The sequence below is a fragment of the Streptomyces tardus genome (assembly GCF_018101125.2).
In the GTDB taxonomy this organism is placed as follows: Bacteria; Actinomycetota; Actinomycetes; order Streptomycetales; family Streptomycetaceae; genus Streptomyces; species Streptomyces tardus.
The window spans coordinates 4818935-4868365 of sequence record NZ_JAELVF020000001.1 but is presented as its reverse complement, the minus strand read 5'-3'; the positions used below and the strand labels follow the sequence as shown (position 1 = coordinate 4868365).

Here is a 49431-nt window from a genome sequence, read left to right as displayed (position 1 = left end):
CGCCGGCACGGTCCGGGCCGGCTGCCGGAACCGTCAGGGCTGCTGCTTCGGTTCCCCGCCCGTGCCGCTGCCGTGCTCCTCGGCGAGCGCGCGCAGCGCCCTGGCGTCGTTGATCGCCTGCTCGCGGTCGATGCCCGGCTGGATGCCCATCGCGGCCAGGCTGGTGCCGTCGGCCAGGTCGAGGAAGACCCACGGGTCCCCGTAACGCAGGTTCACCCGCAGAATCTCCGCCCACGCCAGACGCCTGGTGCGGGTGAGGTTGACGACCGTCACACCGTCGTTGTCGGCGGTGAGGTGCGGCCTGGCGAGCAGGGCGAGCACGCCGAGGAAGAGCAACCCGGTCAGGATGAACGTGGCCCGCTCTCCCGGATGCAGTCGCTCCAGCACCAGCCCGACCACGGCGAGCACGGCGAACATCGCCAAGCCGACGGAGAGCAGCACCACCCTGGTACGGGTGGGCCGGAAGGTCGCCGGGAGCGCGGGCAGCGGTGCGGATGCGGCGGGCACGTTCGTACTCCCGGGACAGGTGCGGAGCTGGGCTTGGTGCGTGGGAGCCGCGCGGGGCGGGCGGCTCCGACGGGCGACGGGCGCTGCCTCAGATGCGGCAGGCGTGGATGTTGGTCGTGAGGATGGCACGCGCGCCGAGGTCGTAGAGGTCGTCCATGATCCGCTGCGCCTCCGAGGAGGGGACCATCGAACGGACGGCCACCCAGCCCTTGTCGTGCAGCGGGGAGACCGTCGGCGACTCCAGACCCGGGGTGAGCCGGACCGCCTGCTCGACGTGCTCGGCGCGGATGTCGTAGTCCATCATCACGTACCGGCGGGCGACCAGGACGCCGTGCATCCGGCGCAGGAACTGCTTGACCTTGGGCGCCTCGACGTCCGTGCCGCGGCCCCTGATCACCACGGCCTCGGAGAGGAGGATCGGGTCGCTGATGATCTCCAGGCCGGCGTTGCGCAGGGTGGTCCCGGTCTCCACCACATCGGCGATGATCTCGGCCACACCGAGCTGGATCGCGGTTTCCACCGCACCGTCCAGCCGTACGACCGAGGCGTCGACCGCGTGTTCGACCAGGTGAGCGCGCACCAGGCCGGGGAAGGAGGTGGCCACCGTCATGCCGCCGAAGTCGGTGACGTGCTGCGCGGTGCCCGGGCGGGTGGCGTAGCGGAACGTCGAGCCGGCGAAGCCCAGTTGGAGAATCTCGTCCGCCTCGGCGCCGGAGTCCAGCAGCAGGTCGCGGCCGGTGATGCCGATGTCGAGCTTGCCCGAACCGACGTAGACGGCGATGTCGCGCGGGCGCAGGAAGAAGAACTCGACCTCGTTCGCGGCGTCGACGAGCACCAGCTCCCGGCGGTCCTTGCGCTGTTGGTATCCGGCCTCATGCAGCATCGCCGACGCAGGCTCGGACAGTGAACCCTTGTTCGGGACGGCGATGCGCAGCATGGGTGTCTTCCTTCGTGCCTTGTGCGGATGGTGGTGCTGATCGGGCGCCGGGCCGGTACGGGCGCTCGGCCCGTGCGGTCACCCGGCGTACGAGGGCGGTGCGGGACGGCGGGTACGGCGGCGGCGCCGCTCGCGGCGCCGCCGGGACACCGCTCAGAGGTGGGCGTAGACGTCGTCCAGCGAGATGCCCCGGGCGACCATCATGACCTGGAGGTGGTAGAGGAGCTGCGAGATCTCCTCGGCGGTGCGGTCCGCGCCCTCGTACTCGGCGGCCATCCACACCTCCGCGGCTTCCTCGACGACCTTCTTGCCGATGGTGTGCACACCGGAGGAGACGAGCTCGGCGGTGCGGGAGGTGATCGGGTCGCCGGTGGCGGCCTTTACCCGGAGCTCCTCGAAGAGCTCCTCGAATGTCTTGTTCGCCATGGTGACCCAAGCCTACGCGCTCGCCCCGCGCAGCTCAGCGCCAGGGCTCGGCGACCGTGCGCAGGGTCACGGCGGTCGCGACGGCCGCGGTGACCGCCTCGCAGCCCTTGTCCTCGCGCGAGCCCTCCAGCCCCGCGCGGTCCAGTGCCTGCTCCTCGGTGTCGCAGGTCAGCACGCCGAAGCCGACCGGCACGCCGGTGTCGACGCTGACCCGTACCAGCCCGTCGGTGACGCCCTGGCACACGTAGTCGAAGTGCGGTGTGCCACCGCGGACGACCACGCCGAGCGCGACCACCGCGTCGTAACCGCGGCCGGCCAACGCACTGGCGACGACGGGGAGTTCGAAGCTGCCGGGGACGCGCAGAACGGTGGACTCGTCGATGCCCAACTCGCTCAGCGCCCGCAGCGCGCCGCCAAGCAGACCGTCCATGATCTGCTCGTGCCACTGCGCGGCGACGACGGCGACCCGCAGGTCCTGGCAGTTCTTGACGGTCAGCTCCGGTGCGCCGTTGCCGCTCACGTGTGTGCTCCTCGGTTGTGATGGTGCGGTGGGACAGGTGGTGCGTGGTGCAGGTGGTGCGGTGGGGCGGGCCGTGGGGACGCGCCGGGTCGTGGGGTGGGCCGGTGGCCTACCGGCTGCCCGCGGCGGGCAGGATGAACGCGGTGCTGTCCGGGCGCTCCTCCCCCGCCGGGCCGGCGGGCGGCTGCTCGGCCTGCTCGACTGCGTACTCGGCCGGGTACTGGTCCGGGCGCGGTTGCCGGTGGTCCTCCAGCCAGGGCAGGTCGTGGCCCATCCGGTCCCGCTTGGTGCGCAGATAGCGGATGTTGTGCTCGCCGACCTGTACGGGCACGGCTTCGCGGCCGGTCACGCGCAGGCCGTTGCGGCTGAGGGAGTCGGCCTTCTCCGGGTTGTTGGTCAGCAGCCGCACGGAGCGGACGCCGAGGTCGTGGAGGATCGAGGCCGCGGCGACGTAGTCGCGGCCGTCGGCGGGCAGTCCCAGCTCGGTGTTGGCGTCCAGGGTGTCGCGCCCGCGCTCCTGGAGCTCGTACGCACGCAGCTTCGGCAGCAGCCCGATGCCGCGGCCCTCGTGCCCCCGCAGGTAGATCACCACGCCCCGGCCGGCCGCCTGCACCCGACGCAGGGACTCCTGGAGCTGTGGGCCGCAGTCGCACCGCTGCGAGGCGAGGATGTCGCCGGTCAGGCACTCGGAGTGCACCCGGACCAGGACGTCCTCGCCGTCGCCGGGATCGCCCGCGACCAGCGCGACGTGCTCCACACCGTCGACCGCGGAGCGGTAGCCGAACGCCCTGAAGTCGCCGTACAGCGTGGGGAGTCGGGTCTCCGCCTCGCGCCGCACCGCAGGCGGGCCGGGGGGCGCCGTCGGGGCGGCTTCGGCGGGGTTGCGCCCGGCCGGTTCGTGCGCGGCCCCGCGGTCCGATCCCGGAACAGCCTCGCGCTCCGTTCCGGGCGCGGCCTCGCGCTCCGCGTCGTCGGCCCGGGGCTGCTCGACGGCGCGGCGGTGGGCCACCAGGTCCGCGATGGAGACGATCGACAGTCCGTGCTCGCGGGCGAACGGCACCAGCTGCGGCAGCCGCATCATCACGCCCTCCTCGTCCGCGATCTCCACGATCGCGGCGGCCGGGCGCAGACCGGCGAGCCGGGCGAGGTCGACCCCGGCCTCGGTGTGGCCGCGCCGGGTGAGCACCCCGCCCGGCTTGGCGCGCAACGGGAAGATGTGGCCGGGACGCACGAAGTCGGACGCGCCGAAGGCGGGGTCGGCGAGCATGGCGATGGTGGCTGCCCTGTCGGCCGCCGAGATGCCGGTGGTCACTCCGTGCGCGGGAGCGGCGTCCACCGAGACGGTGAAGCCGGTGCCCATCGACTCGGTGTTCCGCTCGACCATCTGCGGCAGCTCCAGCCGGTCCAGCTCCTCGCCCTCCATCGGGACGCAGATCAGGCCGCGGCACTGGGACATCATGAAGGCGACCAGCCGCGGAGTGACCTTCTCGGCCGCGACGACCAGATCGCCCTCGTTCTCCCGGTCCTCGTCGTCGACCACCACGACCGGGCGGCCGGCGGCGATGTCCTCCAGCGCCTGCTCGATCGGGTCCAGACGCAGCGAGGGCGCGCCGCGCTGCGGCAACTGCCCGCCGGGGGCCGGGTCCTGGGAGGTGCTGAGCGCGGTCATGCCACCGCTCCTTCCGATGCTCGGACCCGTTGGGCCGAGGCGGCTTCGGTCGTGCGGGTGCGCAACCACCAGTCGCGCAGGCCCCACAGGACCAGGACGAGATAGACGAGATAGACCAGGCCGGAGAAGGCCAGCCCGCTGCTGAAGGCGAGCGGCACCCCCACCAGGTCGACGAGCAGCCAGGCGAACCAGAACTCGACCAGCCCGCGCGCCTGGGCGTACATCGCGGCCAGCGTGCCGACGAAGATGTACGCGTCCGCCCAGGGGCTCCAGGACAGCTGCGGGAAGAGCGTGAAGAGCCCGCCGACCGCGGCGGTGCCCAGCGCCGTACCGGCCACCAGCAGCAGCCGTTCCCGACCGGTGCCGAACCGCACCCGTACGGCGCCGTCGTCGCCCTTGGCCTCCCGGGCCCGCCACTGGCGCCAGCCCCAGACGGCAACCGCGATCACCAGCAGCTGCTTGCCCACGCCTCCGCTGAGCTGCGCCGAGTGGTACGCGAGGACGAGCACGACACCGGCGGCGAGCTGCACCGGCCAGGTGAGTATCGACCGGCGCCAGCCGAGCGCGAGCGCTGCCAGACCCAGCAGGTTGCCGATCATGTCGGACCAGATGACCTGCTGGCCGAGGAGCTGGAACGCCTCCTGCTGCAGCCCGTCCAGCGCGCTCATCGCCGCTCCTCCGCCGTGCGCGCACCGGCGCCCGGGGCCGTGTTCGGAACGACTCCGGCGGCCAGCAGCCGCTCCACGTGCTTGGCGAGCACGTCGACCTCCAGGTTGACGGGGTCGCCGGCCTTCTTGCTGCCCAGGGTGGTGAGTTCGAGCGTGGTGGGGATGAGGCTGACGGTGAAGTCGTCCCGACCGACGGCGGCGACGGTCAGGCTGACGCCGTCGACGGTGATGGAGCCCTTCTCCACGACATAGCGCGCCAGTTCGGGCGGCAGGCCGATGCGCACCAGTTCCCAGTGCTCGGCCGGGGTGCGCTCCAGCACGGCGCCGGTGCCGTCGACGTGGCCCTGGACGATGTGGCCGCCCAGCCGACCGCCCGCGGGCACCGCGCGCTCCAGGTTGACCGGCGAGCCGACGCGGAGCGCGCCCAGGCTGGTGCGGCGCAGGCTCTCGGCCATCACATCCGCGGTGAACCCGCCCTGTCCGAAGGTCACCACGGTCAGGCAGACGCCGTTGACGGCGATCGAGTCGCCGTGCTTCACGTCCGCGGTGACCAGGGGCCCGCGCAACCGCAGCCTGCTGGAGTCGCCGAGCTCCGTCACCTCGGTGACCTCGCCCAGCTCCTCGACGATTCCGGTGAACACTTCAGGACTCCTCGGTGGTCCGGGGCACGGCGGTGATCCGCAGATCCGGCCCGATCAACTCGGTGCCGGTCAGGGTGAACCGCTGTGCCTGGGTGATGGTGGTGATGCCGGCGTCGGCGAGCACGGCGGGGCCCGCGCCGAGCAGAGCGGGAGCGAGGTAGCCGGTGATCCGGTCCACCAGGCCCTCGGCCAGGAAGGCGGCGGCCAGTGTCGGGCCGCCCTCCAGCAGTACCGAGCGCACGTCGCGGCGGTGCAGCTCCGCGAGCAGCGCCCGAAGGTCCAGGCCGACGCCGTCGCGTGCCGCGGGCAGCCGGAGGATGTCGGCGCCAGCCGCCTCCAGAACACTGGTGTCGGCGGTCGTGGAGGTAACGACGAGCGTGGGTGCCCGGTCGTCCAGCACTCGGGCGCCGGGCGCCACCGCGGCGGCGCTGCTGTCCAGTACGACGCGCAGCGGCTGCTCGGCGCCGGGCACGTCCCGGACGGCCAGGTGCGGGTCGTCGGTGCGCGCGGTGCCGGAGCCGACGAGCACGGCGTCGGATTCGGCGCGCAGCCGGTGGACGTCGGCGCGGGCCGGCCCGGAGGTGATCCAGCGGCTGGTGCCGTCGGCCGCCGCGGTCCTGCCGTCCAGGGTGGCGGCGTACTTCCAGTGCACATGGGGGCGTTGACGGCGTACCGCGGTCAGCCAGGCGGTGTTGACCTCCTCCGCCTGTGCCGCGAGTACGCCCGCCTCGACGTCGATCCCCGCCTCGGCCAGGGCGTCGGCGCCGCCGTGCGCGGTGGGGTTGGGGTCGGCGACGGCGTACACGACGCGTACGACTCCGGCCGCCACCAGCGCCCGGGAGCAGGGCCCGGTGCGACCGGTGTGGTTGCAGGGTTCCAGGGTGACGACGGCGGTGCCGCCGCGGGCGTCGTCGCCGGCCTCGGCCAGCGCGTGGATCTCCGCGTGCGGACCGCCGGCCCGCTTGTGCCAGCCCTCGCCGACGGTGCGTCCGGCCGGATCCAGGATGACGCAGCCGACGACCGGGTTGGGGCTGGTGCGGCCGAGCCCGCGGGCGGCGAGGTCGACGGCACGGCGCATGGCTTCGCGCTCGTGGTGCGGTGCTGCGGTGGCCACCGGGTCCTCCTGCCAAAGGGCACGGACTCCGGGGTACAAGAAGGACAACAGCGGGCGCGAACGCCGTACGGAGGCCGCCGGGAGCCCTGCTGCCCGGCCGTCACGACCGGACGCGAGGCACGCCGCGGACCGAACGCCGCAACTGCCCGCCGCGCACTGCCTCCCATCCGGACTTTCACCGTCGGTCCAGGAATCTCACCTGGTCAACCGGCCGCTGGCTGCGGCCGGGTCGCGGACTTTAACCGCCGGTTCGGACTTTCACCGACCCCGGAGTGCGCTGACGTCACTGATACGGGCCAGTGTGCCACGGAGTGCGCGTCCGGGTGCGGGGTGATCATGTGCGGTCTCTCACAGGCCGGGGCGGAAGAAAACCGGACCCGCCGGATCGCGGGCACGGCCCGCGGCTCCGCGGGCGTCGCGTGGGCGCTCCGGCGCGTCATTGGGCGGGGCAGCGGCCGTGCCGGCTCCGAGCGAGGCGGCCGGGCACCTGCGGGGCCCCGCAGGTGCGGCACGGGGCGGCCGGAAACCCGGCTGCACGCGTGGGCGCGAGCGGGCAGGCCGGGGCGCAGCCCGTGGCCCGCCGCCCGTGTGCCCCGCCTCCCGTGTGGGTACGGGGTGAGCGGCGTAGCGCTCACCCACCCCCACCGCCCGAGGAGTTCGCCATGCCCCAGCCGGAGATTCCCGGGGCGCGGCCACCCCGGGCGCGTACGGCTGTCGGGGCGGTCTTCGCCGCGCACGGCGTGGCCAGCGGCACCTTCGCCACTCGCATTCCCTGGATCCACGACCGGTTGGACGTCGGCACCGGGCTGCTCGGTCTGGCGCTCGCCTGCGCCACCGTCGGGGCGGCGCTGGCGATGCCGCTGGCGCCCCGGCTGGCGCTCAGGTACGGGCCGCGGGCCGGGATGCGCCTTCCGATCGTGTGGTGCTTCGGGACTCTGCTGCTGCCCGTGCTGGCTCCCGGGCTGCTCTGGCTCTGCCTGGCACTGCTGGTGCTCGGCGCGGGCCTGGGACTGCTCGATGTGGCGATGAACGCCCAAGGGGTCGAGGTGGAGCGGGAGTTGGGCCGCTCGGTGATGTCGGGGTTGCACGGGATGTGGAGCGTCGGCACGCTGCTCGGCGGTGCCGTCGGCGCCCTCACCACGCATCTGGAGCTGGACGGCAGGCTGCACACCGCGCTGGTCGTGCCCGTGCTGCTGGCCGTGCTGCTGGTGGTGAACCGCACCCCCGACCACCGGATCGCCGAACCGGTGGAGCCGCAGCCGCACTTCGTACGGCCGCCCCGGGCGGTGCTCGCGATCGGCCTGGTCGGGCTGTGCGCGGTCTTCGCCGAAGGGGCGTCGATGGACTGGTCCGGCGTCTATCTGCGCGATGTCACCGGCTCCTCTCCCACGCTCGCGGCGGGTGCCTACACCGCCTTCGCCACCACGATGGCCGTGGCGCGGCTGTCGGGGGACGCGGTGGTGCGCCGCTTCGGCGCGGTGACGACGGTACGCGCCGGGGGCGTCCTCGCGGTGGTGGGGGCCGCGGTGGTGACCGCGGCCCGGACGCCCTCACCGGCTGTGGCCGGATTCGCGCTGGTGGGCGTCGGAATCGCGGTGGTGGTGCCGCTGTGCTTCGCCGCCGCGGGCCGGGTCGGGGACGTACCGGGCCGATCGATCGCCGGGGTGGCGACGCTGGCCTACGCCTCCGGCCTCGCCGCGCCCGCGCTGGTCGGCTGGATCGCCGAAGTCAGCAGCCTCTCCTTCTCCTTCGGCCTGGTGGCAGTCCTCGCCTGCGGTCTGGTGCTCGGCGCCGGCCTGCTGCGCACCGCACCGCACACCACAGCCGCCTCTCCCGCCGCCTCCCCGCCCGCCGACAGGCCGCGGCCAAAGGCGGGCCACGGATCGGAAGGCGACGGGCGGACCGTGGCGCACGAGGGGAACGCGAGCGACTGACGGCGTCACCCGCGCAGTCGTCCCGCACGCGCCCCGCGGATGCTTCAACGCACCGCTGTGCGCTCCCGTTTGGCCGAGCGTGCGCGGCGACGATCTCGCGTGCGCTCCCTCGAACGGGGCGTATCACAGCCGGCAGGCCACACGGGGACGGCCGCCCTGCCAGCCTTTCGGCTCATGAAGGCAGCTCCCTGGGCACCTCCCCCACACCAGGTACCTCCGCAGTCGAACTGCCCCGCGGACGGGCCCGGTTCGCCTCCAGCGGCGGGCTCACCCGTGCCCGTCTCCCCCGTGGTGGCGTCCGTGCACGATCCGCTCGCCCGGCTGCGCACCCGCACCGCCGCGCTCGCGCCCGACGACGGGGTCGCCGTGTGCGCGGGCGTACTGCTCGCCGCGGTGGACGATCCCGAGGGAGCCGCGGACGACCCCCCTGCACGCGCCCTCGCGCGGGAGTTGGCGGACCGTCTGCTGGCCGCGTGGGACGCGGAGGCGCGCGGCGGACCGCTCGCGGCGTGCTGGCGGCCGGTCTTCCGCCTCCGCCGCCATCCGCGGCTGACGCCGCTGCAGTTCGCGCTGGCAGGGCTCAACGCGCAGTTCGGGTACGACGTGCCGCTGGCCCTGATCGGCAGTACTGCGCGCCTGTCGGGCGGTGAACCGGGCACGGTGGAGCGGGAGTTCCACCGTGCCGCACAGCCGTTGCTGCTGGCTCTGGACGAGGCCGCGCACGACTGGCTGGCGCCGTACTGGTCCGCGCTCCGGGTGGCCGATCCGCTGACCCACCTGGTCGGCGTCTGGAACGCCGACCGGGCCCGCCAGCAGGCGCTGACCAGCTGTCGCATCTACGCACAGCTGGCCGAACGGCCCACCGGCGCTGCCGAGTTCACCGAGCAGCTGGCCGCGCGGGCAGGCACCACCGCGGCCCTGCTGCTGACCCCGCTGACGCCTCCGTAGCAGTCACGACGGCACCGGTGGCGGCAGCCGTCGGCCCCGCGGCGCCGCCTGTCGGCACAGCACCTCGTCGCGGGCCGCTGCCGCGGCACCTCACCGCGCGGGACGCACCGTGAGCCCTCACCCCACGACGCCGCACGACGGCGCACGCCGCCACGGGCTGTTGCCTCGAGGTGGCAGTTCGGGGAGCACGGCCGGACCCTGACGCCTGCCCGCCGCTCAGTCCTCCGGCAGTTCGACGGGCGCGATGCTCTCGTACACGTCGCCCGGTCCCGGGTTGGTGGCGTCCGTGCCGCCGCCGAACTGGTCCATCACGCCCCAGACCGCGTTCAGCGCGGTCTGCACCGCACCCTCGGCCCAGCCGGCCGTCCAGGACACGTCGTCGCCGGCGAGGTAGAGCCCGCGCTTGTCCGACGGCAGCCGGTCCTGCATGAAGTGGGTGAACAGCCGACGCTGGTAACGGTAGTGGCCGGGCAGGTTCGCCTTGAAGGCGCCCATGAAGTACGGCTCGTTCTCCCAGGAGACGGTGGCCGGGTTGCCGATGATGTGGCTGCGGATGTCGACGTCCGGGTAGATCTCGCCGAGCGACTTGAGCATGACCTCCATCCGCTCGTTGGCGTCCAGCGGCAGCCACTTCAGACTGTCGTCGCACCAGGTGTAGGAGAGGCAGATGACGGCCGGCTGGTCGGGCCCGTTGTCCAGCAGGTAGGTGCCGCGGGTCATCCGGTCGGTGAGAGTCATGCTCATCGTGTCCCGACCGGTCTTCCTGCCGTCCCGGTCGACCGCGGCGTCCAGCCAGAACGGCCGGTCCACCGGCACGAACAGCTTGGAGGACTCCATGTAGTGGGTGCGCTCGACGGCCGTCCAGTGGTCGATGGGCAGCAGTGACTCGTCGCAGTCGATCTTGGAGAGCAGCATCCAGGACTGGGCGGTGAACACCGCGGCGCGGAAGGTGCGGATGTCCCCGTCGGCGTCGGTGACGGTGATCCGGTTGCCGGCCGTGCGCGCGAGCCGGGTGACGGCGGGCCGGTGGCCGCGCTCGTGCAGCGAGTCGAGCGAAGTCCCGTACGGCCAGTGCACGATCTTGGCGGGTTCGCGCTCCCAGAGCATCCGCGGCAGCTGCTGGCTGCCGCCGACGATGCCTCGGTGGTCGTCGTCGGCGCCGGTGTAGACCACGCGCAGGATCTCCAGGATGGAGTTGGGGAAGTCGGTGTCCCAGCCGCCCGTCCCGAAGCCGACCTGGCCGAAGATCTCCCGGTGGCGGAAGGAGCGGAAGGCCGCCGAGTCGCAGAGGAATCCGTAGAAGGTCTGGTTGTCGAGCTTCTCGACCAGCTGCGACCAGATCTCGCGAATGCGCGGCACGTCCCGTTCGCGGATGGCGCTCTGCATGGCGGTGAAGTCGGCGCCCTCCTCCAGAGTGGAGTTCCAGGCCCGCATGACCTCGTGGTAGACCTCCGGCAGGTCCTCCACCGTGCGCGCGTAGTGGCTCTCGCCCTTGAGGTCGACCACGGTCGAGGGGGTGTCGGCCGCCAGCGGGTTCGGGAAGGGCTTGGTCTCCAGCCCGACCAGGTCCAGATAGTGCTGGAAGGCGGTCGAGGACGGCGGGAAGCGCATCGCGCCCATCTCGGCGGTGAGTTCGCCCTCGCACCCCTCGAAGGTCGCGGTGCGCAGTCGGCCGCCGATCTCGTCCGCCTCGTAGACGACCGGGCGCAGGCCCATCTTCATGAGCTCGTAGGCGGTGATGATGCCGGACAGGCCGCCGCCGACGACCGCGACCTCGGTGCCGTGCACGGTGGCCGGCAGCGATCCGATACCGGCCGGGTGAGCGAGGAAGTCGTCGTAGGCGAACGGGAAGTCCGGTCCGAACATGGTGATCGGCGCCTGCGGCTCGGTGGCGTCGGCGTGCTCGTCATGGACGGCGGCGGGCACGTTGGCACTCATCGGGGCGTCTCCTTGCGGGTGGTGCGTGGACGGGGCTGCGGTGGGTGCGCTCACAGGTGTGCTGCTGTGCGCACGGGACGGCGCCGGCGCAGGGCCGGCCGGTGTTCGGTTCGGCGTGTACGGGCGCGGGGCCGTGGAGGTGTGTGGCTCGCCGGGTGCGACCTGCCGTGCTGGGGCTCGTGGGGATCGGGTCAGCGGTACAACTCGGGCCTGCGATCGGTGAGATGGGTGTTCTCCGCCCGCGCGGCGGCAAGCAGCGCCAGGTCGATGTCGGCCACTACCAGGTCCTCGCCGGCGCCCGCCCTGGCGCGCACGGTGCCGTCGGGCGCGGCGAGCGCGCTGAGCCCGGCGAAGGTGAGGTCTCCCTCCGTGCCGTACCTGTTGGCATAGGCGACGTAGAGCTGGTTCTCCCAGGCACGGGCGGGGATGAGGGTCTGCGGCACGAACTCGTAGGGACGCATCAACGCGGTGGGAACCAGCAGCAGTTCGGTGCCGGCCAGGGCGTGGGCGCGCACCGCTTCGGGGAACTCCACGTCGTAGCAGATCAACAGGCCCACCCGGACGCCGGCCAGCTCCGTCTGGACGACCGGTTCCGAGCCGGGCACGAAGGCCGACTTCTCGAAGTCGCCGAAGAGGTGAGTCTTGCGGTAGTTCGCCAGCGGGGTGCCGTCGCCGCCGATGAGCTGGGCGCTGTTGTAGACGCTGTCGCCGTCGAGTTCCGGATACCCGTGGACCAGTGCGATGCGGTGGCGGGCGGCGACAGCCGACAGCGCCCGTGCGGCCGGCCCGTCGGCGGGCTCGGCGAGGGCTCGCACCCTCTCCCCCAGCGCGTAACCGGTCAGCGACAGCTCCGGGGTCACCAGCAGTGCGGCGCCCGCGGCGGCGGCCGACTCCGCCGCGCGCTCCAGCGCCTCCAGCGCCTCGCTCCTGCTCTCGGGTACGCCGCCCGGGCCTTGGTACAGGGCGATGCGCAGCGCTGTCATGGAACCTCGTGACCTGGGAACTCTCGGCCGGCGGGCGTTTCCCGGGCGCCTTCGACGGTACGGCCGCCGCACCCGTCGGAACAAGACGCCTTCCTTGCGCATCCGTACCGCCTTCGTTGCGTCGAACCGCCGTTGGGCGGCGATTCGTTGCGCAGGCCTGCGCATACCCGGCAGGGCGGCAATTCGTTGCGTGTGGCGCGTGCCGGTCGGGGCGGCAGTTCGCCCCGTACGACTGCGCGCGGACGGCAGGGCGATTCACGGAACTTCGCACTCGTCGGGCGGCGGCGCCACACCGGCGGGTGCGGCGGGCGCTACTCCGGGGTGCCCGCGCCGAAGCGGCGCAGCAGCGGGGAGAGCACCAGCACGGATTTGGTGCGCTCCACGAACGGCTCGCCGGCGATACGTTCCAGCACCCGCTCGAAGTGGCGCATGTCGGCGGCGTAGATCTGCACCACGGCGTCCGCCTCGCCGGTCACGGTGGAGGCCGACACCACCTCGGGGTAGCGCGAGAGCGCCTGCCGGATGTCGGCGGGCGAGGTGTTGTGGCGGCAGTACATCTCCACATGCCCCTCGGTCTCCCAGCCGAGCGCCGCCGGGTCCACCCGCACGGTGAAGCCGGTGATGGCGCCCTCGGCACGCAACCGGTCCACCCGCCGCTTCACGGCCGGGGCGGAGAGGCCGACGAGGCCTCCGATGTCGGCGTAGCTGCGGCGGGCGTCCTCCGCGAGGGCGTGGACGATGCGTTCGTCGAGTTCGTTCAGTCGCACTGCGGGTCGTTCACTTCTCTGCGTTCGGCGAGGTGGCGGCGGTGTCGCCGCCCGCGCGGGAAGCCGGTGCCGCCCGCCCCGGGAAGTAGAACACGGGGCGGGCGGCGGCACGGCGTCCGAACCCTCGCCTCCCGGCCCGCCGGCACGAGGATCCGCGCCGGCGGACGGCGGGATCAGGTCCAACTGGCGTGCAGCGGCTTGCCCTCTGCGTAGCCGGCCGCGCTCTGCACCCCGACCACGGCGCGCTCGGCGAACTCGGCGAGCGAGCCGGCGCCGGCGTAGGTGCAGGAGGAGCGGACCCCGGCGATGATCGAGTCGATCAGGTCCTCGACGCCCGGCCTGGCCTGGTCCAGGAACATGCGCGAAGTGGAGATGCCCTCCTCGAAGAGCGACTTGCGTGCACGGGCGTACGCCGACTCCTCGGCGGTGCGGTGCCGCACCGCCCGCGCGGACGCCATACCGAAGGACTCCTTGTAGAGCCGTCCGTCGGCGGACTGCTGGAGGTCGCCCGGCGACTCGTAGGTGCCGGCGAACCAGGAGCCGATCATCACGTTCGAGGCGCCCGCCGCCAGTGCCATGGCCACATCGCGGGGGTGGCGCACTCCGCCGTCGGCCCAGACGTGCTTGCCGTGCCTGCGAGCCTCGGCGGCGCACTCCAGCACGGCGGAGAACTGCGGGCGGCCCACACCGGTCATCATCCGCGTGGTGCACATCGCTCCCGGGCCGACACCCACCTTGACGATGTCGGCACCCGCCTCGATGAGGTCGCGCACACCCTCGGCGGCGACGACGTTGCCGGCGACGATCGGAACCTGCGGGTCGAGAGCGCGCACGGCCTTCAGCGCCTCGATCATGCCTTCCTGGTGGCCGTGCGCGGTGTCCACGACGAGGGTGTCCACGCCCGCGTCCAGCAGGGCCCGGGCGTGCGCGGCGACCTCGCCGTTGATGCCGACCGCCGCGGCGATCCGCAGCCGGCCCCGGTCGTCGGTGGCCGGCGAGTAGAGCGTGGCGCGCAGGGCGCCCCTGCGGGTGAGGATGCCGACGAGCCGGCCCTCGGCGTCGACCGCGGGTGCCAGCCTGCGGTGCGCGGCGTCCAGCCGGTTGAACGCCTCGACGGGCTCGATGTCGGCGTCCACCAGCAGGAGTTCGCCCGACATGACCTCGCTGAGCTGGGTGAACCGGTCCACGCCCACCAGGTCGCTCTCGGTCACCACACCGACCGGACGCCCGTCCTCGACCACCACCGCGGCCCGGTGGGCCCGCTTGGGCAGCAGGGACAGCGCGTCGGCCACGGTCGCCCGCGGCGCGAGGGTGATCGGGGTGTCCAGCACGAGGTGGCGCCGCTTGACCCACTCGACCACGTCGGCGACGACCGGGATCGGGATGTCCTGGGGAATCACCGTGAGCCCACCGCGCCTGGCAACGGTCTCGGCCATCCGGCGACCGGCCACGGCAGTCATGTTCGCGACGACGAGCGGGATGGTGGTGCCGGTCCCGTCCGGTGCGGACAGGTCGACCGCCTGCCGGGAACCGACCGCCGAACGGCTCGGCACCATGAACACGTCGTCGTACGTCAGGTCGTACGGGGGCCGCTGGTCATTGAGGAATCGCACGTGCAGAACATCCCAGTCGATCGGAGGGCCTCCGGCCTGCCGCCGGAGGAAGACGCACGTACTTCATTCTCCCACGGCCGCCCTCGCGAACACCCAGGGACGATCCACCAGAGGGCCTCCGGGCGCCCTGGTAGGAACCCACGAGCCGCAGCGCACACCGCCCGGGCGGGACGGCCCGTCCGGACGGCCCGGAGCCCGGGGCCGGAGCCCCGGGGCCGGACTCGGGGCGCTGCACCGAGTCCGGCCGCGCCCCGCCGGGAGTTCGACGGGCCCTAGTCGACGGGCCCGGGCCGACGGGCCCTAGTCGACGGCGAGTTCGCCCATCCTGCTCCAGCCGTCGACGCCCTCGATGGTGGTGCTGACGATGTCGGGTGTCCGGCTGACGAGCGGGCGCAGCTCGGTCATCGCGGTGCGGAAGTGCTCGGAGTTGACGTGCGCCTCCGCCGCGTCGTCCTCGAACGCCTCGACCAGCACGAAGGTGTTCGAGTCGTCCACGCTGCGGGACCACTCGAACCACTTGTTGCCCGGTTCCGCCCTGGTCGCCCGGGTGAACGCGTCCACCCTCTCCAGCCACTGCTCGGCGTACTCCGGCTTCACCGGGAACTTGACCGTGATGAAGATCATGCGCTGCTGCCTCCTGGCCGTCTGGGTTTTCGGGGTCCGGGCGCCGGAGCCCGGGGCGCCGGCGGTCCTGCCGAGCCGAGCTTTTCCCGAACGACCGGCCGTCCGCAAACCGCGCGGTTGCCGACCGGACGGCGCCCGGGACGGCAGGTCCGGGCGAGGGGCCTGGCGAGCCCACTGAGCAAGCGCTTAGCATGAGCGCCGCCAGTACCGCAGACCGGTGCGCGTCCGTCCGTGCGCCGCCACCGCCCAGCCCGTGGAGAGTGCGCATGTCCCTGCTCCTGTCCCGCCGCGACCTCGACTTCCTGCTCCACGACTGGCTCCGGGTGACCGAGCTGACCTCTCGCACCCGGTACGCCGAGCACTCGCGCGAGACCTTCGACGCCGTGCTCGACCTGAGCGCCCGGCTGGCGGAGGAACGTTTCGCGCCGCACAACCGGAAGGCGGACGACCAGGAACCGACGTTCGACGGCGAGCGCGTGCACACCGTGCCCGAAGTCGCCGACGCACTGCGGGCGTTCGGCCGCTCGGGACTGACCGGCGCCACCATGGACGCCTCGGTCGGCGGCGGGCAGCTGCCGAACGTCGTGGCCAACGCCTGCTTCGCCTGGTTCCAGGCCGCGAACGTGGGCACCAGCGCGTACCCCTTCCTGACCATGGGCAACGCCAACCTGCTGCTCGCGCACGGGAGTCCGGAGCAGATCGGGACCTACGTCCGGCCGATGGTCGAGGGGCGTTTCTTCGGCACGATGTGCCTGTCCGAGCCGCACGCCGGCTCCTCGCTCGCCGACGTCACCACCCGGGCGGAGCCCCTGCCCGACGGCGGCTACCGACTGTTCGGCAACAAGATGTGGATCTCCGGAGGCGACCACGAGCTCTCGGAGAACATCGTCCACCTGGTTCTCGCCCGCATCCCCGGCGGCCCGCCCGGCGTGAAGGGGCTGTCGCTGTTCATCGTGCCCAAGCACCTGGTGCGCGCGGACGGTTCGCTCGGCGAGCGCAACGACGTGGTGCTCGCCGGACTCAACCACAAGATGGGCTACCGGGGCACCACCAACACCCTGCTCAACTTCGGCGAGGGCGCCCACACGCCCCAGGGCGCGCCCGGCGCCCTCGGGGAGCTGGTCGGGGAGCCGCACCGCGGGCTGTCGTACATGTTCCACATGATGAACGAGGCCCGCATCGGTGTCGGTCTCGGCGCCGCCGCTCTCGGGTACACCGGCTATCTGCACGCGCTGGACTACGCCCGCAACCGGCCGCAGGGCCGTCGGCTCGGCGTCAGGGACCCCCGGTCCCCGCAGACGCCGATCATCGACCACGCCGACGTACGGCGGATGCTGCTCGCCCAGAAGTCCTACGTCGAGGGCGCGTTGGCGCTCACGCTCTACTGCGGGCGTCTGGTCGATGAGCAGCGGACGGCCGAGGACGCCGAGGACCGGGACAGTGCGAAGACCCTGCTGGACGTGCTGACCCCGATCGCCAAGAGCTGGCCGAGCCAGTACGGGCTGGAGGCCAACAGCCTCGCCATCCAGGTGCACGGCGGGTACGGCTACACCCGCGAATACCCGGTCGAGCAGTTCTACCGCGACAACCGGCTCAACCCGATCCACGAGGGCACCCACGGCATCCACGGCCTGGACCTGCTGGGCCGCAAGGCGATCATGGACGGCGGCGCCGGACTGCGGCTGCTGGCCGAGCGGATCACCGCGACGACAGCCCGCGCGCACCACGCAGGCGGCGCGGCGGCCGGGTACGCCCGGGAGCTGGACGGATGCGTCGCACGCACCCTCGGGGTGACAGCACGGCTGTGGGCCGACGGCGATCCGGCGACCGCACTGGCCAACGCCACGGTCTATCTCGAGGCCGTGGGGCATGTGGTGGTGGCCTGGATGTGGCTGGAGCAGCTGCTGGCCGCCGAGGGGCACGGCAGCGCCTTCCACGACGGCAAGCGGGGCGCCTGCCGGTTCTTCTTCCGGCACGAACTGCCCCGCGCACGAGCCCAGTTCGACCTGCTGGAGAGCCTGGACCGGACGGCCGTCGACCTCCCCGACGACTGCTTCTGACGCCCGCCGCCCCGACCGGCCCGGGCGGCCCCCGGGCATCTGCTGGGAGCGGTCCGTCTCGCGGCACTCGCGGGGCAGCCGGGGCAGGACGGCGCGCGACAGGACGCGGGGCCGGGGCGGCTACGCGGCGTCGGGGTCGGTGCGCTCGCGCGCCGGGTGCGGGCCGGGCCTGAGCTCCTTGAGCAGCCGGTCGGCCGCCGCGGTGTCGGTGACCAGGCTGGTCACCAGGCCCGAGCGCAGCACGGCGTTGATCGCCTCGGCCTTCCGCCCGCCGCCGGCGATCGCCACCACCTCCGGCACCCGGCGCAGCCGGTCGGCCTCCACGGTGATGCAGCGCTCTCCCAGGTCCCGCCCGATCCGGCGCCCCTCGGCGTCGAAGAGGTGCGCGGACATCTCCGCGGCGACACCGAGCGAGGCGTAGTGCGCCCGCTCCTGCTCCGAGAGCATGTCGTGCACGGTGGAGACGCCCGGCTCCCAGGAGCCGATGGAGACCGCCGCCACCGTCACCTTGTCGAAGTACTCGAAGGCGGCGGCGATACCGGTCTGGTGACGCAGCGCCTCGGCCGTCGCCGGGTCCGGCAGCAGCATCGGCGCGTAGATCGGGTGTGCCTCTCCCCCGGCGACCTCGGCCGCACGGCGGACCGCCTCGACCGAACCGCGGTCGGCGGTGCCCGCGTCGTACACGCCCGTGAGCTGGACAACGGTGCAGGGCGGCAGCCGGCGCAGCGCGGTGGCCATGTGGATCGTCGAACGCCCCCAGGCCAGCCCCAGCACATCGCCCTCGGTGACCAGCTCGCCGAGCAGGTCGGCGGCGACCTCCCCGAGGTTCTCCGGGTCGGCCGCGTCCTCGGCGGCCTCGGCGGGCGCCTCGACGACGACCGCGTGCCGCAGCCCGTAGCGGGCGCGCAGCGCGTCCGAGCGGTCGGCGTCCAGCTCGGCCGGCACTCGGATCTCGATACGGATCAGATCGCGTTCGAGTGCCGTCTCCAGCACGCGGGCGACCTTGAAACGGCTCACCCCGAACTCGTCCGCGATCTGGATCTTGGACTTGCCCTCCAGATAGAAGCGCCGCGCCATCGCCGCCGCCTGCATCAGTTCCGCGGGCCCCATCCTCGTCGCCGCCCGACCCGTCGACACCTGCAACTCACCTCGCTGTTAGCCGCCCTCGCGCGTCAACGCACGGACGTATCCTCGCAGATTCGCCGGGACCATGATCAGTACCGGCCGGGTGCCCCGCCGGTGGGCGACGGTGGCGCGTATCGGCTTCCGCAACTGCGCGGCTCGCGCGGGTGCGAGGTGCCCGCGGGCGCGGGCCCCGGCCCTCGGCCCGGACCTGCGGCGCCGACACCGGTTCCCGCGCGCACGGCCTGCGCGAAGGGTCGGTGCGGGGGCGGTTCAGTGCCGGCAGGCACGCACCCCGGCCTCCTCGGCCTGCTGCCGCAGCATGCGCACCGCGGCGGCCGGGTCGTCGGTGCCGTACACCGCGTTACCGGCCACGAAGACGTCCGCGCCGGCCTCCGCGCAGCGCTCGATCGTCTCGGCGGAGACCCCTCCGTCGACCTGGAGCCACATCTCCAGACCGTGCTTCTCGATCAGCTGACGGGTGCGGCGGATCTTGGGCAGCATGATGTCCAGGAACGCCTGACCGCCGAAGCCCGGCTCCACCGTCATCACCAGCAGCATGTCCAGCTCGGGCAGCAGGTCCTCGTACGGCTCGATCGGCGTCGCCGGCTTCAGCGCCATCGCCGCGCGGGCGCCCTTGGCCTTGATCTCGCGGGCCAGGCGCACCGGAGCAGCGGCAGCCTCCGCGTGGAAGGTGACCGACCCGGCTCCCGCCTCGACGTACTGCGGCGCCCAGCGGTCCGGCTCCTCGATCATCAGATGACAGTCCAGCGGGGTGGCCGTCGCCCTGCTCAACGACTCGACCACCGGCAGACCGATGGTGAGGTTGGGTACGAAGTGGTTGTCCATCACATCGACGTGGAGCCAGTCGGCGCCGTCCTGGCCTGCGACCCGCTCCGCGTCCTGTGCGAGCCGGGCGAAGTCGGCCGAGAGAATGCTGGGATTGATCTGAACCATGGCTCCAGTATGTCCCTTGACGGGCGCTGCCCCTCAACCGGTGCGACGCAGCAGGGCCAGATACATCGCGTCGGTGCCGTGCCGATGCGGCCATAGTTGGACATCCGGCCCCTCGCCCAACTCCGGTACGCCCGGCAGCAGGGGGCGGGCGTCGATCCACTGCGCGGACTCGCTCTTCAGCACGTCGTCGACGACCGCACGGGTCTCGGCCAGATGCGGTGAGCAGGTCGCGTAGCCGACCACGCCGCCGGGCCTGGTCGACCGCAACGCCTCGGTGAGCAGGCCGCGTTGGAGCGGCGCGAAGCCGTCCAGATCCTCCGGGCGGCGGCGCCAGCGCGCCTCGGGCCGCCGGCGCAGCGCGCCAAGTCCCGTACAGGGCACGTCGACCAGCACCCGGTCGAAGGTCCCGGGCCGCCATGCAGGCCGGGTGCCGTCGACCGTCACAACGCCGTACTCGCCCGGGCTGCCGGCCAGCGACCGGGCCACCAGGCCGGCACGGTGCGGCTGCTTCTCGGCGGCCAGCAGCGCCGCACCGCGCTCCGCGGCGAGCGCCGCCAGCAGCGCCGCCTTCCCGCCCGGTCCTGCGCAGCCGTCCAGCCAACGGCGGTCGGGACCTTCCAGCGGGGCCGCCGCGAGCGCCAGCGCCACGAGCTGACTGCCCTCGTCCTGGACTCCGGCGCGTCCCTCGGCCACCGCGGGGATCGCTCCCGGTTCCCCGCCCTCGGAAAGGCGCACCGCGTACGGCGACCAGAGTCCGGGCTCGGCGTCCGGCTGCTCCAGCAGCTCCGCGGCGGTGGAGCGCCCGGGACGGGCGACCAGGGTGACTGCGGGGCGGGTGTTGTCCGCCTCCAGCAGCTCCTCGACTCCGGAGCGACCGCCACCGAGTGCGTCCCAGAGGGCGGAGACGATCCAGCGCGGATGGGCGTGGACGAGGCCGAGGTGGTCCTCGGGGTCCTCGTCGTAGGGCGGGGCGACACGCTCCAGCCAGCCGTCCAGATCGTGCGCGGTGACCCGGCGCAGCACGGCGTTGACGAACTTCGCCCGCCCGTCGCCCAGCACGCAGCGCGCCAGCTCCACGGTCGAACTCACCGCGGCGTGCGGCGGAATCCGAGTGCCCAGCACCTGGTGCACGCCCAGGGACAGCACATCGAGCACCGGCGGGTCCACCTCGCGCAGCGGGCGGTCCACGCACTGGCCGATGATCGCGTCGTAGGTGCCCTGCCTGCGCAGGGTGCCGTAGACCAGCTCGGTGGCGAGCGCCGCGTCCCTGCTGTCGAAGGCCGAACCGTCCGGGCCCGGCGGCGCCTGGCGCGCCTTCCGCAGCAGCGGCGGCAGCACGAGGTTGGCGTACGCGTCCCGCTCGTCCACCGCCCTCAGCGCCTCGAAGGCGAGGATGCGCACGGGGTCCCGCTGCGGACGGCGGTAGGGCTTGCGGTGGCGGCGGGATGACTGGTCGGTCAAGGGAAAGGTGCTCCGGAGCGTGGGTCGGTGCGAACGCGTTCAGCGTACGCCGCGCCGCCGGGCGGGTACCCCGCGGTCGCCGGCCGGGAAGCGGGGCACGCGCCCACCCGCACCGCGGCGGCGGAGCGCGGCCGGGGTGCGGCGGCCCAGCAGGCGGGTTGCGGCGGTGCAGGAACGCGCGGTCGGTCGGGGCGGAGGCGGGCGGTGCGCGGTCGGTCGGGGCGGTGCGGGCGGTCAGTCGCCCAGGGTGCTGCCGGAGGCCAACCGCGCGCCGCGCGCCCAGTCGGCGGCCTTCATCGGCCGCTTGCCCTGGGGCTGGACCCACAGCAGCTCCACCGCGTGCGATCCGGTACCCACGTGCACCGTGTGTTTGCCGACCGCCAGCTCGCCCGGCGCCAGCCCGGTCACGGCCGGGTCGGGGGTGGCCTGGATCAGCTTGAGCCGATCGCCGCCGAACCGCGTCCAGGCGCCGGGAGCGGGCGAGCAGCCGCGCACGACGCGGTCCACTCTCAGCGCCGGAGCCTTCCAGTCGACCCGGGCGTTCTCGACGCTGATCTTCGGCGCGTGGGTCACCCCGCCCTCGTCCTGCGGCACGGGGTGCAGCGTGCCGTCCTCGATGCCGTCCATGGTGGCCGCGAGCAACCCGCTTCCGGCGAAGGCGAGTCGGGTGAGCAGGTCACCGCTGGTGTCGGTGCGCCGCACCTCCTCGGTGACGACTCCGTAGACGGGGCCGGAGTCCAGCGACTCCTCGATGCGGAAGGTGGCCGCACCGGTCATCTCGTCGCCGGCGAGCACCGCGTGCTGCACCGGTGCGGCGCCGCGCCAGGCGGGCAGCAGGGAGAAGTGCAGGTTGACCCAGCCGTGTGCGGGAATGTCCAGCACCGGGCGCGGCAGCAGCGCTCCGTAGGCGACAACGGGGCAGCAGTCCGGGGAGAGTTCGCGCAGTCGCTGCTGGAACTCCTCCTCGCGGGGGTGGCGGGGCTTGAGCACCTCGATACCGGCTTCCTCCGCCCGCTCGCCGATCGGGCTCGCCACCAGCCGACGGCCCCGGCCCGCCGGTGCGTCCGGCCTGGTCACCACCGCGACCACCTCGTGGCGTTCCGAGGCGATCAGTGCGTCCAGTGCGGGTACGGCGACCTCGGGGGTGCCGGCGAAGACAAGCCTCATCGGTGCGGTTTTACCTCTCCAACTGCGCGGGCGGGCGCATCAGTCTACGGTCCCCGCCCACCGGCGCCCGGGGGGCGTGCAGGGGTGCGGACGTGGTGCGCGGCAGGCCGTGCACCACCTGAGCGTGACCGTGTGCCGAGTGAGGCGTTTGTCAGGACGTTCTCCCGGTCAAGTCCCCTTGACCGTCGGCATCCCCGGCTCGACCACCGGGCCGACTCGCAGCACCGCACACCGCTGGCACCCGCACACCGACCGTCGCACCGATCCGTCGGAGCACATGTACGGGGCAGTCATCACGCAGCACCGGGACGCCGACAGCGCCCCGCATCCGACGCAGGTCCGAGAGGCTAGTCCATGTCCGACCACGCCACGTTCGACGCCCAGGCACGCGCAAGTCTGCACCTGTTGGTACGGGACATCGAGCGGGTCCGCCGGCAGGTGGAGGCGATGCGCACCCTCACCTCCCAGCTCGGCACCGTCTACCGGCCGCGCCGCACCAGCCCGTCGACCGGCTTCGTCGTGTACGGCCGCGCCCCGGCACCCACCGTCGCCCTCGCACAGGAGCTGCGCGAGCACGTCGAGACCCTGGTGACGGCGGCGGTCGACTTCGACCGTTCGCTCGGCTTCTCGTGGGACTCGGTGGGCTCGGCCCTCGGCGTCACCAAGCAGGCGGTGCACCGGCGTTACGGTGCCCGGCGCTCCGAGCGGGCCACCTACCCACCGCCCGGGCCGCCCGGCAGGCCGGTGGCCCCCGCCGAATCGACGGAGGCCGCGGGACCGGTGGCCGCCGCGCCGCAGACCGGCCAGTCGACTCCGGGCGAGGGACGCTCCCAGGTGGTACCGAGGCCGCGCAACGGCTGACCCGCGCTGCGCCTCCTTCCCTTCCACCCCCGCCGTACGCGCGCTCGGGCCCCGACCGGGCGACACGGCCGGACGACACCCACCCGCCGCACGTCAACCCGACGCCGCGGCGGGCCCGTTCACCCGATGTCGGCCCGTTCACCCGACGTCGGGCGCTTCACCCGACGTCGGGCGCTTCACCCGATGTCGGGCGGGTCGACCCGGATACGCACCGGCGGCCCCTCCCGCTTGGCCAGCCGCGCCGCCTGGGCGGTGCGCAGCGCCAGAGCCAGCGCGGCCCCCCTGCCCGGCGGCACCCGGACGAGCGCGCGCTCCCACTTCTCACCGACCGGCGGGTCCCCGACCCGGCGCGGACGCCCCGGCTCGATCACAGGCAGCTCCACCGGGCCCAGCACTTCCGCCTCCTCGGGCAGCTCCGTGCGCGCCAGCAACTCCCGTACGGCTGCGGGCGGTCCGCTCAGCGCGGCCATTCGGGAGACCGGCGGATAGCCGAGCTCCGCCCGGTCCGAGAGCTCCGCTGCGGCCAGCCACTCCGGCGCCCACCGCAGCAGGGCCTGCACCGGACGCAGCGACGGCTCCGCGAGCGCGACCACGGTGCCACCCTCCCCGCCGGGCCGCACCAGCGCCGCCGCCGTCAACCAGCGGCGCAACGCCTCCTCGGCCGCCCGCAGGTCGGGCCTGGAGAGCAGCGCCCAGCCGTCCAGCAGCAGCGCCGCCGCATACCCGGGGCCCTCGGCCACCGGCTCCGCACCGGGCGTGCTCACCACCAGCGCCGGCCGGTCCGGCACGGTGTCGAGCACATGGTCGCGCCCCGAAGTGCGCACCTGCACACTCGGGAACGCCCGGCCGAGCTCCTCCGCCGTGCGCCGCGCACCGACCACGCTGGCCCGCAGCCGGACGCCGCCGCACACCGGGCACTGCCGGCCCGCGGCGTCCAGACCGCACCAGGAGCAGCTCGGCGCGCCGTCCGCCTCGCCCGCCATCAGCGGGCCCCGGCAGTGCACGCAGCGTGCCGGCTCCCGGCACCGCGCGCAGGCCAGCCGGGGCACGTACCCGCGGCGCGGCACCTGGACCAGCACCGGGCCGAGCGCGAGCGCCTCCCGGGCCACCTCCCAGGCGAGCGAGGGCAGTCGGGCGGTGCGCGCGGCGACGTCCCTGGCCTCCTCCCGGTCCCCGACCGTACGCATCCGGGGCGCCTGCGCCCGCACCGTCTCGCGGGGCGCGGCGAGCTCCGCCGCCCAGCCGGTCTCGACCAACTGCGCGCCCTCCACGGAACGTTGGTGGCCGCCGAGGAGCAGCCCCGCGTTCTCGTGGGCGGCGCGCAGCAGCAGTACGTCCCTGGCGTGCGGTTGGGGGGCGTGGTCGTCGCTGTGCGCGGCGTCGGCGTCGTCCCAGATCGCGGCGAGGCCGAGGTCGGCGACCGGGGCGAACATCGCCGCCCGGGTGCCGACCACCGCGCGCACGGCGCCGCGTTTGACCGCCAGCCAGCGACGGTAGCGGCTCTCACTGCCGGCGTCGGCGGTGAGCAGCACATGGTGGCCGGGACCGACCAGCTCCGTCAGCGCGCGGTCCACCCGCGCGGCCGTCCGCCCGTCCGGCAGCACCGCCAGGGCGCCGCGCCCGGACGCCAGCGCTGCCGCGATCGCCCGGGCCAGCTCCTGCGGCCACTGGGGGCCGGGCAGCGCGCTCCACACCGCTCTCGGGGCGCCCCCCGCGGCGAGCGCCGCGAGGAATTCCGCGCCCTGGCCGTAGCGCTGCCAGCCGCCCGGCTCCGGCGGGGCGGGCGGCTCCGGCGACTGCCCGCCGCCGCCCTTCTCCGCCCGCGCCACCCTCGGCGGCACCGCCAGCTGTACGACGTCGGCGAGGGCGCCGGCGTACCGGTCGGCCACGGCACGGCACAGCTCCAGCAGCTCGGGCGTCAACACCGGCTCGGCGGAGAGGACTTGGGCGATCGGCGCCAGCACGCCGGGGAACTCGCTGTGCTCCACCCGCTCGACGACGAATCCGTTGATCAGCCGCCCGCCCTCGCGCCGGCCGTCCCGCTCCCCCGCACCGAACCGCACCCGTACGCGCACGCCCGGCTGTGCCTCGGCGTCCAGCGCCGCCGGCACCGCGTAGTCGAAGTAGCGGTCCAGATGCACCAGACCCTTGTCGACCAGCACCCGCGCGACAGGCAGAGACTCCGCCGTCGCCGCGCCGCGCCAGGTGCGGGGCTTGGCCTTCGGCAGCTTCTTGCGCTCGCGCACCGTCTCCCGGATCAGCGCAAGCTGCTCCGGGGGGCCGCTCTCGGCCGCCGCCCCCTCGCGATCCCCGTCTCCGCTGCTCACGGGCCCAAGTCTGACAGAGGCCACCGACAGCCGACGGCGCACGGACCGGCGCCCACCGGCTTGTTCGGGCCGGCGCGGTCGTCCGCACGCCGAGGCCGGCACCGCGGTGTCGGCGGCGGCCCGGGAGGTGTCCGGCGGCTCCCGTCCGCACGCACGTCACCCGCCGGGCGGCAGCCGCGGCGGGTGACGGTGGAACAGGTGTGGGACTACAGGCCGGCGGCGACGCGCAGCGCGTCCGCGCGGTCGGTCCGCTCCCAGGTGAACTCGGGCAGCTCGCGCCCGAAGTGGCCGTAGGCGGCGGTCAGCGCGTAAATCGGACGCAGCAGGTCCAGGTCGCGGATGATCGCGGCCGGCCGCAGGTCGAAGGTGTCGGCGATGGCCTGCTCGATCCTCGCCACATCGGTCTTGGCGGTGCCGAAGGTCTCGACGAAGAGACCGACCGGCTCCGCCTTGCCGATGGCGTACGCGACCTGGACCTCGCAGCGCGAGGCGAGGCCGGCGGCCACGACGTTCTTGGCGACCCAGCGCATCGCGTACGCGGCCGAACGGTCCACCTTGGACGGGTCCTTGCCGGAGAAGGCGCCGCCGCCGTGGCGGGCCATGCCGCCGTAGGTGTCGATGATGATCTTGCGTCCGGTGAGGCCGGCGTCGCCCATCGGGCCGCCGATCTCGAAGCGTCCGGTCGGATTGACCAGCAGGCGGTAGCCGTCGGTGTCGAGCTTGATGCCCTCGTCGACGAGCTGGCCGAGGACGTGCTCGACGACGTACTCGCGGATGTCGGGAGCGAGCAGCGAGTCGAGGTCGATGTCCGAGGCGTGCTGCGAGGAGACCACCACGGTGTCCAGACGGACGGCCTTGTCACCGTCGTACTCGATGGTGACCTGGGTCTTCCCGTCGGGCCGCAGGTAGGGGATGGTGCCGTTCTTGCGGACCTCGCTCAGTCGGTTCGACAGCCGGTGCGCGATGGTGATCGGCAGCGGCATGAACTCGGGGGTCTCGTCGCAGGCGTACCCGAACATCAGGCCCTGGTCGCCCGCGCCCTGCTTGTCGAGGTCGTCACCCTCGGCCTCGCCGCCGACGCGCTTCTCGTACGCGGTGTCCACGCCCCGGGCGATGTCGGGAGACTGCGCGCCGATCGAGACCGACACTCCGCAGGAGGCTCCGTCGAAGCCCTTCTTGGAGGAGTCGTAGCCGATCTCCAGGATCTTCTCGCGGACGAGCGAGGGGATCGGCGCGTACGCCTTGGTCGTCACCTCTCCGGCGACGTGGACGAGGCCCGTGGTGATGAGCGTCTCCACGGCGACGCGCGACGACGGGTCCTGGGTCAGGAGAGCGTCGAGAATGGTGTCGCTGATCTGGTCAGCGATCTTGTCTGGGTGACCCTCGGTGACAGATTCCGAGGTGAACAGGCGGCGGGACACATCGCTCCCTGAGGTTGCAGCGGCTGCTGGCTGAATCATTAACGGACCGCCGGGGGCTGCGCCCCTTCGGTGGCGGTCCTGGCGACAGCTTATCGGTAGTACTGCCGTACGGACCGGGTGTCTCACGAACCGACACCGAACCGTCCCACGCACTGACAGGGTGTGGGACGACTCATCATGCCCTGACCGGCGCACCTGTCAAGACGCTCCCGCCCCGTGGACACCACCCGCACCACCGCCCGTGCGCCCCGCCCCGCCAGGGGCTCAGCCGGGGGTCCCGCCCGTGAGGCGGTCGACCACCAGGTCCCAGACAGTGTCGGCGAGCGCCTCCTTGGGGCCGTGCGGCACCGGGACCTCGGTGCCGTCCGCCGCCAGGACGATCGCCTCGTTGTCGGTCGAACCGAACGTCTTCTCCGCCCCGACCTCGTTCACCACGAGCAGATCGCAGCCCTTGCGGGCGAGCTTGGCGCGGCCGTTGGCGAGCACCTGATCCGTCTCGGCGGCGAAACCGACCACCACCTGCCCCTCCCGGCCTCGCTCGGCGGAGAGTTCGGCCAGGATGTCGGGGTTGCGCACCAGCTCGATCGGCGCGGGGCCGCTTCCCTCGCGCTTCTTGATCTTCCCCTCGGCGTACACGGCCGGCCGGAAGTCGGCCACCGCGGCGGCCATCACCACGGCGTCGGCGTCGGCCGCGGCCATCAGCACCGCCTCACGCAGCTCCAGGGCCGTACCGGCGCGGACCACGGTGACGCCCTCGGGGTCGGCCAGCGCGGAGTTGGCCGCGACCAGGGTGACCCGGGCGCCGCGCGCCGCCGCGGTGGTGGCCAGTGCGTACCCCTGCCGGCCCGAGGAGCGGTTGCCGAGGAAACGCACCGGGTCGAGCGGTTCACGGGTGCCGCCGGCGCTGATCACCACATGCCGGCCGGCCAGGTCCGTCGCACGGTTTCCGCGCGCCAGCACCCGCCGGCAGACGTCGAAGAGGCGGGCCGGGTCGGGCAGTCGGCCCCGTCCGGTGTCCACCCCGGTCAGCCGGCCGACCGCGGGCTCGACCACGGTCGCGCCGCGGCGCCGCAGCGTGGCGACGTTCTCCCGGGTGGCGGGGTGCTCCCACATCTCGGTGTGCATGGCCGGCGCGAAGACGACCGGACAGCGGGCGGTGAGCAGGGTGTTGGTCAGCAGGTCGTCCGCGAGTCCGTGCGCGGCCCGGGCGAGCAGGTCCGCGGTGGCCGGGGCGACGACCACCAGATCGGCCTGCTGGCCGATCCGCACATGCGGTACGTCCTGGACCGACTTCCACACCCCGGTCGCGACCGGCTTGCCGGACAGCGCGGCCCAGGTCGCCTCGCCGACGAAGTGCAGCGCGGACTCGGTGGGGACGACCTGCACGTCGTGTCCGCTCTCGGTCAGCCTGCGCAGCAGCTCGCACGCCTTGTACGCGGCGATCCCGCCGCTCACACCCAGAACGACCTTGGGCTTGTCCATCGTCCGTCTCCCCGGAGCAGTTTGCGCGATCGAGCGATCGCTCGGCAGGTGGGTGCTCGTCCGCGCGGCAGCGGCCCGGCCGGACCCCGCGCCGGGACACACCTCAGGCCCGGCAGCGACGCTACCGGGCCCGAGGCGGTCAGGCATGGGCGCCTGCCGCGGCGCTGTGCGCCTACTGCGGCGGGGCGTCGATCTTCTCGGAAGTCAGCAGGCCGGCGTTGATCTCGCGGAGCGCGATCGACAGCGGCTTCTCGTGGACGTGGGTGTCCACCAGGGGGCCGACGTACTCGAGAAGGCCCTCACCGAGCTGCGAGTAGTACGCGTTGATCTGACGCGCGCGCTTGGCGGCGTAGATCACCAGGCTGTACTTGGAGTCGGTGGCTTCGAGCAGCTCATCAATCGGCGGGTTGATGATGCCCTCGGGCGCGGTGATGGAAGAGGACACTCTGTGCCTTCCGAAGGTGGTGAAAGAGATCAGCTGACGCGCATCAAGGCTAGCAGCTCGGCTGCCACGTCCTCGACGGAGGTGTTGGTCAGGGTGGTGTCGAACTCCGGCTCGGCCGCGAGCTCGGTGCGTGCCGCGGTCAGGCGCCGCTCGATGACCTCGGGCGTCTCCGTGCCTCTTCCGGTGAGGCGGCGCACCAGCTCGTCCCAGCTGGGCGGCGCGAGGAAGACCAGGCGGGCCTCGGGCATGGAGGCGCGCACGAGCCGGGCGCCCTGGAGATCGATCTCCAGGAGGACCGGTTCCCCGGCGTCCAGGCGGTCGAGGACCGCCCGCCGCGGAGTCCCGTAGCGGTTGCCTGCGAACTCGGCCCATTCGAGCAGCTCGCCGTTGGCCACCAGCTTGTCGAACTCCTCGTCGTCGACGAAGAAGTACTGGACGCCGTGCTGCTCGCCGGGGCGGGGCTTGCGCGTCGTGGCCGAGACCGAGAGCCAGACCTCGGGGTGGACGGTGCGGAGATGAGCGACGACCGTGCTCTTGCCGACCCCGGAGGGGCCGGAGAGCACGGTCAGCCGCGGGCGTTCACTCATACAGCGATTATCCCGGTTTTCTGGAATGCCTGGGCCCCGGGGGTGCTCCGGAGTCGCACTCCGGCCTCACCCCGCGGCGCCCGTACGGGTGGGACTCAGCCCGCCGGGGTGCCGAACTCCCGCTCCAGGGCGGCAATCTGGTTGGAGCCCAGACCACGGACACGACGGCTCTCGGAGATGCCGAGCCGCTCCATGATCTGCTTGGCGCGGACCTTGCCGACGCCCGGCAGGCTTTCCAGGAGAGCGCTGACCTTCATCTTTCCGATGACGTCATTCTCCTGGCCCTGCTTGATGACCTCCTGGAGCGAGGCTCCGGAGTGCTTAAGCCGGTTCTTGACCTCGGCGCGCTCCCGGCGAGCCGCGGCGGCCTTCTCAAGCGCGGCTGCGCGCTGTTCAGGGGTAAGGGGCGGAAGAGCCACGCCTTCGTCACCTCAGATTTGAACGGTCGGATACATGGATCGCGTGAGCCTTGCGACTCGGATGCGGGACCCGGCAGGCCCCGCACCTGCGGAACTGTGGACATCGCACCTGTGCGCGGTGTCCACGTCGGAGACTAGCGCCAGAGTCGCCCGGAGTCAGCGAGAACAGCGGAAAAGTCCTGGTCAGACTCAAGTCGACCTGGACATATCCGGACAGAACAGAGCAGGAAGTTCTTCCTGTAAGGGGCAGCGATCGGGTCGAACCGTCCGGTGACGCAGGGGACTTGGGTTTCCTACGCGCCGGTAGCCCGTGAGGGGAGTTCTGCCTGTCCCTTTTCCGGCCCGGCGGATGATCGTCACCGGCCCGTCCCTGCCCCCGGCTCCGACGACGACGCCGAGCTTCAGCCGAGCCGGAGCCGAGCCCGGGGCGTCACCGAGCCGGGCGCAGCCGAGCCCCCCACGGTCGGGCCGGGTGTCAGCCGAGAGCGTCGGCGAGCTCCTGCACCGACCGCTCCGCAGCCGCACGCAGCGCCCGGGGCGCGGGGCCGCTGCGCAGCACCCCGCGGCTCACCGAGGGCAGTACGTCGCGCACCCGGTCCCCGAAGACCCTCGGCAGATCGGCCGCGGTCGCGCCCTGCGCGCCGAGGCCGGGAGCGAGAAGCGGCCCGTTGATCGCCAGATCGGCGCCGGTGTCGCCGAGCGTGGCGCCGACTACCGCACCGACCGAGCCGAGCGGCGTCGCGTCCGCGTTCTCCCGGGCGATCCGGTCCAGCATCCGCTGAGCGAGCATGACCGGGCCCCGCGAACCGTCGTCCGCCACGGTGGCCCGCTGGACCTCGGCGCCCTCCGGATTGCTGGTGAGCGCCAGTACGAAGACGCCGGCCCCGCTGTCCCGCGCCGCGTCCAGCGCGGGACGCAGCGAGCCGAAGCCGAGATACGGACTGACGGTGAGCGCGTCCGAGAACAGCGGGCTGCCCTCGGTGAGATAGGCGGAGGCGTACGCGCCCATCGTCGAGCCGATGTCCCCGCGCTTCGCGTCCATCAGCACCAGGGCGCCGGCCGCCCGGGCGTCGGCCACCGCGCGCTCCAGGACCGCGACACCGCGCGAGCCGTGGCGCTCGAAGAACGCCGACTGCGGCTTGAGCACGGCCACCTCACCGGCCAGCGCCTCGACGACGGTGCGGGTGAAGCGTTCCAGGCCGGCGACATCGTCGGACAGGCCCCAGTCGGCGAGGAGTTCGGCGTGCGGGTCGATGCCGACGCACAGCGGACCGCGGGTGTCCATGGCCCCGCGCAGCCGGGCGCCGAAGGGTTCGGGTGCGGTGGGAGCGGTTTTCATGCCGCGGACTCCGCCTTTCTGACGTCGGCGCCGACGGCGTCGGCGAGGGTGCGGTACCGGCTGTTGCGCAGCCGTGCGGCCAGTCCCTTGTGGATGCCGCGGCACCACAGCGGGCCCTGGTAGACGAAGGCGCTGTACCCCTGTACGAGGGTGGCACCGGCAAGGATCCGCTGCCAGACGTCCTCCGCGTCCTCGACACCGCCGACGCCGACCAGCGTGACCCGGTCCCCCACCCGGGCGTAGAGGCGGCGCAGCACCTGGAGCGAGCGCTCCCTGAGCGGGGCGCCGGAGAGTCCGCCGGCCTCCGCGGTCTGCTCGGGCGGCGAGGCCAGGCCCAGCCCTTCCCTGGCGATGGTGGTGTTGGTGGCGATGATGCCGTCCAGGGCGAGTTCGACCGCGAGGTCGGCGACGGCGTCGATGTCGCTGTCGGCGAGATCGGGCGCGATCTTGACCAGCAGCGGGACCCGCCGGTCGGTGACGGCGGCGTCGGCGGCGTCACGCACCGCGGTGAGCAGCGGGCGCAGGGAGTCCACGGCCTGGAGGTCGCGCAGCCCGGGGGTGTTGGGCGAGGAGACGTTGACGACGAGGTAGTCGGCGTGCGGTGCGAGTCTGCGGGTGGAGGTGACGTAGTCGTCGGCGGCCTCGGCCTCCGGTACCGCCTTGGTCTTGCCGATGTTGACGCCCACGGTGGCGCGGAAGACCTCGCGGCGCGCGGCCAGCCTCGCGGCGACGGCCTCGGAACCCTCGTTGTTGAAGCCCATGCGGTTGATCAGGGCCCGGTCCTCCACCAGCCGGAAGAGCCGCGTGCGCGGGTTGCCGGGCTGTGGGCGGCCGGTGACCGTACCGATCTCGACGTGGTCGAAGCCGAGCATCGTCAGCCCGTCGATGCCGACCGCGTTCTTGTCGAAGCCCGCGGCGAGGCCGAACGGGCCGTGCATGCGCAGGCCGAACGCCTCCACCCGCAGCTCGCGGTGGCGCTGGGCGAGGAAGGCCGCGGCAAAGGTGCGCAGCACCGGCACCCGGGCGAGCAGCCGAATCCAGGAGAAGGCGAGGTGGTGCGCGCGCTCGGGATCCATGCGGCAGAAGAGGAGCTGGAAGAGGAGGCGGTACATGGCTGGTCTGCCTCTCGGCGTCGGAGGAGGAGTGAGGCTGTGGGCCGCCCGCCTGCAGCCGCACCGCCGCCGAAGGGCGGGCGGCGCGGGCGCGGACGGGCGGGCGTACGGGCGCGGGGCCGCGTCGGTCGGGGCACACCGGTCCGGCGCCGTGGCGTGCCACGGCGTACGGCCCGGGCCGGCGTACGGCCCGGGCCGGCGTACGAGCCCAGGGCGGGCGTACGAGCTCAGGCCCGGGGCCGGGCGATCAGCCGCGCGAGGCGGTCAGCTGCGCGGCGTGCTCCTGGAGCGAACGCACGCCTATGGCTCCCCGCCCGAGCGCCTCGATGCCCTGCACCGCCGCGGCCAGCGCCTGCACGGTGGTCAGGCAGGGAACGCCCCTGGCCACCGCCGCGGTGCGGATGTCGTACCCGTCCAGGCGTCCGCCGGTGCCGAACGGGGTGTTGACGATGAGGTCGATGCCGCCCTCGTGGATCAGCTGGACCACCGTCGGCTCGCCGTTCGGCCCGACGCCCTCGGACTGCTTGCGCACCACGGCGGTGTTGATGCCGTTGCGCTTGAGCACCTCGGCGGTGCCCGCAGTGGCGAGCAGCTCGAAGCCCAGTTGGACGAGTTCGCGCGCCGGGAAGATCAGCGAGCGCTTGTCCCGGTTGGCGACCGAGATGAAGGCCCGCCCCTTGGTGGGCAGCGCACCGTACGCACCGGCCTGGGACTTGGCGTACGCGGTGCCGAACACCGAGTCGATGCCCATGACTTCACCGGTGGAACGCATCTCCGGGCCGAGCACGGTGTCCACGCCGCGACCGTGCACGTCGCGGAAGCGCGACCACGGCATCACCGCCTCCTTCACCGAGATCGGCGCGTCCATCGGCAGGGTGCCGCCGTCACCGGTGGCGGGCAGCAGGCCCTCCTCGCGCAGCTGCGCGACGGTGGCGCCCAGCGAGATACGGGCCGCGGCCTTGGCCAGCGGCACGGCCGTCGCCTTGGAGGTGAAGGGAACGGTGCGCGAGGCGCGGGGGTTGGCCTCCAGCACGTAGAGGATGTCCCCGGCCAGCGCGAACTGGATGTTGATCAGACCCACTACGCCGACGCCTTGCGCGATCGCCTGCGTGGAGGCACGCAGCCGCTTGATGTCGTGGCCGCCGAGAGTGATCGGCGGCAGCGCGCAGGCCGAGTCGCCGGAGTGGATGCCGGCCTCCTCGATGTGCTCCATCACGCCGCCGAGGTAGAGCTCGGTGCCGTCGTAGAGCGCGTCGACGTCGATCTCGATGGCGTCGTCGAGGAACCGGTCGATCAGTACGGGGTGTTCGGAGATCAGTCCGGCGTGCCGCTCCAGATAGGCGCCGAGCGAGGCCTCGTCGTAGACGATCTCCATGCCCCGGCCGCCCAGCACGTAGGACGGCCGGACCATGACCGGGTAGTTGATCCCGGCGGCGATGGCCCTGGCCTCCTCGAAGGAGTACGCGGTGCCGTACTTGGGCGCGGGCAGTCCGGCCTCGGTCAGGACGCGGCCGAAGGCGCCGCGGTCCTCGGCTGCGTGGATCGCCTCCGGCGGGGTGCCGACGACCGGTACGCCGTTGTCCTTGAGCGCCTGCGCCAGGCCCAGCGGGGTCTGGCCGCCGAGCTGGACGATGACGCCCGCGACCTCGCCCGCCCGCTGCTCGGCGTGCACGATCTCCAGCACGTCCTCCAGTGTGAGCGGCTCGAAGTAGAGCCGGTCGGAGGTGTCGTAGTCGGTGGAGACGGTCTCGGGGTTGCAGTTGACCATCACGGTCTCGTAGCCGGCCTCGCTGAGCGCGAAGGAGGCGTGGACACAGGAGTAGTCGAACTCGATGCCCTGGCCGATGCGGTTGGGCCCCGACCCGAGGATGATCACCGCGGGCTTCTCGCGCGGGGCGACCTCGCTCTCCTCGTCGTAGGAGGAGTAGAAGTACGGGGTCCGTGCCGCGAATTCGGCGGCGCAGGTGTCGACGGTCTTGTAGACGGGGCGCACCCCCAGGGCGTGCCGCACCTCCCGTACGACGTCCTCGCGCAGTCCGCGCACGGCGGCGATCTGCGCGTCGGAGAAGCCCACCCGCTTGGCCTCGAAGAGGAGTTCGGCGTCCAGGCGCTCGGCCGCGGCCAGCTCGTCCGCGGTCTCCTTGATCAGGAAGAGCTGGTCGACGAACCAGGGGTCGAGCCGGGTCGCGTCGAAGACCTCCTGCGGGGTGGCGCCCGCGCGGACGGCCGCCATCACCATGTTGATCCGGCCGTCGGTGGGCCGCGGGATGTCCGCCAACAGCTGCGCCTTGTCGCCCAACTCCTCCATGGGGGTGGCGAAGTCGAAGGAGCTGCCCGTCTTCTCCAGCGAACGCAGCGCCTTCTGGAGCGCCTCGGGGAAATTGCGGCCGATCGCCATCGCCTCGCCGACCGACTTCATGGTGGTCGTGAGCGTGCTGTCGGCCGCGGGGAACTTCTCGAAGGCGAACCGGGGCGCCTTGACCACCACGTAGTCCAGGGTCGGCTCGAAGGAGGCCGGGGTCTGCTCGGTGATGTCGTTGGGGATCTCGTCGAGGGTGTAACCGACGGCGAGCTTGGCGGCGATCTTCGCGATCGGGAAGCCGGTCGCCTTGGAGGCGAGCGCGGAGGAGCGGGAGACGCGCGGGTTCATCTCGATGACGATGACCCGGCCGTCCGCGGGGTCGACCGCGAACTGGATGTTGCAGCCGCCGGTGTCCACCCCGACCTCGCGGATCACCGCGATGCCGATGTCGCGCAGCATCTGGTACTCGCGGTCGGTCAGCGTCATCGCCGGGGCGACGGTGATGGAGTCGCCGGTGTGCACGCCCATCGGGTCGAAGTTCTCGATCGAGCAGACGACCACGACGTTGTCGTGCTTGTCGCGCATCAGCTCCAGCTCGTACTCCTTCCAGCCGAGGATCGACTCCTCCAGGAGCACCTCGGTGGTCGGCGAGAGCGTCAGGCCCTGGCCGGCGATCCGGCGCAGGTCCTCCTCGTTGTGGGCGAAGCCGGAGCCGGCGCCGCCCATGGTGAAGGAGGGGCGGACGACGACCGGGTAGCCGCCGAGCGCCTCGACGCCGGCGAGTACGTCGTCCATGGAGTGGCAGATGTGGGAGCGGGCGGACTCGCCGTGGCCGATGTCGCGGTTGACGGCGGCGACGACCTCCTTGAACAGGTCGCGGTCCTCGCCCTTGTTGATGGCCTCGACGTTGGCGCCGATCAGCTCGACGCCGTACTTCTCCAGGGTTCCGGAGCCGTGCAGCGAGATGGCCGTGTTGAGAGCGGTCTGCCCGCCGAGTGTGGGCAGCAGCGCGTCGGGGCGCTCCTTGGCGATGATCTTCTCGACGAACGCGGGGGTGATCGGCTCGATGTAGGTGGCGTCGGCGATCTCCGGGTCGGTCATGATCGTGGCCGGGTTGGAGTTGACCAGGATGACGCGCAGGCCCTCGGCCTTGAGTACCCGGCACGCCTGGGTGCCGGAGTAGTCGAACTCGGCGGCCTGGCCGATGACGATCGGTCCCGATCCGATGACCAGGACGGACTGGATGTCGGTGCGCTTAGGCACGCTGGCCCTCCATCAGGGAGACGAAGCGGTCGAAGAGGTAGGCCGCGTCATGCGGGCCCGCCGCCGCTTCGGGGTGGTACTGGACGCTGAAACCGGGCTGGTCGAGCAGCCGCAGCCCTTCGACGACGTTGTCGTTCAGGCAGACGTGGGACACCTCGGCACGCCCGTAGGGAGTGTCGGAGACGGTGTCCAGCGGTGCGTCGACGGCGAAGCCGTGGTTGTGGGCGGTGATCTCCACCTTGCCGGTGGCCCGGTCCTGGACCGGCTGGTTGATCCCGCGGTGGCCGTACTTCAGCTTGAAGGTGCCGAAGCCCAGAGCCCTGCCGAGGATCTGGTTGCCGAAGCAGATGCCGAACAGCGGTGTCCTGCAGGCGAGTACACCCTGCATCAGGGAGACCGGGTGCTCGGCGGAGGCCGGGTCGCCGGGGCCGTTGGAGAAGAAGACGCCGTCGGGGTCGACCGCGTAGATGTCCTCCAGCGAGGAGTCGGCGGGCAGCACGTGGACCTCGATGCCGCGCTCGGCCATGCGGTGCGGGGTCATGCCCTTGATACCGAGGTCCACCGCCGCGACGGTGAAGCGTTTCGCCCCGATCGCGGGGACGACGTACGGCTCCTTGGTGGCGACCTCGCCGCACAGGTCCGCGCCCTTCATCTGCGGCGAGTCCTGCACCCGGGCGAGCAGCGTCGCCTCGTCGGCGAGCGCCTCGCCGGAGAAGATGCCGGCGCGCATCGCGCCGCGCTCGCGCAGATGGCGGGTGAGGGCGCGGGTGTCGATGCCGCTGATGCCGACCACGCCCTGGCCGGTCAGCTCCTCGTCCAGCGAGCGCTGCGAGCGCCAGTTGGACGGTACGCGCGCGGGGTCCCTCACGACGTACCCGGCGACCCAGATCCGGGCCGACTCCGGGTCCTCGTCGTTGACGCCGGTGTTGCCGATGTGCGGGGCGGTCATCACCACGACCTGGCGGTGGTACGACGGGTCGGTCAGTGTCTCCTGGTAACCGCTCATGCCGGTGGAGAACACCGCCTCTCCGAACGTCTCCCCCACCGCTCCGTAGGCGCGGCCCCGGAAGCTGCGCCCGTCCTCCAGAACGAGTACGGCGGGAGCGCTCCTGGCTCTGCGGGTGGCGGTCGTCATTGCGGGCCTTCCTGGTGCTGCGGATTGGCTGCCACGTCTGCGGGGCTGCCGGCGAGTTCGTTGACAGCCTCCACCCACCGGTGGTGCTCGGCGGGGTGGTCGGCGCGGAAGCCGGAGTCGAGCTGCTGGTCGCCCAACTGCCAGGTGATCACCAGCAGTCCGCCCTCGGTGAGGACCTTGCCGGCGATCCCGGTGTCGAGTCGGGCGCCGCGCAGCTGGTCGGCGGGGACGAAGAAGTCGGCCGCTCCCGGCCGCTCGATGCCCAGCCCCTCGGCGGTGAGGGTGAGCGTGGCCTGGCTCCTGGTGCCCAGACCGTGGGCGACGACGCGGTCCAGCCACTGGCCGGCCGTCGTGGAGGCGTGGTACCGGCCGGTGAGGGTGAGCCGGGCGGTGCCCTGCTCGGTGGGGAGCGCCTCGGGCGCGGGCAGGTCTCCGTGCAGGGTCTCCCGCCGCTTCCAGCCGGTCCGCATCAGCCAGTAGACGAGCACGATGAACAGCAGCGTGCCGACGGCCCAACCGATGTGCGCGCCCCAGTTGGTGACCTCCTTGGACTTTCGCTCGACGTTCTCGTCCGCGAGGAGGGTGAGGAGAGCAGAGTTCACGTGAGGTTCCCGTCCATGACCGTGGCCCGGCCCCGCAGGAAGGTGTGCGTCACACGGCCGGGCAGGTCACGTCCACGGTAGGGCGTGTTGCGGCTGCGGGACGCGAAATGTACGGGGTCCACCTGTCCACGGTAAGCGGAGTCGAGCAGGGTGAGGTTGGCGGGCTCCCCCGCGGCGATCGGACGGCCCTGCCCGGCGAGGCGGCCGATCTCGGCGGGGCGGAAGGACATCCGCTCGGCCACCTGGTTCCAGGTGATCAGCCCGCTGTCGACCATGGTGTTCTGGACGACCGAGAGCGCCGTCTCCAGGCCCACCATGCCCATGGCCGCCGCCCCCCACTCACAGTCCTTGTCCTCGTGCGGGTGGGGGGCGTGGTCGGTGGCGACACAGTCGATGGTGCCGTCGGCCAGCGCCTCTCGCAGCGCCGCGACGTCGGCCTCGGTGCGCAGCGGCGGGTTCACCTTGTAGACCGGGTCGTAGGAGCGTACGAGGTCGTCGGTGAGCAGCAGGTGGTGCGGGGTGACCTCGGCGGTGACGTTCCAGCCCTTGGACTTGGCCCAGCGCACGATCTCCACCGAGCCCGCGGTGGAGAGGTGGCAGATGTGCACCCGGGAGCCGACGTGGGCGGCCAGCAGCACGTCCCGGGCGATGATCGACTCCTCCGCGACCGCGGGCCAGCCGCCGAGGCCGAGCTCGGCGGAGACGACACCCTCGTTCATCTGGGCGCCCTCGGTCAGCCGCGGCTCCTGGGCGTGCTGGGCGACGACGCCGTCGAAGGCCTTCACGTACTCCAGCGCGCGCCGCATGATCACCGCGTCGTGGACGCACTTGCCGTCGTCGGAGAAGACAGTGACACCGGCGGCCGACTCGTGCATCGCTCCCAGCTCGGCGAGCTGCTTGCCCTCCAGACCGACGGTGACCGCGCCGACCGGCTGGACGTCGCAGTACCCGGCCTCGGCGCCCAGCCGCCAGACCTGTTCGACAACGCCGGCGGTGTCCGCGACCGGGAAGGTGTTCGCCATCGCGTGCACCGCAGTGAAGCCGCCGACCGCCGCAGCACGGGTACCGGTCAGGACGGTCTCGGAGTCCTCCCGGCCGGGCTCCCGCAGGTGGGTGTGGAGGTCGACCAGTCCCGGCAGCAGAATCTGGCCGTCCGCCTCGACGACCGTCGCCCCCGCCGCGTCGAGCCCCTGGCCGACCTCGGCGATCGTTGCGCCGTCGATCAGTACGTCCTGGGCCCGGTCGCCGAGCACCTTGGCACCGCGGATCAGGGTCTTGTGCTGGCTCATGCGTTCTCCTCGGTGCGGGTGGCGGGGCCGGGCGCGGCGGCCGGTGCGGCGGCGGGGTTCTCGCTGGTGTCGGTGACGGCCGGCTCGGCACCGCTGAGCAGCAGGTAGAGCACGGCCATGCGAATGCTCACGCCGTTGGTGACCTGCTCGACCGCCGTGCAGCGGGGGGAGTCCGCTACCTCGGCGGTGATCTCCATGCCGCGGTTCATCGGCCCGGGGTGCATGACCACCGAGTGCTCCGGCATCCGCGCCATGCGCTGGCCGTTGAGCCCGTAGCGGCGGGCGTACTCGCGCTCGGTCGGGAAGTACGCGGCGTTCATCCGCTCACGCTGGACGCGCAGCATCATCACGGCGTCGGACTTCGCGAGCTGGGCGTCGAGGTCGTAGGAGACCTCGCAGGGCCACTGCTCGGTGCGTACCGGCACCAGCGTCGGCGGCGCCACCAGAGTGACCTCGGCGCCCAGGGTGCTCAGGAGGTGGACGTTGGAGCGGGCGACGCGGCTGTGCAGGATGTCGCCGACGATGGTGACGCGCCGGCCGGCCAGGTCGGTTCCCGGCCCGTCGCCGAGGCGGCGCCGCAGCGTGAAGGCGTCCAACAGCGCCTGGGTGGGGTGCTCGTGGGTGCCGTCACCGGCGTTGACGACCGAGCCGCCGATCCAGCCGGAGGTGGCGAGCCGGTGCGGCGCCCCGGAGTCGTGGTGGCGAATGACAACGGCGTCGGCGCCCATCGCCTCCAGGGTCAGCGCAGTGTCCTTGAGCGACTCGCCCTTGGAGACCGAGGAGCCCTTCGCGGAGAAGTTGATCACGTCGGCGGACAGCCGCTTCGCGGCGGCCTCGAAGGAAATGCGGGTGCGGGTGGAGTCCTCGAAGAAGAGGTTGACCACCGTACGGCCGCGCAGTGTGGGGAGCTTCTTGATCGGCCGGTCCGCGACCCGCCCCATCTCCTCGGCGGTGTCGAGGATCAGGACGGCGTCGTCGCGGCTGAGGTCGGCGGCCGAGATGAGGTGGCGCTTCATCTGTTGCCTTCCGTGAACTGGGTTGGCTGGATGCGGGCAGGCGCGGACCGCCGAACGCACCACCGGGCGCGGGCGCCGGTGCGCTTCGGGGCGTGCGGAGGAGCTACTGCTCGGCGGTGGGCGCTGTCGCGCGCTGGCCGAGCAGGACGCCGTCCCGGCCGTCCTCCTCGGTGAGCCGCACCCGCACGGTCTCCCGCAGCGAGGTGGGGAGGTTCTTGCCGACGTAGTCGGCACGGATGGGCAGCTCACGGTGGCCACGGTCGACGAGCACGGCGAGCTGCACGGCGCGGGGGCGGCCGATGTCACCGAGTGCATCGAGCGCGGCGCGGATAGTGCGCCCGGAGAAGAGCACGTCGTCGACGAGGACGACCAGGCGGCCCTCGATGCCGTCGCCGGGGATCTCGGTGCGGGCGAGGGCGCGGGCCGGACGCATCCGCAGGTCGTCGCGGTACATGGTGATGTCCAGCGAGCCGACCGGCACGGGATGGCCGGTGATCTCCTGGAGCTTGGCCGCCAGGCGCTGGGCGAGGTGTACACCTCGTGTCGGAACGCCAAGGAGCACGACGTCGTCGGCGCCCTTCGCGCGCTCCACGATCTCGTGGGCGATACGGGTCAACACCCGTGCGATGTCCGGAGCTTCGAGCACCGGGCGGGCGGGAGGCGTCGGGACGGCCGCGGAGCCGTCCACGGGCACGCCTGCGGCGCCCTCACTACTGCTGTCCATGCGAAACGGACCCCCTTCCCCGCCTCACGGGACGGGTCTTAAAGGACGTCTGGATTGACTTTCTCCACCGTACCAGCGGGGTTTCCACCCTCCGTATCCGGCCTGGTCGACGGCGGAAGTCCTGCCCTCAGCTTGACGGCGGACATTACGCTGCGTAACCTCACAGTGAGTTACGAGAACCTCATCCGGGGAGCCTTATGTCCAGCGAATACGCCAAGCAGCTCGGGGCCAAACTCCGCGCCATCCGCACTCAGCAGGGCCTGTCCCTCCACGGAGTCGAGGAGAAGTCGCAGGGCCGGTGGAAGGCCGTCGTCGTCGGCTCCTACGAGCGCGGCGACCGTGCGGTGACCGTCCAGCGTCTCGCCGAGCTGGCCGACTTCTACGGCGTTCCGGTCCAGGAGCTGCTTCCGGGCACCACCCCGGGCGGCGCCGCCGAGCCGCCGCCCAAGCTCGTGCTCGACCTGGAGCGACTGGCCCACGTGCCGGTCGACAAGGCCGGCCCGCTCCAGCGGTACGCCGCCACCATCCAGAGCCAGCGCGGGGACTACAACGGCAAGGTGCTCTCGATCCGCCAGGACGATCTGCGCACCCTGGCCGTCATCTACGACCAGTCCCCCTCGGTCCTCACCGAGCAGCTGATCAGCTGGGGCGTACTGGACGCCGACGCCCGGCGCGCGGTGGCCTCCGAGGACATCTGAGCCGCTCCGGACACCCGGGGAGACCGAGCCACCGCCGAGGGGCCCGGAGGAAGCAAAACGCTTCCTCCGGGCCCCTCGACGCGTACCGGGTCGTACGCGCGCACCGGCGCCGACGGGCGTACCGGGCGCCAACCGACCGCGCCCGGTACGGAGTTCGCGCTCCCGCGAGCGCCGGACACGAAGTGTGCGCGCCCGGCCGCCCGTTCGGGTCGCGTCGGAGGCCGCAGGACTACTGCACGTGATCGTCGGCGACACTTCGCAGCCGGCAACCGAGCGCCGCATCCCGCCTCTCGGAGCGTTCCGCCGGCGCGCGGGCACTGCCGCCGGAACGCACAAGGGCCTTCCGGCGGCAGTGCCGGAGGTCGCCCTCCGCACGGCGCCAGAAGGCCCCCGGTCGTCAACGCGCCTAGACGCGGCGCAGGTTGGGACCCAACTCTTTCAAACGGCCCAGCAGGCCGTTGACGAAGGACGGGGAGTCGTCCGTGGAGAACTCCCGCGCGAGCTGGACGCATTCGTCGATCACGACCGCGTCCGGCGTCTCCTCCACCCACAGCAGCTCGTACGCCCCCAGGCGCAGGATGCTGCGGTCGACGACCGGCATCCGGTCCAGGGGCCAGTCGACCGTGTAGGTGGAGAGAAGCTCGTCGATCCGGGCGACATGCCCGGCGTACCCCTCCACCAGCTCCATCGTGTACTCACTGACCGGTGGCTGCCGGCTGTCGGTACGGGCGTGCCGGATCCAGTCGGCCAGCACGTCGGTGACGCCGCTGCCGCGCTGGTCGGCCTCGAAGATGATCTGGAAGGCGCGCTTGCGGGCCTTGCTGCGGGCTGCCACGGTTAGCTGTTCACCCGGCCGAGGTACTCGCCGCTGCGGGTGTCGACCTTGATCTTCTCACCGGTGGAGATGAACAGCGGAACGCCGATCTCGTAACCGGTCTCCAGCTCGGCGGGCTTGGTGCCGCCGGTGGAGCGGTCGCCCTGCACGCCGGGGTCGGTGTGCTTGATGACCAGCTCGACGGAGGCCGGCAGCTCGACCGAGAGCGGGTTGCCCTCGTACATCGCGACGGTGGCCTCGAACCCCTCGATGAGGTAGTTCGCCGCCTCGCCGAGAGTGGGCCTGTCGACGTGGATCTGGTCGTAGGTGTCCATGTCCATGAACACGTAGTACTCGCCGTCCACATAGCTGAACTGCATGCTGCGACGGTCGACGGTGGCGGTCTCGACCTTCGTACCGGCGTTGAACGTCTTGTCCACGATCTTGCCGGAAAGGAAGTTCTTCAGCTTCGTCCGCACAAAGGCGGGGCCCTTGCCGGGCTTGACGTGCTGGAACTCAACTACGGACCAGAGCTGGCCCCCGTCGAGCTTGAGCACCATGCCGTTCTTGAGGTCGTTCGTACTGGCCACGGTGGCGGATTCTCCTGAGACTGCTGCTCGGACGACCTGGGAGCCGGACCACCCGCCTTCTGCGGCGGGGCGCCTTACAGGGCGAGCAGCTCCTTGGTCGTGATGGTAAGTAGCTCCGGCCCGCCGTCCGCGAGGGAGCGGACAACGAGTGTGTCATCGATCCGGACCCCGCCCCGGCCCGGCAGATGGACCCCGGGCTCGACGGTGACCGGTACGCGAGCGTCAAGTTTACTCATGGCGTCCGGCGACAGCTGAGGGTCCTCTCCGATTTCCAGTCCCACCCCGTGCCCGGTGCACGCCTCCACCGCCCCGCCGTGCCCGGCCGCGGCCAGTACCTCGCGGGCTGCCCGGTCCACCGCACGGCACTCCGCACCCGGCGCCAGCGCCTCACGCCCAGCGCGTTGAGCTGCGAAAACCAGCTCGTACAGCTCGATCTGCCACTCCTCGGGAGCGGTGCCGATGACAAAGGTGCGGCCGATCTGGCAGCGGTAGCCGCGGTAGCGGGCGCCCATCCGTACGGAGAGAAAATCGCCCTCCTCGACCCGTCGATCAGTGGGCACGTGGGTCGGGACGCCCGCGTTGGGGCCGGTCGCGACGGAGGTGGGGAAGGCGGGACCGTCGCCGCCGTGGTCGATCAGACGCCGCTCCAGCTCCAACGCGAGATGGCGCTCCGTCCGGCCGACGAGGATCGACTCCAGCAGCTCGCCGAGCGCCTGGTCGGTGATCTCCGCGGCGATGCGCAGACAGGCGATCTCGTCGTCGTCCTTGACCAGTCGCTGGTGCTCCACCGCGCCGCTGAGGTCCCCCAGCCGCAGCTCGGGGGCCGCCACGAGCAGTGCACGGTGGCGCCGTACGGTCAGATGGCTCTCCTCGACGACCAGCAGCTCGGTACCGATCGAGACCGCCGACCTCGCCGCGGCCAGCAGCGGATCGCCCCCGCCCGGCAGCAGTTCGTGTCGCAGTTCGTCCTGCGCGCCCGGGAGCCACAGCGGTCGCTCCCCCAGGTCCGCGGCGAGCGCGGCCGTACCGCCCGCCCCCGCAGCCACCGGCGCAGGCAGGGTCGGCTGCACGAAGAGGGTGTCCCGGCCGTCGTGGCCGACCAGCAGGACGGCGTACGGCGGCGCGCACCCGGTGAGGTACCGCAGGTTCGCGGGTTGGGAGACGACTGCCCCGGTGCGCCCTTCTCCGGCCCCGTCGGCGGCCAGCGCACAGCGGTCCCGCAGTCGGGCGCGACGGGCCATGTGTACCTCGGACATGTCGCGAGCGTACGACCGCACGGGCCGCCCGGCCGGTCGGGGCACTCCGAGTGGGCGGCGGACGCCGGCGCGGACCCGGCGGGATCACGACCGCGGACCACCCGATCGGACACGGACAGGGACACGACGGCGTTCGGGTGTCGGCCCCGGCACGAGGGCGGCGTACCGGCGTCGGCCCGGGCACGACGGTGTACGCCGCGCAGGCCCGGGCCGACCCGGCGTACGGGTCGCGGAGGCAGGACGGGCGGGAGCAGGCGGGAGGCGGGGACGGACGCCGGGCGCGCTGCTACCAGCTGGGCGGGCTGGCGAGGCTGCGCGAGACGGCCTCGTCGAGCAGCCGCGCGGTCGTCTCCACGTCGTTGCGGGAGTTGTCGATGATCGGCAGCCCCGACCCGTACCAACCGGCCATCCGCCCGTGTATCCGGGCCACTTCCTCGTCGCTCAGACGCCGGTTGCCGCTGCGCTCGGCGTTGCGCTCCAGCACGATCTCCAGGCCCGGCAGCAGCACCACCGGGATCAGGCCGGGTCCCACATGGCGCTTCCAGCCCCCGAGCCCGATGACGGGACGGTCGGGGAAGACGGCGTCGTCGAGGATGCAGGAGACGCCGTTGGCCAGGAAGTTGCGCGCGGCGAAGCCGCAGGTGCGGCGTGCCAGGCGGTACTGGGCCTCGGAGTTGTCGTCCCAGCCGCTCTGCGGATCGGCGAAACCCGAACGCACCCACTCGCGTACGTCGTCCAGGCTGATGTGTGCGGTCGGCACTTGGCGGCGGTCGGCCCAGTAGCGGGCAACGGTGGTCTTTCCCGCGCCCGCCGGACCGATCAGGAGCACCGCCACCGCGGTGTGCGCGACGTCCGGAGCGGACTGGTCGGCCGTCTGGTGGGGCGCCAGCACCGGGTCGCCGGTGGGGAGCGGCAGATGGCCGGTCAGCTCGCTGCCCGCCTGCTGGGGCGGGGCGGGAGGCGGAGCCCAGCCGCCGTGCGGCGGATGAGGCTGCGGGGCGTGCGGTTGGGGCTGCGGGGCGTGTGGCTGAGGGGGCGGCTGCGGATGCGGCTGCATCGGTGGCTGCGGATGTGCGTGGGGCGGCGGGGGCCCGGGGTGCTGCCCGGAGGGCGGCCGATGGCCGGGAACGGCCATGGAGGGGGGTACGGGCTGCTGCGCCCCGTAGTGCTGCATCCGGTCCCACTCCGATCTTTCACGCACCCGCTGTGCGCTGGGTCAACGGTACCGAACCGTACCGTCCACCCGAACGGGTGGGAACGGTGCACCCGCCACCGGCCGTCCCGGCCGCCGACGTCCGGCCGGGCACGCGGCCGTTCCCGCTCAGGTGCACCCGGACCGGGAACGGCGGCGCGGACCTGCTGGTTGTCTCAGCCCTGACCGCCGCCGCGGGCCCCCTCGGCCAGTGAACGCAGCGCCAGGAGATAGGAGTCGATACCGAAACCGGCGATCGTCCCGGAGGCGACCGCGGCGACGACCGAGGTGTGCCGGAAGCTCTCCCGGGCGTGCGGGTTGGAGATGTGCACCTCGATGAGCGGAGCGGTGCGCTGCGCCGCGGCGTCCCGCATGCCGTACGAGTAGTGGGTGAACGCCCCCGGGTTCAGCACCACCGGCAGCCGTCCGTCGGCCGCCTCGTGCAGCCAGCGGATCATCTCGCCCTCGTCGTTGGTCTCGCGCACCTCCACCGCCAGGCCCAGCTCGCGGCCGAGCGCGGTGCACCGCTCGACCAGGCCGGCGTAGGAGGTGGCGCCGTAGACATCGGGCTCGCGGGAGCCCAGCCGACCGAGGTTGGGGCCGTTGAGCACCAGTACGCGGCTGCCGTTCACGCCGCGATCTCCGCGTGCGCGGCCAGCAGCATCGCCGGGTCGGGGCTCTCCAGCACGGTCGGTGCGGCGAGTCCGTTCAGGACGATGAAGCGCAGCCGGTCCCCGCGGGTCTTCTTGTCGACCTTCATCGTCTCCAGCAGCATCGGCCACTGGTCGCCGCGGTAGGTGACGGGCAGCCCCACGGACTCCAGTACGGCGCGGTGCCGCTGCGCCGTCGCCTCGTCCAACCGGCCAGCGATACGGCCCAGTTCGGCCGCGAAGACCATACCGACGGAGACGGCCGCACCGTGGCGCCACTCGTAGCGCTCGTTCTTCTCGATCGCGTGGGCGAGAGTGTGGCCGTAGTTGAGGATCTCGCGCAGCCCGGACTCCTTGAGGTCGCTGCCGACCACCTCGGCCTTGACCCGGATCGAGCGCTCCAGCAGTTCGGTGGTGTGCGGACCGGCGGGCCCGCGAGCACCCTCGGGGTCGCTCTCGATGAGCTCCAGGATCGTCGGGTCGGCGATGAAGCCGGCCTTGATGACCTCGGCGAGGCCGCTGACGTAGTCGTGCACCGGCAGGCTGTCCAGCGCCGCGAGGTCGCACAGCACCCCGGCCGGCGGATGGAAGGCTCCGACGAGGTTCTTGCCCTCCGCGGTGTTGATTCCGGTCTTGCCGCCGACCGCCGCGTCGACCATGCCGAGCACGGTCGTGGGCACGGCGATCCAGCGCACCCCGCGCAGCCAGGTCGCCGCCACGAAGCCCGCCACGTCCGTGGTGGCGCCGCCGCCGACCCCGACGATGACATCGCTGCGGGTGAAGCCGGTCTGGCCGAGCGCCTTCCAGCAGTACGCGGCGACCTCGGCCGTCTTGGACTCCTCCGCGTTGGGCAGCTGGACGGCGATGGCCTCGTAGCCCTGCTCGGCGAGGTCCTCGCGCAGCACCTGCCCGGTCTCGGCGAGGGCCTCCGGGTGGAGCACGGCGACCCGCCTGGCCTGCCTGCCGATCAGGGTCGGCAGTTCGCCGAGGAGTTGACGGCCGATCAGGATGTCGTAGGGCTCGGTGCCCGCGCTGCCTGCGACCGCGACGCGTACCCGGGTTTCGTTGCTCATGCCTTCCTCAGCTCCAGAGCGTCCATGATCTCCTCGACGACCTCGTCGGGGGTGCGTTCGTCCGTGCTCACCACGACCCGGGCAACCTCCGCGTACAGCGGGCGGCGCTCCTCCATCAGGCGGCGCCACTGCTGGCGGGGGTTGACGGCGAGCAGCGGCCGGGCGACGTCGAGCCCGGTGCGGCGCGCGGCCTCGGCGACGCCCATCTCCAGGAAGACCACCGGGCGTCCGGCGAGCAGTTCGCGGGTCTCGGCGGCCATGACCGCGCCGCCGCCGAGCGCGAGCACGCCCTCGTGCTCGGCCAGGGCGGTGCGCACCGCGGCGCGCTCCAGGGCGCGGAAGTGGTCCTCGCCCTCGTCGTAGAAGATCTCGGCGATCGGCTTGCCCGCACCGCTGACGATGTCCTCGTCGGTGTCGCGGCAGGCGGCGTCCAGGCGTTCGCCCAGCAGCTTCCCGACCGTCGACTTGCCGACGCCCATCGGGCCGATCAGGACCACCGCCGGACCGGCGTTCGCGGCGCTCACCGGATCGCCAGGTTCTCGAGGTAGCCGGTGACGTTGCGGCGGGTCTCGGCGACGTTGTCGCCGCCGAACTTCTCGGCCACCGCGTCGGCGAGCACCAGCGCGACCATCGCCTCGGCCACGATCCCCGCCGCCGGCACCGCACAGACGTCGGAGCGCTGGTGGTGCGCCCTGGCCGTCTCGCCGGTGCTGACGTCGACGGTGGCCAACGCCCGCGGCACCGTGGCGATCGGCTTCATCGCGGCGCGCACGCGCAGGAGTTCACCGGTGGTCAGTCCGCCCTCGGTACCGCCGGAGCGGCCCGAGGCGCGGCGGATGCCGTCGTCGGTGACGACGATCTCGTCGTGCGCCTTCGAACCGGGGACCCGTGCGAGGTCGAAGCCGTCCCCGACCTCGACTCCCTTGATGGCCTGGATGCCCATCAGCGCACCGGCCAGTCGTGCGTCCAGCCTGCGGTCCCAGTGGACGTGCGAGCCGAGGCCCACCGGCACACCGTGGGCGACGACCTCGACCACCCCGCCGAGGGTGTCCCCGTCCTTGTGGGCCTGGTCGATCTCGGCGACCATCGCCTCGGAGGCCGCGGGCTCCAGCGCGCGCACCGGGTCGGCGTCCAGCCGCTCGACGTCCGCCGGCACCGGCACCCTGCCGTACGTCGCACGGGCCGCGCCGAGCTCCACCACGTGCGAGACGATCTCGACGCCGCAGGTCTCCTTCAGGTACGAGCGCGCCACCGCCCCGAGCGCCACCCGCGCCGCGGTCTCGCGGGCCGAGGCGCGCTCCAGGATCGGACGGGCCTCGTCGAAGCCGTACTTCTGCATACCGGCGAGATCGGCGTGGCCGGGCCGGGGGCGGGTGAGCGGGGCGTTGCGGGCCAGGTCGGCGAGAACGTCAGGATCGACCGGGTCGGCCGCCATCACCTGCTCCCACTTGGGCCACTCGGTGTTGCCGACCATCACCGCGACCGGGGAGCCCAGGGACAACCCGTGGCGCACGCCGCCGAGGAAGGTGATCTCGTCGCGCTCGAACTTCATCCGGGCGCCGCGTCCGTAGCCCAGACGGCGGCGCGCAAGGGCGTCCGCCACCAGCTCCGTGGTGATCGGCACACCGGCCGGCAGCCCCTCCAGCGTCGCCACCAGTGCGGGGCCGTGGGACTCCCCTGCGGTCAACCAGCGCAACCTGCTCAACGGTTCTCCTCAAGTCCTCGACGCGTCGGGTCCTGGCGCGACGTGTGGTGCAGATCCTGCCACGGACCGCGTCGCGCTCCGGGCGGAGGTCCGTCAGCCGGACAGCCCGCCGGACACCGTGCCGCGCGCGGTCAGCGCAGCCTCTCCGGCGCTGCGCATCGCGGTCAGCGGGCCGTGCTCGGCGCCGGTCATCAGCTCCACCTGGAGCACCGCCTGGTGCACCAACAGGTCGAGGCCGCCCACGAGTTGCCCGCCGCGCTGCTGCCAGGCGGCGGCCAGCTCGGTCGGCCAGGGCTCGTACAGCACGTCGAAGAGCGTGCCGGGGCGTGGAGGCACGGATCCGGCGAGTGCGTCGGTGGCGCCGGCGGGAGTGGTGGCGACCACCAGCGGTGCGCCCAGCGCCTCCGCGGCCCGGCTCCAGTCGGCGGTGGTGACGGACACGCCCAACCGCTCGCCCCAGCCGCGCATCTCCGCGGCGCGCTCGGCACTGCGCACGTACGCGGTGATCTCGCCGTCGCAGATCCGACCGAGGGCGGAGAGCGCGGAGGCCGCGGTGGCGCCGGCACCCAGCACGGCGGCGTGCGGCACCCGTCCCACGCCGCGCTCGCGCAGCGCGGCGAGCATGCCGGGCACATCGGTGTTCTCGCCGACCCGGCGGCCGTCCTCGGAGAACACGACCGTGTTCACCGCCTCGATCTCGGCCGCGGTCGAACTCACGTCGTCCAGCAGGGGGATGACGGCCCGCTTGAGCGGCATGGTGAGGGAGAGGCCGGCCCAGGACGAGTCCAGCGTGCCCATGAAAGGCGCGAGCGCCCGCTCGTCCACCTCGAACATGTCGTACGCCCAGCAGCTCAGCCCCAGCGCCCGGTACGCGGCGCGGTGCAGTTCGGGCGAGAGCGAGTGGGTGATGGGCGAGCCGAGAACGGCGGCCCTTCGTTCTTCGGTCATCAGTCGTTCCTGCGCTGTTCCTCGTTGAACTCCCGCACGTGCTGCGAGTGTTCCTCGAAGGTCTCGCTGAAGCGGGTGTCGCCGGCCCGGACGGTGACGAAGTAGAGCCACTCCCCCTTGGTCGG

The 49431-nt window shown here is 72.6% G+C and carries 45 protein-coding genes, 1 pseudogene and 1 riboswitch (1 of these 47 running past the window's edge); of the genes and pseudogenes, 5 read left to right on the top strand and 41 right to left on the bottom strand.

From position 1 onward, the window contains the following. Positions 1 to 33: 33 nt before the first annotated feature. From JGS22_RS20900 to ribD, 8 genes and pseudogenes are all read right to left on the bottom strand, one after another. On the bottom strand, positions 34 to 507 hold the full coding sequence (locus tag JGS22_RS20900; protein ID WP_308405778.1) for a PH domain-containing protein: 474 nt from the start codon (positions 505 to 507) through the stop codon (positions 34 to 36). An 88-nt stretch (positions 508 to 595) separates the two neighbouring features. Beyond that, on the bottom strand, positions 596 to 1444 hold the full coding sequence (gene hisG, locus JGS22_RS20895; RefSeq protein ID WP_211043640.1) for an ATP phosphoribosyltransferase: 849 nt from the start codon (positions 1442 to 1444) through the stop codon (positions 596 to 598). A 153-nt stretch (positions 1445 to 1597) separates the two neighbouring features. Then, a complete protein-coding gene (locus tag JGS22_RS20890; protein ID WP_211043632.1) occupies positions 1598 to 1870 on the bottom strand; it encodes a phosphoribosyl-ATP diphosphatase in 273 nt (90 codons plus the stop codon). Between the two features lie 34 nt (positions 1871 to 1904). After that, positions 1905 to 2390, bottom strand: coding sequence for a 6,7-dimethyl-8-ribityllumazine synthase (ribH, locus tag JGS22_RS20885; protein WP_211043630.1), 486 nt, complete (start codon positions 2388 to 2390; stop codon positions 1905 to 1907). Positions 2391 to 2637: 247 nt separating this feature from the next. Then, positions 2638 to 4059, bottom strand: a pseudogene (gene ribB, locus JGS22_RS20880) (3,4-dihydroxy-2-butanone-4-phosphate synthase); the annotation flags it as partial. Continuing rightward, the gene (locus JGS22_RS20875) at positions 4056 to 4727 is read right to left on the bottom strand and encodes a nicotinamide mononucleotide transporter family protein (RefSeq protein WP_211040460.1); all 672 of its coding nucleotides are present in this window, start codon (positions 4725 to 4727) and stop codon (positions 4056 to 4058) included. The pseudogene ribB and the gene JGS22_RS20875, both read right to left, overlap by 4 nt. Beyond that, positions 4724 to 5368, bottom strand: coding sequence for a riboflavin synthase (locus tag JGS22_RS20870; protein ID WP_211040459.1), 645 nt, complete (start codon positions 5366 to 5368; stop codon positions 4724 to 4726). The genes JGS22_RS20875 and JGS22_RS20870 overlap by 4 nt, the downstream gene beginning before the upstream one ends. 1 nt (position 5369) lies before the next feature. Next, entirely contained in the window at positions 5370 to 6446 is a 1077-nt protein-coding gene (gene ribD / locus JGS22_RS20865) for a bifunctional diaminohydroxyphosphoribosylaminopyrimidine deaminase/5-amino-6-(5-phosphoribosylamino)uracil reductase RibD (protein ID WP_211040464.1), read from the bottom strand. A gap of 185 nt (positions 6447 to 6631) precedes the next feature. After that, a riboswitch (FMN riboswitch) is annotated at positions 6632 to 6762 on the bottom strand. A gap of 382 nt (positions 6763 to 7144) precedes the next feature. Here ribD and JGS22_RS20860 point away from each other — a divergent pair. After that, positions 7145 to 8416 (top strand): MFS transporter, encoded by a 1272-nt coding sequence (locus JGS22_RS20860; protein WP_211040458.1) that lies wholly within the window; start codon positions 7145 to 7147, stop codon positions 8414 to 8416. A gap of 273 nt (positions 8417 to 8689) precedes the next feature. Then, positions 8690 to 9364 carry a DUF5995 family protein gene (locus JGS22_RS20855; protein WP_211040457.1) on the top strand — a complete coding sequence of 225 codons (675 nt, stop codon included), beginning with the start codon at positions 8690 to 8692 and terminating at the stop codon, positions 9362 to 9364. 216 nt (positions 9365 to 9580) lie between these two features. Here the strand turns inward: JGS22_RS20855 and JGS22_RS20850 are convergent, their stop codons facing one another. From JGS22_RS20850 to JGS22_RS20830, 5 genes are all read right to left on the bottom strand, one after another. Beyond that, positions 9581 to 11302, bottom strand: coding sequence for a flavin monoamine oxidase family protein (locus JGS22_RS20850; RefSeq protein ID WP_211040456.1), 1722 nt, complete (start codon positions 11300 to 11302; stop codon positions 9581 to 9583). Between the two features lie 191 nt (positions 11303 to 11493). Further along, positions 11494 to 12285, bottom strand: a complete 792-nt coding sequence (locus tag JGS22_RS20845) for a carbon-nitrogen hydrolase family protein (RefSeq protein WP_211040455.1) — start codon at positions 12283 to 12285, stop codon at positions 11494 to 11496. Positions 12286 to 12596: 311 nt separating this feature from the next. Beyond that, positions 12597 to 13052, bottom strand: a complete 456-nt coding sequence (locus tag JGS22_RS20840) for an Lrp/AsnC family transcriptional regulator (RefSeq protein WP_211040454.1) — start codon at positions 13050 to 13052, stop codon at positions 12597 to 12599. A 173-nt stretch (positions 13053 to 13225) separates the two neighbouring features. Continuing rightward, positions 13226 to 14665, bottom strand: a complete 1440-nt coding sequence (locus JGS22_RS20835) for a GuaB1 family IMP dehydrogenase-related protein (protein WP_211040453.1) — start codon at positions 14663 to 14665, stop codon at positions 13226 to 13228. A gap of 300 nt (positions 14666 to 14965) precedes the next feature. After that, on the bottom strand, positions 14966 to 15289 hold the full coding sequence (locus JGS22_RS20830) for a putative quinol monooxygenase (RefSeq protein ID WP_211040452.1): 324 nt from the start codon (positions 15287 to 15289) through the stop codon (positions 14966 to 14968). A gap of 266 nt (positions 15290 to 15555) precedes the next feature. On the opposite strand from JGS22_RS20830, the gene JGS22_RS20825 reads away from it, so the two are divergent. Beyond that, entirely contained in the window at positions 15556 to 17349 is a 1794-nt protein-coding gene (locus tag JGS22_RS20825) for an acyl-CoA dehydrogenase (protein ID WP_211040451.1), read from the top strand. A 120-nt stretch (positions 17350 to 17469) separates the two neighbouring features. On the opposite strand, the gene JGS22_RS20820 is transcribed toward JGS22_RS20825, so the two are convergent. From JGS22_RS20820 to fmt, 4 genes are all read right to left on the bottom strand, one after another. Beyond that, positions 17470 to 18459 carry a sugar-binding transcriptional regulator gene (locus JGS22_RS20820; RefSeq protein WP_236073227.1) on the bottom strand — a complete coding sequence of 330 codons (990 nt, stop codon included), beginning with the start codon at positions 18457 to 18459 and terminating at the stop codon, positions 17470 to 17472. 285 nt (positions 18460 to 18744) lie between these two features. Beyond that, entirely contained in the window at positions 18745 to 19428 is a 684-nt protein-coding gene (rpe, locus tag JGS22_RS20815; protein ID WP_211040449.1) for a ribulose-phosphate 3-epimerase, read from the bottom strand. Between the two features lie 33 nt (positions 19429 to 19461). Then, on the bottom strand, positions 19462 to 20889 hold the full coding sequence (locus JGS22_RS20810) for an RsmB/NOP family class I SAM-dependent RNA methyltransferase (RefSeq protein ID WP_211040448.1): 1428 nt from the start codon (positions 20887 to 20889) through the stop codon (positions 19462 to 19464). Between the two features lie 234 nt (positions 20890 to 21123). Next, positions 21124 to 22056: a methionyl-tRNA formyltransferase gene (gene fmt / locus JGS22_RS20805; protein WP_211040447.1), complete on the bottom strand. Its 933-nt coding sequence runs from the start codon at positions 22054 to 22056 to the stop codon at positions 21124 to 21126. 354 nt (positions 22057 to 22410) lie between these two features. Between fmt and JGS22_RS20800 the strand changes: the two genes are divergently transcribed. Continuing rightward, on the top strand, positions 22411 to 22917 hold the full coding sequence (locus JGS22_RS20800; protein WP_211040446.1) for a hypothetical protein: 507 nt from the start codon (positions 22411 to 22413) through the stop codon (positions 22915 to 22917). Positions 22918 to 23093: 176 nt separating this feature from the next. Here JGS22_RS20800 and JGS22_RS20795 read toward each other — a convergent pair whose 3' ends face one another. The 14 genes from JGS22_RS20795 to pyrR all read right to left on the bottom strand — a co-directional run bounded on the left by JGS22_RS20795 (position 23094) and on the right by pyrR (position 40380). Then, positions 23094 to 25244: a primosomal protein N' gene (locus JGS22_RS20795; protein ID WP_211040445.1), complete on the bottom strand. Its 2151-nt coding sequence runs from the start codon at positions 25242 to 25244 to the stop codon at positions 23094 to 23096. 206 nt (positions 25245 to 25450) lie between these two features. After that, entirely contained in the window at positions 25451 to 26665 is a 1215-nt protein-coding gene (metK, locus tag JGS22_RS20790; RefSeq protein ID WP_211040444.1) for a methionine adenosyltransferase, read from the bottom strand. 264 nt (positions 26666 to 26929) lie between these two features. Then, positions 26930 to 28147, bottom strand: coding sequence for a bifunctional phosphopantothenoylcysteine decarboxylase/phosphopantothenate--cysteine ligase CoaBC (coaBC, locus tag JGS22_RS20785; protein WP_211040443.1), 1218 nt, complete (start codon positions 28145 to 28147; stop codon positions 26930 to 26932). A gap of 172 nt (positions 28148 to 28319) precedes the next feature. Further along, positions 28320 to 28592, bottom strand: coding sequence for a DNA-directed RNA polymerase subunit omega (gene rpoZ, locus JGS22_RS20780; protein ID WP_211040442.1), 273 nt, complete (start codon positions 28590 to 28592; stop codon positions 28320 to 28322). Positions 28593 to 28621: 29 nt separating this feature from the next. Then, on the bottom strand, positions 28622 to 29179 hold the full coding sequence (gene gmk / locus JGS22_RS20775; protein WP_211040441.1) for a guanylate kinase: 558 nt from the start codon (positions 29177 to 29179) through the stop codon (positions 28622 to 28624). A 95-nt stretch (positions 29180 to 29274) separates the two neighbouring features. Then, the gene (locus JGS22_RS20770) at positions 29275 to 29598 is read right to left on the bottom strand and encodes an integration host factor, actinobacterial type (protein WP_211040440.1); all 324 of its coding nucleotides are present in this window, start codon (positions 29596 to 29598) and stop codon (positions 29275 to 29277) included. A 475-nt stretch (positions 29599 to 30073) separates the two neighbouring features. Next, the gene (pyrF, locus tag JGS22_RS20765; protein ID WP_211040439.1) at positions 30074 to 30937 is read right to left on the bottom strand and encodes an orotidine-5'-phosphate decarboxylase; all 864 of its coding nucleotides are present in this window, start codon (positions 30935 to 30937) and stop codon (positions 30074 to 30076) included. Further along, on the bottom strand, positions 30934 to 32049 hold the full coding sequence (locus JGS22_RS20760) for a quinone-dependent dihydroorotate dehydrogenase (RefSeq protein WP_211040438.1): 1116 nt from the start codon (positions 32047 to 32049) through the stop codon (positions 30934 to 30936). The genes pyrF and JGS22_RS20760 overlap by 4 nt, the downstream gene beginning before the upstream one ends. A 247-nt stretch (positions 32050 to 32296) precedes the next feature. Then, complete coding sequence (gene carB, locus JGS22_RS20755; protein ID WP_211040437.1) at positions 32297 to 35614, bottom strand: carbamoyl-phosphate synthase large subunit; 3318 nt, start codon at positions 35612 to 35614, stop codon at positions 32297 to 32299. After that, positions 35607 to 36749, bottom strand: coding sequence for a glutamine-hydrolyzing carbamoyl-phosphate synthase small subunit (gene carA / locus JGS22_RS20750; RefSeq protein WP_211040436.1), 1143 nt, complete (start codon positions 36747 to 36749; stop codon positions 35607 to 35609). The genes carB and carA overlap by 8 nt, the downstream gene beginning before the upstream one ends. After that, positions 36746 to 37351, bottom strand: coding sequence for a PH-like domain-containing protein (locus JGS22_RS20745; RefSeq protein WP_211040435.1), 606 nt, complete (start codon positions 37349 to 37351; stop codon positions 36746 to 36748). The genes carA and JGS22_RS20745 overlap by 4 nt, the downstream gene beginning before the upstream one ends. Continuing rightward, the gene (locus JGS22_RS20740) at positions 37348 to 38640 is read right to left on the bottom strand and encodes a dihydroorotase (protein ID WP_211040434.1); all 1293 of its coding nucleotides are present in this window, start codon (positions 38638 to 38640) and stop codon (positions 37348 to 37350) included. Before JGS22_RS20740 ends, JGS22_RS20745 begins: the two co-directional genes overlap by 4 nt. Beyond that, positions 38637 to 39656, bottom strand: a complete 1020-nt coding sequence (locus JGS22_RS20735; RefSeq protein ID WP_211040433.1) for an aspartate carbamoyltransferase catalytic subunit — start codon at positions 39654 to 39656, stop codon at positions 38637 to 38639. Before JGS22_RS20735 ends, JGS22_RS20740 begins: the two co-directional genes overlap by 4 nt. 103 nt (positions 39657 to 39759) lie before the next feature. Further along, a complete protein-coding gene (gene pyrR, locus JGS22_RS20730; RefSeq protein WP_236073225.1) occupies positions 39760 to 40380 on the bottom strand; it encodes a bifunctional pyr operon transcriptional regulator/uracil phosphoribosyltransferase PyrR in 621 nt (206 codons plus the stop codon). Positions 40381 to 40577: 197 nt separating this feature from the next. On the opposite strand from pyrR, the gene bldD reads away from it, so the two are divergent. Next, on the top strand, positions 40578 to 41078 hold the full coding sequence (bldD, locus tag JGS22_RS20725) for a transcriptional regulator BldD (protein WP_211040432.1): 501 nt from the start codon (positions 40578 to 40580) through the stop codon (positions 41076 to 41078). A 406-nt stretch (positions 41079 to 41484) separates the two neighbouring features. Here bldD and nusB read toward each other — a convergent pair whose 3' ends face one another. From nusB to mltG, 10 genes are all read right to left on the bottom strand, one after another. Next, positions 41485 to 41913 carry a transcription antitermination factor NusB gene (nusB, locus tag JGS22_RS20720; protein ID WP_211040431.1) on the bottom strand — a complete coding sequence of 143 codons (429 nt, stop codon included), beginning with the start codon at positions 41911 to 41913 and terminating at the stop codon, positions 41485 to 41487. 2 nt (positions 41914 to 41915) lie between these two features. Further along, positions 41916 to 42482: an elongation factor P gene (gene efp, locus JGS22_RS20715; protein ID WP_211040430.1), complete on the bottom strand. Its 567-nt coding sequence runs from the start codon at positions 42480 to 42482 to the stop codon at positions 41916 to 41918. 74 nt (positions 42483 to 42556) lie between these two features. Continuing rightward, a complete protein-coding gene (locus JGS22_RS20710; protein WP_211040429.1) occupies positions 42557 to 43738 on the bottom strand; it encodes a M24 family metallopeptidase in 1182 nt (393 codons plus the stop codon). Between the two features lie 286 nt (positions 43739 to 44024). Further along, the gene (locus JGS22_RS20705) at positions 44025 to 44912 is read right to left on the bottom strand and encodes an AAA family ATPase (protein ID WP_216815099.1); all 888 of its coding nucleotides are present in this window, start codon (positions 44910 to 44912) and stop codon (positions 44025 to 44027) included. Positions 44913 to 45106: 194 nt separating this feature from the next. Next, entirely contained in the window at positions 45107 to 45562 is a 456-nt protein-coding gene (locus JGS22_RS20700) for a type II 3-dehydroquinate dehydratase (RefSeq protein WP_216815052.1), read from the bottom strand. Then, positions 45559 to 46653, bottom strand: coding sequence for a 3-dehydroquinate synthase (gene aroB, locus JGS22_RS20695; protein ID WP_211041802.1), 1095 nt, complete (start codon positions 46651 to 46653; stop codon positions 45559 to 45561). Before aroB ends, JGS22_RS20700 begins: the two co-directional genes overlap by 4 nt. After that, positions 46650 to 47177 carry a shikimate kinase gene (locus JGS22_RS20690; protein WP_308405776.1) on the bottom strand — a complete coding sequence of 176 codons (528 nt, stop codon included), beginning with the start codon at positions 47175 to 47177 and terminating at the stop codon, positions 46650 to 46652. The genes aroB and JGS22_RS20690 overlap by 4 nt, the downstream gene beginning before the upstream one ends. Continuing rightward, positions 47174 to 48358: a chorismate synthase gene (gene aroC, locus JGS22_RS20685; RefSeq protein ID WP_211041803.1), complete on the bottom strand. Its 1185-nt coding sequence runs from the start codon at positions 48356 to 48358 to the stop codon at positions 47174 to 47176. The genes JGS22_RS20690 and aroC overlap by 4 nt, the downstream gene beginning before the upstream one ends. A 93-nt stretch (positions 48359 to 48451) precedes the next feature. Continuing rightward, positions 48452 to 49306, bottom strand: coding sequence for a shikimate dehydrogenase (locus JGS22_RS20680; RefSeq protein WP_211041804.1), 855 nt, complete (start codon positions 49304 to 49306; stop codon positions 48452 to 48454). Beyond that, positions 49306 to 49431: the 3' portion of an endolytic transglycosylase MltG gene (gene mltG / locus JGS22_RS20675; protein ID WP_211041805.1), read on the bottom strand. It continues 1947 nt past the right edge of the window; the window shows 126 of its 2073 coding nt (coding positions 1948-2073); its start codon lies beyond the right edge, outside the window — the gene reads right to left on this strand; the stop codon is at positions 49306 to 49308. The genes JGS22_RS20680 and mltG overlap by 1 nt, the downstream gene beginning before the upstream one ends.

Excerpts from the sequence above, each read along its gene's own strand:
- hisG (WP_211043640.1), bottom strand. The coding sequence starts at position 1,444 with ATGCTGCGCATCGCCGTCCCGAACAAGGGTTCACTGTCCGAGCCTGCG.
- JGS22_RS20890 (WP_211043632.1), bottom strand. The coding sequence starts at position 1,870 with ATGGCGAACAAGACATTCGAGGAGCTCTTCGAGGAGCTCCGGGTAAAG.
- JGS22_RS20875 (WP_211040460.1), bottom strand. The coding sequence starts at position 4,727 with ATGAGCGCGCTGGACGGGCTGCAGCAGGAGGCGTTCCAGCTCCTCGGC.
- ribD (WP_211040464.1), bottom strand. The coding sequence starts at position 6,446 with ATGCGCCGTGCCGTCGACCTCGCCGCCCGCGGGCTCGGCCGCACCAGC.
- JGS22_RS20860 (WP_211040458.1), top strand. The coding sequence starts at position 7,145 with ATGCCCCAGCCGGAGATTCCCGGGGCGCGGCCACCCCGGGCGCGTACG.
- JGS22_RS20850 (WP_211040456.1), bottom strand. The coding sequence starts at position 11,302 with ATGAGTGCCAACGTGCCCGCCGCCGTCCATGACGAGCACGCCGACGCC.
- JGS22_RS20845 (WP_211040455.1), bottom strand. The coding sequence starts at position 12,285 with ATGACAGCGCTGCGCATCGCCCTGTACCAAGGCCCGGGCGGCGTACCC.
- JGS22_RS20830 (WP_211040452.1), bottom strand. The coding sequence starts at position 15,289 with ATGATCTTCATCACGGTCAAGTTCCCGGTGAAGCCGGAGTACGCCGAG.
- JGS22_RS20825 (WP_211040451.1), top strand. The coding sequence starts at position 15,556 with ATGTCCCTGCTCCTGTCCCGCCGCGACCTCGACTTCCTGCTCCACGAC.
- JGS22_RS20820 (WP_236073227.1), bottom strand. The coding sequence starts at position 18,459 with ATGGGGCCCGCGGAACTGATGCAGGCGGCGGCGATGGCGCGGCGCTTC.
- rpe (WP_211040449.1), bottom strand. The coding sequence starts at position 19,428 with ATGGTTCAGATCAATCCCAGCATTCTCTCGGCCGACTTCGCCCGGCTC.
- fmt (WP_211040447.1), bottom strand. The coding sequence starts at position 22,056 with ATGAGGCTTGTCTTCGCCGGCACCCCCGAGGTCGCCGTACCCGCACTG.
- JGS22_RS20800 (WP_211040446.1), top strand. The coding sequence starts at position 22,411 with ATGTCCGACCACGCCACGTTCGACGCCCAGGCACGCGCAAGTCTGCAC.
- coaBC (WP_211040443.1), bottom strand. The coding sequence starts at position 28,147 with ATGGACAAGCCCAAGGTCGTTCTGGGTGTGAGCGGCGGGATCGCCGCG.
- gmk (WP_211040441.1), bottom strand. The coding sequence starts at position 29,179 with ATGAGTGAACGCCCGCGGCTGACCGTGCTCTCCGGCCCCTCCGGGGTC.
- pyrF (WP_211040439.1), bottom strand. The coding sequence starts at position 30,937 with ATGAAAACCGCTCCCACCGCACCCGAACCCTTCGGCGCCCGGCTGCGC.
- JGS22_RS20760 (WP_211040438.1), bottom strand. The coding sequence starts at position 32,049 with ATGTACCGCCTCCTCTTCCAGCTCCTCTTCTGCCGCATGGATCCCGAG.
- carA (WP_211040436.1), bottom strand. The coding sequence starts at position 36,749 with ATGACGACCGCCACCCGCAGAGCCAGGAGCGCTCCCGCCGTACTCGTT.
- JGS22_RS20740 (WP_211040434.1), bottom strand. The coding sequence starts at position 38,640 with ATGAGCCAGCACAAGACCCTGATCCGCGGTGCCAAGGTGCTCGGCGAC.
- JGS22_RS20735 (WP_211040433.1), bottom strand. The coding sequence starts at position 39,656 with ATGAAGCGCCACCTCATCTCGGCCGCCGACCTCAGCCGCGACGACGCC.
- pyrR (WP_236073225.1), bottom strand. The coding sequence starts at position 40,380 with ATGGACAGCAGTAGTGAGGGCGCCGCAGGCGTGCCCGTGGACGGCTCC.
- bldD (WP_211040432.1), top strand. The coding sequence starts at position 40,578 with ATGTCCAGCGAATACGCCAAGCAGCTCGGGGCCAAACTCCGCGCCATC.
- JGS22_RS20710 (WP_211040429.1), bottom strand. The coding sequence starts at position 43,738 with ATGTCCGAGGTACACATGGCCCGTCGCGCCCGACTGCGGGACCGCTGT.
- JGS22_RS20705 (WP_216815099.1), bottom strand. The coding sequence starts at position 44,912 with ATGCAGCACTACGGGGCGCAGCAGCCCGTACCCCCCTCCATGGCCGTT.
- aroB (WP_211041802.1), bottom strand. The coding sequence starts at position 46,653 with ATGAGCAACGAAACCCGGGTACGCGTCGCGGTCGCAGGCAGCGCGGGC.
- JGS22_RS20680 (WP_211041804.1), bottom strand. The coding sequence starts at position 49,306 with ATGACCGAAGAACGAAGGGCCGCCGTTCTCGGCTCGCCCATCACCCAC.